This is a genomic window from Longimicrobium sp., assembly GCA_036377595.1.
GTDB lineage: Bacteria > Gemmatimonadota > Gemmatimonadetes > Longimicrobiales > Longimicrobiaceae > Longimicrobium.
In genome coordinates, this window is sequence record DASUYB010000005.1 from 1 (window position 1) to 42,149 (window position 42,149).

Consider the following 42,149-nt stretch of genomic DNA (forward strand, 5'->3'; position numbering starts at 1 on the left):
GTTCTCCTCGAGGACGACGATGCGCGCGCCGGGGAAGTGGCGCTCGAAGTCCAGGATGTTGCGCACGTCGGCGCCGCGCCAGGCGTAGATCGACTGGTCGTCGTCGCCCACCACGCACAGGTTCTTGCGCGGGCCGGCCAGCAGCCGCGCCATCTCGAGCTGGGCGCCGTTGGTGTCCTGGTACTCGTCGATCATCATGTAATGCCAGCGCTTCCAGTACGCCTCGCGCACCTCGGCGTGGTCGCGCAGCAGGGCGACGGGAAGGAGCAGCAGGTCGTCGAAGTCGCACGCCCCCGCCGCCCGCAGCGCCTGCTCGTAGCGGGGATAGACGTCGGCGGCGAGGACCGCGTAGTCGTCCGACCGGTTCCCCTTCACCGGCCCGACGGCGACCTCCGCGCGCGCCTGTTCGGGCGTCACCAGCCGGTTCTTCCAGTCGGAGATCTGGTAGAGGACGCGCTTGGGATCGAACGAGTCGTCGCCCGCGGTGGCGGAGACGTGCACCTCCTCCATGGCGATCTTCTTCACCGCCGCCAGCTGGTCGCCGGTGGCGTAGATGGAGAAGGACTTCGGCAGCCCGATCTTCTCGCCGTGCTCGCGGAGGATGCGCGCGCCGAGCGAGTGGAAGGTGGAGAGGAGGACGCCCTTCGCGTCTTTCCCCACCACGCGGGCCACGCGCTCGCGCATCTCCGCGGCCGCCTTGTTGGTGAAGGTGACGGCCAGCACGCGCCGCGGGTCGACGCCGCGGTCGCGCACCAGGTAGGCGATGCGGTAGACGATGGTGCGCGTCTTTCCCGAGCCGGCGCCGGCCAGGATGAGCACCGGCCCCTCGGTGGCCAGCACCGCCTCGCGCTGTTCGGGGTTGAGCTCGCGGAGGTATTGCGGGATGAACGACAAGGATTCGCTGCGGAAATGCGTGGACGACAGTGAGTAAGTGCCCAGTGCCCAGTGCCCAGTGCGCGGGAACGGCGTCGCGGCGCGGGGTGATGCCGCGGCTGCGCTGAGGTCTCCCTTTCCCCTGCGGAGCGGGGGAGAGGGCCGGGGAGAGGGGGCCCGCCGGCGGCCGCGCGGATGCCCGTCGCAGCGGACCGAAAATCGCCCCCGCGACGACTGGGCACTGGGCACTTGGCACTGGGCACTTTCGGGTCCGAAGATACCCGGAAATCGGCCCCCGGTCAAAGTTTGACGGGGTTCGGCCGGGCCGCTATGTTTCTGCCGCCCGAACCCCGATCTGCCGGCCACCCAAGACGGAGGATACATGACGCTACGAGACCGCTTCAAGGGGCTCTCGGTGGCGGAGGCTTTGCAGCTTCGCGCCTCGGAAGACCCCCGGCGGCCCTTCGTGGCGTTCGGGGACCGGCGGTGCACCTACGCGCAGATCGACCACCAGAGCAGCGCGCTGGCGGCCGCCCTGCACGAGCTGGGGATCGAGGCCGGCGACCGCATGGCGCTGACCCTCCCCAACTGGCCCGAGTTCGTCACCGCGGTGTTCGCCGCGGCCAAGCTCGGCGCCGTCATCGTGCCGCTCAACCCGCGCTACACCACCCCCGAACTGCAGTACATGCTGCGGCACTCGGAGACCGCGGTCGTGGTCACCGCCGAGAACTGGGAGGGGGTCGACTACCTGGCGCGCTACGAGGGCTTCCTCACCTCGCTTCCCGACCTGCAGTACGTGGTGAGCGTGGGCGAGGAGGAGCTGTGGTACGACGACCGCATCCACCAGTTCGAGGACCTGGTGTCGAGCGGCGAGGGGCGGCCGTTCCCGCGCCACCAGGCGGGGCCGGACGAGCTCTTCGCCATCCTCTACACCAGCGGCACCATGGGAAAGCCGAAGGGCGTCGCGCTCTCCCACGCCAACGTCCTCACCACCGCGGGGGGAACGGCCGACGCGCTGGGGCTGGCGGCCGACGACGTGGTGTTCGGCCTGAACTCGCTGTTCAACGTGTTCGGGCTGGGCACGGGGGTGCTGGGGACGATGATGGCCGGGGCCTCGTTCGTGCTGCAGGACCACGACGACACCGCGGCCGCGCTGGAGCTGATCGAGCGCGAGCGCGTGACCGTGTTCCACGGCGTGCCGACCAACTACGTCCTCGCGCTGAAGGAGATGGAGAGCGGATCGTACGACCTGTCCTCCGTGCGCTCGGGGATCGTGGCCGGCGCGCCCGCCTCCGAGGAGCTGGTGATGCGCATCCGGCGCGACCTGGTACCGGACCTGCGCATCGGCTACGGGCTGACCGAGACGAGCGAGACCGTCGCCCTGACGCGCGAGGACGATCCCCCCGGGAAGAAGGTGTCGACCGTGGGCCGGCCGCTTCCCGAGGTGGAGATCCGCATCCACGACGTGGACGGGTCGGTGCTGCCGGTGGAGAGCGTGGGCGAGATCGCCGTGCGCGGCCCCTGCGTGATGCAGGGGTACTACCGCCAGCCCGGCGAGACGGCGCTGGTGTTCACGGGCGACCGGTACTTCATGACCGGCGACCTGGGGATGGTGGACGAGGAGGGGTATCTCCACGTCCTGGGCCGGCGCAAGGAGATGATCATCCGCGGCGGGTTCAACGTGTACCCGCGCGAGGTGGAAGACCGGCTGCACGCCCACCCCGCCGTTCTCGACGTGGCCGTCGTAGGCCTGCCCGACGAGATCCTGGGCGAGGTGAGCTGCGCCTGCATCGTTCCCGTCGAGGGGGCGATCGTCACGGGCGAGGAGATCAAGGACTTCTGCCGTGAGGTGCTGGCGGACTACAAGGTTCCCGACCTGGTCCGCTTCCTCGACAGCTTTCCCATGACGGGGAGCGGCAAGGTGCGCCGCGTGGAGCTCGCGCGCATGATCAGCGCCGAGGAGAGCAGCCGCCGGCCGTGACCTCCGTCTGGACTCTTGAAATTGCGGAAGGGCTTCTCCGGCTGTCGCCTGGAGAGTGCCCAGTGCCCAGTGCCAAGTGCCCAGTGAGTAGTTTCCTGGGCACTGGGCACTCGGCACTGGGCACTTTTCCCCGCGAAGCGGAGAGGCTCGCCGCGTGAACCTGTACGTGGACGAGCAATGACCAACTTCGTGCCGCGGAGCCCGCACCTTCCCGGTGTGGCGCCCGCCTCCCCCGCCGCCCGCAACGCGGCGCTCCTGATCGACTTCGACAACATCACCCTCGGCGTGCGCAGCGACCTGGGCAAGGAGCTCAAGACGCTGCTGAACAGCGAGATCTTCTCCGGCAAGGTGGCGGTGCGCCGCGCCTACGCCGACTGGCGGCGCTACCCCAACTACGTGGTGCCGCTCACCGAGGCCTCCATCGACCTCATCTTCGCCCCCGCCTACGGCACCTCCAAGAAGAACGCCACCGATCTCCGCATGGCCGTGGACGCCATCGAGCTGGCGTTCATGCGCCCCGAGATCGGCACCTTCATCCTCCTCACCGGCGACAGCGACTTCTCGAGCTGCGTGATCAAGCTCAAGGAGTACGGCAAGTACGTCATCGGCGTGGGGATGCGCGACTCGTCGAGCGACCTCCTGATCCAGAACTGCGACGAGTACTACTCGTACCACGCCCTGAGCGGCCTGGTGCGCGAGGGCGACCAGGCCACGCCGCGGCGCGACCCCTGGCTGCTGGTGCGCGAGGCGGCGCAGAAGATGGCGGCCACCGGCGACTCGATGCGCACCGACCGCCTCAAGCAGGTGATGATCGACCTGGACCCCAACTTCGACGAGAAGGACGAGGGGTACAGCAAGTTCAGCAAGTTCGCGCAGGTGGCGGCCGAGAAGGGGCTGATCCGCCTGCACAAGGTGGAGAACGGGCAGTACGAGGTGGCGCCGATCGCCGAGGACGATTTCGGCGCGCCGCCCGCGCCCACGCCGCGCTACGAGCGCGAGGAGCGCTACGGCCGCGACCGCGACCGAGGCCGCCGCGAGCGTGGACGGGGGCGCGACCGGGACCGCGGGCGCGACTACGGCCGCGAGCGCGAGCGTGACTTCGACCGCGAGCGCGAGCCGCGCGGCGAGCCCGCGCCGCTGCGCCTGCACCGCGACGAGGAGCCGGCCGCCGCGGCGTCCGCCGCCGAGGGCGAGTCGGAGACCATCGCCGCCGCCTTCCCCGTGGGCGAGGCGGAGGTCGCGCCGCCGGCCGAGCGGGCGCCCGCGACGGCCGAGGAGCGCGACGCCATGCAGCAGGCGTACTCGCTGCTGCAGGCCGCGGTGCGCGCGCTGGTCAGCCGCCACGGCCAGACCGCGCGCGACGGCGACGTGAAGCGCCGCATGCTGGAGATGGACGGCGGCTTCGACGAGCACGCGCTGGGGTTCAGCAAGTTCAGCCGCTTCCTGCGCCAGGCGCACGAAGACCAGGTGGTGGACATCCGCCAGCTGGGGGAAGGCCGCTTCGAGGTGGCGCTCCCCTCCGCCGGCACCAAGCTGCCGCCGCCCGCGCTCACCGGCACCCGTCCCGAGCCGATCCAGCTGGAGCGCGAGCGCGAGGAGCCGCGCGTGGCCGCCGACACCTCCGCCGCGGAGCCGGCGGAGACCGAGCCGCGCGGCGGGCGCGGCCGGGGGCGCGGCCGCTGGGGCCGCGGACGCGGCGAAGGGCCGCCGCCGGTGCTCCCCGGCCAGGCGCCGGGCGAGGAGCGCCCCGCCGCCGCGGCCGAGCCGCAGCCCGAGCCGCGCGCCGAGGAGCCTCGCCGCGAGGAACCGCGGCGTGAAGAACCTCGCCGCGAGGAGCCCCGTCGTGAAGAGCCCCGGCGCGAGGAGCGTCCCGCTGCCGCCGCGCAGCCGCCGGCCGAGTCCGCGCCGCCGTCCTCCGCCTCGCGCGAGGGTGCGGCCGACGCGCACCGCGGGCTGCGCCACCGCCACGGCGGACGCCGCGGGTGGACGTCGCCCGCCGGCCCGCCGCCGCTCCTTCCCGGGCAGGTGATCCACATCCCCGGCCAGCGCCCCGCGCGCGCCGAGGAGCCGGCGCCGCAGCAGCCCGCGGCCGAGACGCCGTCCGCGCAGCCCCAGCCGCGGCAGCCAGCCGCGTTCGATCCCGAGTCGCTCGGCCTGCCGGCGGACCGCGCGGGCGTGGCGGCGCACCTCGCCGGCTACCGCGGCGTGGGTGCGGCGACCGTTCGCTCGCTGGTGGACGCGTTCGGCGAGCGCGTGTTCGAGACGCTGGAGAACGATCCCGACGCCGTCCGCTCGCTCCTCGGCCGCCGCGCTGGTCCGCTGCTCGAGCAGTGGGCGGCGGATCGTGACGCGCGCCAGGCCGAGCGTGCCGCGGCGCAGCCAGAGCCCGCCGCGGCGGAGGAAGCCGCGCCGCAGGCCGCCGCCGAGGAGCCGACGGAGGACGCGCGTACGTTCGCCGAGGCCGCGGCCGCCGTCGCGCCGGAGCCGGCGCAGGACGAGGCGGGGGAAGGCGATGCCGTCGCAGGCGAGACGGCGGAGGAAGCCGCGCATCGCCGGCGGCGGGGACGGCGTGGTGGTCGCGGCCGCAACCGCCATCGCGCGGCGGGTGAGGGGGAGACGGCTGCCGCGCCGGAGTCGGAGCTTCGCCCCGGCGGCGAGGCGGCGGCCGCCGAGGAAGCCATCGCCGCGGAGCAGGTCGATACCGATCCCACGCTGACGTCCCAGGCCGCGCGTCCCGGTGAGACGCCCGAGCAGCCGGCGGCGACTGGTGGACGCGGACGCGGCCGGGGTCGCGGTCGCGGAGCCGCCCCCGCCGCGGAGACGCCGGCCGCGGAGGCGCCGCCCGCGGAGACGATCTCCATCGAAGGCGTCGAGCTTCCCGTCGGTGACCGCGGCGAGACGGATCCCACGCTGATGGAGCAGGCCGCCGTCCCCGCAGGCGAGGCGCGGCCGCGTGGCCGTTCGCGCGGCCGTGGCGGCCGGGGACGCGGCGGCGGTGATCGCCAGGCCGCGGCTCCCGCGCCGCAGCCGGAGGCGCCCGCGCCGGCGCCGGAGCAACCCGCCGCCGAGCGCGGTGGTCGTCGCGGCCGCGGTGGTCGTGGCAGTGGCGCGCAGCAGGCGACGGAGACGGCGCTTCCCGAGACGCCGGCAAGCACGGGCGGCGGTCGGCGCGGCCGGGGCGGTCGCGGCGGCGGTCAGCCCGCGGCCGAAGCGGCGCAGCAGCCCGCGGCCGAGTCGCCGGCGAAGACCGGTGGCGGCCGACGTGACCGCGGCCGTGGTGGCGGCCAGCCCGCGGCGAAGGCCGCGCCGCAGCCCGCGCCCGAGGCGACGCAGGGTGGCGGCGGGCGTCGCGGCCGCGGCGGACGTGGCGGTGGCGCGCAGCCCGAGGCGGCGCCCGCGCCCGCACCCGCACCCGAGGCGAGCGCCGGCCGTGGACGCGGCGGTCGCGGCCGTGGCGGCGGCAATCGTCCCGCCGCGGAGGCGCCGCAGCCCGAGACGCCCGCGCAGGGCGGGGAAGGGCAGGGTGGCGGCAACCGCTCGCGCCGCGGACGCGGGCGGGGCGGACGGGGCCGCGGCGGCGCGCCGCCGGTCACGTGAGCCGAATCTCCACCACGAGCGCCGCGTCCGGTGAAAGCCGGGCGCGGCGCTCGCGCGTTGTCGATCCCCCGCCGCTGCCGCCGGAGTTCTACGCGCGGCCGGCCGAGGTCGTCGCGCGGGCGCTGCTCGGCACGCGCCTCGTCAGCGACGCCGGCGGCGCGCGTGTGGTCGGCGAGATCGTGGAGACGGAAGCCTACGTCGGCCCGCACGACGCCGCGTCGCACGCGTGGGAGAAGTTCGGCCGCACCGCGCGCAACGACGTGATGTTCGGGCCGCCGGGGATCACCTACGTCTACCTGATCTACGGCCGCAACTGGTGCATCAACGTGGTGACGGACACGGAAGATTTCCCCGCCGCCGTGCTCGTCCGCGCCGCCAGGCCGCTGGAGGGGATCGAGACGGCGCGCGAGCGGCGCCCCGGCCGGCCCGACCGCGAGCTGATGCGCGGGCCCGGCAACCTGGCGCGCGCGCTTGGCGTCACCGGCGCGCAGAACCGGCACCCGCTCGACCGGCCGCCGCTCTGGCTGGCCGCCGGGCGCGACGTCCCCGACGCGGAGGTGTCGGTCGGGCCGCGCATCGGCATCCACGCGGACCGGGCGGCGGAGTGGCCGCTGCGCTTCTGGATCGCCAAGTCGCCCTGGGTCTCCCGCCACTCCTGATCTCCATCTCCCGCTTCCGTTCATCTCCGGATGGTTCCATGCGAGCCGCGGCCTGCCTCCTGAGTCTCTTCCTCACCGCCGCCTGCGGACGTGGCGGTGCGCGGCCGGAAACGCCCGCGCGGAGTGATTCGGCGGCGGTCCGGCCGGACTCCGCGGCCGCGGACAGCGAGGTGGTGACGGAGCGGCTGGCGCCGTACGGCGACACCATCGTGCTGACGATGCGCGGCGAGCCCCGCTTCGGGTCGCGTCGCGCGCTGGTGAACGGCCGCGAGGTGTGGGCGGAGGCCGTGCAGAGCGTGGAGGTCTACGCGCTGCTCCACCCGGAAGACGGAGCGACGCTGGTCGTGCTGGCGGTCACGCCCGGCGGCACCGCGTGCGACCGGCTGTTCCGCGTGCTGGAGCTCGGACGTGAGGGTCCGCGCGTGACCGAAGAGTTCGGAACGTGCGACGGCGCGCCGCGCGTGCGCTTTGCCGGGAGACGGCTGCGGATGTGGTTCGCGGGATGGCTTCCCATGCGGGTGGCGATCGTGGACACGCTCCCGGACCAGGTCGCCTGGCCGGCAAACGAGCTGCTCGAGTACCGCGACGGGAGGATGGTCCTCGTCGCCAGCGGCCGGCGCGCGGACCGGCTCGTGGGACCGTGACCGGGGGACGGAGATGAACGATCGCGACGATTTGATGGACTTCGCCGCGCGCACGATGCGGGCGGCGGGCGAGCTGACGCTGCGGCACTTCGGGCGCGCGGCGGTCGACTGGAAGGCGAACCAGACCGAGGTGACCGCCGCCGACCTGGCCGCCGAGGCGCACATCCGCGCCGCCATCGCCGAGGCCTTCCCCGACGACGGGATCCTGGGCGAAGAGCATGGAGACGTGGCGTCCCGAAGCGGCCGCCGCTGGGTGGTGGACCCGATCGACGGCACGCGCTCGTTCGCGGTCGGCGTGCCGATCTACTCGATGCTGCTGGCGCTGGAAGAGGACGGGATCCCGGTTCTCGGCTGTATCCATCTTCCCGTCCTGCAGCAGACGCTCGTCGCCGCACCCGGCGCGGGTGCGTGGATGAACGGCGACCGCGCCCACGTCTCCGACTGCGCCGACCTGCGCGAGGCGCGGCTGGTTACGAGCGGCCTGGAGTACTGGCGCGACGAGTCGACAGACGAGCACCGCGCCGGCTTCGAGCGCTTGGTGAAGGCCACGCGCTTCGCCCGCACCTGGGGCGACGGCTACGGCTACTTCCTCGTCGCCACCGGGCGTGTGGAGCTCTTCTGCGACCCCTTCTGCGGCCAGCACTGGGACATCGCGCCGATGCCGCTGATCATCTCCGAGGCCGGCGGCACCATCACCCAGATCGACGGCTCGCCCGTGCGCGAAATGGCGTCCGTGCTGGCGTCGAACGGGCGGCTGCATGAGGCTGCGAGACGGATCATGGTGGGGCGCTGACAGAAGTCGTCTCTAACTTGATGGAGATGAAGAAGCGAACCGATGTGACGATGCGGGACGAGTACGACTTCTCCGGCGCCATTCGCGCGAAGTACGCCGAACGCTACGCCCAGGGCCCGATTATCTTCGCGCCCGATCAGCCCCTTGCCCGACGTCCCCCGCGTGGAACACCGCTTGCCGCGCCTCTCCTCCGTCAGCGCAGGACGGATGACCACACGGGCGGAGGGAGCGTGATGGGCGGCGCGTACAAGGCGATCGAGCTGGTGGGCACGTCGGAGCAGAGCTTCGACGACGCGGTGCGGCAGGCAGTGCGGCGGGCGGGCGAGACGATCCGCAACCTGGAGTGGCTGGAGGTCTGCGAGCAGCGCGCGTACATCGCCGGCGGCGAGATCCGCGAGTTCCAGGCGAAGGTGCAGATCTGGTTCAAGCTCGAGGAAGGCCAGCAGCCGAGCTGATCGGCGATCCGATGCAAAACACGACGGCGGCGCTCCCCTTTCGCGGGGGCGCCGCCGTCGCGTTTGGATCTGTATCGGCCGAGCGGTCAGCCGGGCACGACGTCGTCCTCCGCGGGCGCGGGGCGGGTCCACGCGTCGGGCGCCACCTCGACGAGGAGGTCGATGATCTCCGCGAACGTGGGATGGCGCGCGAGCTCGGTCAGCGACTCGTCGTCGAGCTTCTCCACGATGGCGATCGCGCCGTCGTCCACGTCTCCGCCCTCCAGCAGCCGCGCGAGCATCCCGCGCGGGTCGGAGCGCGCCGCCCATGCCGCCCGGTCGGAGATCTCCCGCCCCAGCGCCCGCTGGAAGCCGTCGCGGTCCGCGAACAGGAGCCGCTCGGCGCGCGGCACCGCCATCACCACGCGGAACGGGGTGGCGCCGGCCGCGCCGCGCAGCTCGTCCTCCACCTCCTCGCGCTGCGCTTCGGCCGAGGCGTCGTCCGCGGTGCCTGCGTCGAGCACCAGCGCGGCCGGCTCGCCGCGGGCCAGCACGGTGCGCGCGAGCTCGACCGCGTCGGCCGGGTCGCCGCCCTCCACCACGTCGAACGCGCCGCGGCCGGCGGAGCGGAGGACGCGCTCCACCAGGCGTCTGCCGGGGGCGCCGCTGATCACGATGTGCGGAGTCACGCGCGGGCTGAAAGAAGCGGGTGGATCGGGAGACTAACGACGGAGACAAGATATTCGCGATTCATCGACGGCGCACCGATCACGTTCCGCGCGCCTAATGCGGACGCTCGGCACGCGTCTCGCGGTCGGGAGACGGCGTTCTCGTCCGACCTGGAACCGGGGCAGGCGCAGCCATGAAGCCGATCCTCCGCATCTCGATCTCCATCGCCCTCCCGTCCCTCGTCATCGCCGCCGCGTGCGGGCGCAGCGCCGGGCCGGCGCCGGCCGACGGCCAGCCGCGCGCGAAGTTCGTCAAGGCGATCGACGGCTTCTACGGCCCCGAGTCGGCGAAGTACGATTCCGCGCAGGACGTGTGGTTCGTCAGCAACATGCTCGGCTACGGGTCGGCGCACGACGGCGCGGGGTACATCGTGCGCATCCCCGCGGGGACGCTGGGGCCGCCGCGGATCTTCATCGAGAGCGGCAGGAACGGCGCGACCCTCGACGCGCCGAAGGGGATGGCGATCCACGGCGACACGCTGTGGGTGGCCGACATCGACGTGCTGCGCGGCTTCGACCGGCGCACCGGCGCGCCGCTGGCGACGATCGATTTCCGCCCGCAGAGGGCGGTGCTGCTGAACGACGTCGCCATCGGCAACGACGGGCGCATCTACGTGACCGACACGGGGATAGGGATGACGCCCGCCGGCGTGACGCACCCCGGCGGCGACCGCGTCTTCGCCGTCGGCGCGAACCACGCGGTCTCGGTCGTCGCGGCAGGCGCGACGCTGGGGCGGCCGAACGGCATCACCCCCACGCCGCGCGGACGCGGGCCGGGGGTGACGGTGGTCTCGTTCGACCCGTTCCGCAGCATCGTCTACACGCTCGATCCCGCCGACCCGGCCGCGAAGCTCGGCGTGGTGGCGACGGGGAAGGGGAAGTTCGACGGGGTCGAGGGGCTGCCGGACGGGCGGCTGCTGGTGGCGTGCTGGAACGACTCCAGCATCCACCTGATCGGCGGCGGGCGCGACACGAAGATCATCGGCGGCCTCTCACAGCCCGCGGACATCGGCCTGGACACGCGCCGCAACCGCATCGCCATCCCCCAGTCCGTCCGCGACCGCGTCGAGTTCTACGAGCTGCCGCGGTAGGCGGGAGGACGAAAACCCGGCCGGACGCACACGCGCCCGGCCGGCTCTCGTGCCATCTCCCTGGGTTTCCTACGGCGTGGAGATCGGCTCCGCCGCCACGCAGTGATTCCGAGCCTTGGTCGTAATCCGCTCGAAGACTTCCGCCAGCGGCTCCTGGATGTCGGCCAGCCGTACGCGGCCTCCCACCGTGTGGTCGAAGATTGCCTGTTCCAGCCTCATCTCCTCCCGCTCGATCCGCTGGCCCATCGACACGTCGAGCCGGCGGAGCTCGCGCATAAGCGGTTCGCGTGGAACCGTCCCGGCGGGATCTCTCGAATCGCGCAGCATCGTGGAAAGCGCAGCGGCCCGACGGTGCGCCTCGGCCCAGCGCCGCAGTTCCGCGCGCTCCAGAATCGTGAGTTGCTCGACGCCGGGGCTCGGCGCGTCCCAGCGCGGGTCACCTCCGCTGGCCAGGAAGCGCAGGCCGATCGCCTGCGCCCGCTGTTGCGCGGTGATCACCGCCCGTCCCCGCTTGCCTGCCAGCTCCGCGCCGCATAGCACGGCCCCGGTCAGGTCGGCGCCGAGCAGGTTCGCGCCGGAGAGATCGACCCCCTGCATCCGTGCGCCCCTGAGGTCCGCCCCGCGGAGGTCGGCACCCTCGAGATCGGCCTCCTTCAGGTTTGCGCCGACCGCGGACGCCTCCCACAGCACGGCATCGTCCAATTCGGCGTCTTTCAGGATGGCGCCCTGCAGATCCGCCTCGGTGAGGTTGGCGGCATCTAGGTGGGCACGCTCCAGGTCGGCGTTGCGCAGAACGGCCTGCCGCAGCCAGGCCCGGCGCAGGTTCTCGGCGTCCAGCTCGAGCCCCGTGAGGTCGGCGTCGTCGAGGTTGGCGGCGAACCGGTAGCAGATCCCTCGATCCTCGTCGCGCCGGCCGATCTGGTCGGTGCAGGCGCCCCGGGTGAGCGCGAGGTGCGAGGCGCCGCCCGCGATGCCGCCCACCACTCCCATGATCACTACGAAGGGCCATATCCGGAGCCAGCCGGGCTCATTGTCGACCACGTTCCTGACCTTCATCGGGCGGGGGCGCACCAGGGACAGGTCCAGCCGGTCGGCACCCACCACCGATATCCCGCGCAGCAGCAGCGTGCCTGCGCCACCGCCGGAGAACTGCGCCGCGTCCAGCCACCGCACGCGTCCGCCGGGCCCCTGCAGCCACTGAAGACCGCTGCCTAGGTGCACGCGCATCATTCCATACGACCGGAGGCTGAGCCCCGCCGCCAGCACTACCGCCACCACCTGCACGATGGTTCCGATGCGGTCGTGGCGCGGCAGGTAGCGGAGCCACAGGACGGCGATCGTCACCGGCACCATGAACCAGACGAGGAGAGCGACCGTGAACCGGTCCCAGCGCGTGGTGCGCCTCCACTCCCTGGCAGTGTCGACGTTGCGGCCGCCGCGCTTGGTGTGGTTCGGCCACAGCGTGCCGAACGGCATCACGCACAGATTGGGAAACGAGTTGACCTCGCGGAACACGGCCCGCCGGTTGGGGAAGATCGCGGGCAGGTCGCGCAGCGTGCTCCACACCTGCTCCGCCGTCGACAGCAGGTAGACGTACAGCGCAAGCAGCAGCCAGGGGAGCAGGTAGAAGAAGGCACGGATCGGCACCGGCAGTCCCACCACCGGCAGCTGGAGCACCGCCGAGGGGAGGAACAGCTTGTCGTCACCCATCGTGAACGCCACGGTCATGATCGTGGCGCAGATGGCCAGCAGCGCGACCGCGATCCGCTCGGCGCGGGTGGAGAGCTCGCGGAGCGTCGCCAGCCCGTCGAAGGTGAAGCCGTCGGGAAGCCTCGCGTACTGGAGGTTGGATGCGCCGAGCCGTTGCTCGGACAGGTTCTCGACCTCGCGGAGGTCGGCACCCGTCAAGTCGGCCCCACTGAAGTCGGTCTCGTTGAGGTCCAATCCCTCCTCGAAAGTGCAACCGACGAGGGTGGCTCCATGGAACTGCGCCTGCTCCAGGCTCTTGCCCTTCACGAACCGCGCGCCGCTCAGGTTTCGTCCCAGGAAGCAGGCGCGCAGACGCTCGGAGTGGCCACGGCGTTTCAGGTAGATCTGGTGCCCGTCCAGGATGCGGGCGATTGCATCGTCGGGGATTCTCGGCTTGGGGGGTACTGCGGTCGTCGACACTTGAGCCTCCGCCAGGTGAAGGGAGATGCGATGGGAAGGGATGTTCTGGAAAGCGCCCTGCGGCACTGCAAGGAGATTCGGGGAGAGAAAACGGGCTCGACGCGTAGGCGCTTCGATTGCTGCGGATGCTGTAGAGTGTAGCTTGTGGTGCGGTGCGCAGGAAGCCTTTCGTTTCCTGCGCCGCCGTTTGCCCGCAAGACGAGAACGGCGCGGCGAGCACGGATCTGCAACGGAGTGCGATCGGAAACATGGACGAGACACAGATGATCGGCGACGCGTCGGCCGCGGCGGACGCGTGGCTGGAGCGGCTCGACGCAGGCGACGTGGAGGCCACCTGGGAGCGCACGTCGTCGCTCTTCCGCCAGCTCGTCGACCTGTCCAAGTGGACGCAGTCGTTCGAGCAGGTGACCGCGCTGTTCGGGCGCCCGCTCGAGCGCGAGCTGGCCACGAGCGAGTACCTGGAGTCGGTGCCGGGCGCGCCCGACGGCAACTACGTGGTGCTCACCTACACCACCGCGTTCGAGCGGAAGAAGGAGGCCATCGAAACCGTCGTCGCCGCGCTGGACGACGACGGCGAGTGGCGCGTGGGCGGGTACTTCGTCCGGTAGATGCGGCGATGCTCTCCATCTCCTGCTTCCGCAGCGACGACGTGTAGGCTGGTAATCCGGACGGATAACAGGCCGCACACCAAAGCATGTCATTCCGAGGGCGCCGCTGGATCTCTGGAGGTGACGTAAATCCAGGCGCCCGAGGAATCTATAGCCGCATCACGAGCGACAGCCCGCCTATCCGCACGGGCCGTGACTGGGTCTACGCTGCCGGCCGTCCGAGCGGATCGAAGAACCCTTCGTCCTCGGAAAGGTCCCGCCACGTTGGGTTCGCCGCAGCGATCAGCTCCACCTTCTTCGACCTCCGCCAGCTCTTGATCTCCTTCTCCCGCTCGATCGCCGCGAGGACGTTGATCGTCGCTTCGTAATAGACGAGCTGCGTCACGTTGTACTTCGTCGTGAACCCCGGCGTCTTCTTCTCCTTGTGCTCCCACACGCGGCGCGCGAGGTCGTTCGTCACGCCCACGTAGAGCGTCCTGCTCGCATTCGACAGGATGTAGACGTAGTACGTTCGCATGGGTCCCGGTGCGTTGAGGGTGATCATCAACGCCCGACCTCGATCTGTCATTCCGAGGGCGCCGCGCCGCTCTGTCGGAATCGACGAAGTCTGGCGCCCGAGGAATCTGTAGCCGGCTTGCGCGCGGAACTCCGCCTATCGCGCGAAAGCCGGCCACAGATTCCTCAGGAGCCGCCAGATGTCAGTGCTGACGCAGTTTCGGCGCGGCGGCTCCTTCGGAATGACAGCCCGCTTTGGACGCGACAGGTAAACGACCGTGCGGACGCTGGCCAAAGATTCCTCAGGAGCCGCCAGATGTCGGTGCTGACGCAGTTTCGGCGCGGCGGCTCCTTCGGAATGACAGCCCGCTTTGGGACGCGACAGATAAACGACTGTGCGGACGCTGGCCAAAGATTCCTCAGGAGCCGCCAAGTGTCGGTGCGGATGCTGGTTTCGGCGCAGCGGCTCCTTCGGAATGACAGTCGAAGCGCGACAGGCAACCTATGGTGCGAACACGGGCCAAAGATTCCTCAGGAGCCGCCAGGTGTCGGTGCTGACGCAGGTTCGGCGCGGCGGCTCCTTCGGAATGACAGATTGTGGGGCTGTTGACGTCTCCCTTGTCTGCTCAATGCCCGGCGGCGGCCTCCGCGTCGCGGGGGACGGAGACGGCGGCGTCGGCGCTCGCGGGGTCGCTGCGGGGGTGGACGCCGCTCAACAGCTGGTAGAGGAGGATGGCGCCGAACGTGGCAGTGCCGATCCCGCCGATGGAGAAGTTGCCGAACTTCAGCTCCAGGTTCCCCGCGCCCAGCGTCAGCGTCACCGCGGCCACCACCAGGTTGCGGCTGTCGGAGAAGTCGACGCGGTTCTGCACCCAGATCCGCCCGCCCGTGGCCGCGATCAGCCCGAACAGCACGATCGACAGCCCGCCCAGCACCGGCACCGGGATCGTGCCGATCAGCGCGCCGAACTTCGGGCTGAAGCCCATCAGGATCGCCACCACCGACGCCACCACGAAGATCAGCGTGGAGTAGATCCGCGTCACCGCCATCACCCCGATGTTCTCGGCGTACGTGGTGACGCCGGTGCCGCCGCCGCTGGCCGCCAGCATCGTCGCCACGGCGTCGCCCAGGAAGGCACGGCCGAGCCAGCGGTCCAGGCTGCGCCCCGTCATCGCCCCCACCGCCTTCACGTGCCCCAGGTTCTCGGCCACGAGGATCACGGCGACGGGTGCGAACAGCGTCATCACGTCCGCGCGGAACACCGGGGTGGAGAAGTGCGGCAGCCCGATCCACGCCGCCTGTCCCAGCGGCGCGAAGTCGATCGGCTTCCCCATCCCCATCCCGTTGGCCAGCACCGCGTACAGCGCGTAGCCGATCACCCCGCCCAGCAGGATCGGCAGCCGCTTCAGCATCCCCGGCGCGTACACGGCCACGGCGGCCGCCGCCAGCGCCGTCGCCAGCCCGATCCCCGTGTTGAACGAGCTCCCGCCCACGTCGCGGATCGCGATGGGCGCGAGATTGAGCCCGATCACCGCCACCACGGCGCCGGTGACCACGGGGGGCATCAGCCGCTCCACCCAGCGGTAGCCGGCGAACATCACGATCACGCCGATCAGCGCGTAGACCGCCCCCGCCGCGATGATCCCGCCCAGCGCCACGCCGATGTTGGCGTTCGGCCCCGGCGGGCGGTATCCCGTCGACGCCAGCACCACGGCCACGTAGGCGAAGCTGGAGCCCAGGTAGCTCGGCACCCGTCCACCGACCACCAGGAAGAAGGCCAGCGTGCCGATGCCGGAGAAGAAGATGGCGGTGTTGGGGTCGAAGCCCATCAGGATCGGCACCAGCACGGTGGCGCCGAACATGGCGAAGACGTGCTGGATGCCGACCACCATGGTCTGCCCCCACGGCAGCCGTTCGTCGGGGGCGATGACGCCTTCCTCCTTCAGCGTCCAGCGCGGCAGGAAACCACCGTTGTCGTGGTCGGGCATGCGCGTTCCTCGGGGATTGGAGATGGGGGATGGGACGGGAGATATACGGCAGGATGCGGAGGAAGTGTGTGCCCCGGCGGGATTTCCGCAAGAGATACGTTGTCTCGGGGATAAAAGACCTAGGTCTCACGCAGAGTCAGCAGAGTCAGCAGTTGAACAGCTGCAGCTCAACTGCTGACTCTGCTGACTCTGCGTGAGACTTGCTGTTTCTTTCTGATTCTCGGAGATCTACGGCCGCGGGCGCAGCGTCTCCGCGGCCCGGCAGACGGCGATCAGCCCGCGCTCGTGGTGCCCGCCCGGCGTGGGCGCTTCCCACGCAGGCGCGGCCCGGCTGTCGCTCTGTTTGAGGCGCGCGCGGAGGAAGAGCGAGCGGTTGACGAGCCGCGTCCGCCGCGCCGCGCAGTCGAACTCCATCTGGTACTCGGCGGCGTCGAGCAGGTCGGCCTCCGGCCCCACGGGGCGCGTGTAGTCGATGCGGAAGCGGCCGCGCACCACGCCGTCGGTGCCGCGCGTCAGCCGCGCGCTGTCCACCGCCACGCGCGAGATGAAGTTCACGTCCACGATGGTGTATCCCGGCGGCAGCGGCGCGAACTCGGGAAGCATGCCGCGGCGGCCCATCTCGTCGTACCAGCCGGGGCCGCGCCAGACGAGTTGCACGTGGTGCACGCCGTCGCGGTAGTACGACTCGACGCCCATCTCCGACAGCCCCGCCCGCCACACCAGCAGGTCCTCGCGCAGCGTGTCGGGCCGGCCGAGCGACCCCTGCAGCGAGTCCACCAGCGCGTGGAACCGCGCGTCCACGCTCCGTCCGCGCACCGTGTCGACGAGGAGGAATCCGACCGCGCGGCCGTCCTGCAATTCCAGTTTCACCAGCGCGCCATCGCCGCGCTGGAACACGAGGTCCCCGCGGTCCACCGTGCCGGAGAAGGCGAATCCCCGCGCCTCCAGCCGCGCCCGCGCGCTGTCCGCCGCCGCGTGCCACGGTACGCCCGCGAACGTGAACTCCCGCTGCGCGATCGTCTGCGATGCCGTCGCGACGACGACGAGCGGCAGCAGGAGCAAAGACTTCGGCGTGGTGATCATGATGGACCGGGGGGCGAAAGGGACGCATCTCCAAACTAGGCGCGCATTTCCATCCCTCCAAGCCCTTATGATCCATGGCCATGAGAAGAATCGGCCGGAGCCACGTGGACTCCGGCCGATCGCGATTCATCCTGCTGTCCCCTGTCCCCTACCGCGTCGCCGTGGCCAGGAACCAGTCGCGGAAGTAGGGCGCGGGGATGGTTCCCATGCGCATCAGGCGCTCGTGGAACTCCTTGGCGCTGTAGGCGCTCCCCTTCGCCTGGCGGTAGGCGTCGCGGAGCGACTGGATCGCCGTCTTGCCCAGGTTGTAGGTGATGGCCTGCGTGGGCCACTTGCTGTAGCGGTAGATGGCCCGCTGCGCGCCCTCCGCCACCGCCTTGGCCGCCGGGTCGCTCGCCGCCTTCTCGCGCGCGCCGGGGAAGAAGTTCACGTTGGCGTTGAAGTAGTCCACCGCCTGGTCGAAGGTCATCCGCCCCGTGTGCATTCCCACGTCCACCACGATGCGCACGGCGCGCAGCAGCTGGCCCTGCAGCTCGTACATGTACTCGCCCGGCGTGTAGAAGCCGTACGGGCGGCCCTGCGTGGGCTCGCTCATCAGCTCCTCGGCGTACAGCGCCCACCCCTCGGCCGCCATCGAGTCCTCCCACATCGAGCTGCTGTCCTCCACCGCGCCCGGCGTCAGCCAGCGGATGGTGGAGATCTCGGACGCGTGCTGCGTCATGTACTTGTAGTGCCAGTCGTGCCCCGGGAAGCCCTCGTGGATGGCGGTGTCGGCCACCGATGAGCGGTTGTTCTCACGCAGCGCGGCCGGGTCGTTCCCCGTGGGCGTCAGGTAGAAGCGGCCCACGCCCGTCTTCTTGAACGGCGGCGCCGCGTAGTACGCCGCGTCGATGGTGCTGCGCAGCACCGGCGGCGTGGGATACACGTCCAGACGGTAGTCGGCGGGGATGTCGAACAGCTGCCGCTCGCGCCCGTAGGCCACGGCGCGGCGGCCGGCGTCGACGTACCACTGCAGCAGCTCGTCGTCGTCCTTCGGCGAGTCCTTGCCGAGCGACTCCATCACCGCGCGGACGCTGGCGTTCTTCTGCTCGCGCGTGCCGAACTGCAGGCCGAGGTTGTTCTGCCGGCTGATGGCCTCGGCCACCTCGTAGATGCGGTTCTGGTAGACGTCCACCTGCCGCTGCCCGTAGTCGAACAGCTGGGCCGTCGTCCGCGTCTCGCGGAGGTTGTTGCGGAGACGCCATTCGTACTCCTGCGTCCCCACCGCGTAGCGGTCCGTCCGGTCGCCCGCGTAGGTCTGCTGCAGGAAGCCGGCGAACGCCGTCCACCCGTCCGCCGCCGCCGTGGACGCCTGGCGGATGCGCGCCAGCATCGCCGTGCCGAAGGGGCGGCCGCCGATGTACTTCTGCGCCTGCTCGAGCAGCGTGGTGCGGAAGTAGTCGGCGTTCGAGCGGCTCCCGGCGATCCCGTCGCGCTCCACCATCCGCCAGTCGGGGATGTTGCCGCGCTGCTTCCCCGCGAGGAGGTTGGTCTTCGCGGCCTCGAGGTACGCGGGGATGGAGGCCACGCGCTTGGCCACCATCTCCCACTCGTCCTCGGTTCCCAGCAGCCCGCTGCCCGCGTCGGTCATCTGCTGGATCTGCCAGTCGACGCCGCGGAAGGGCTCGGCCACGTAGGTGTCGACCGAGCGCTCGTAGTAGCGCAGGTCGCCGACCTGGTGGAGGATGAAGTCGAGCTGCGCGCCCAGCACCTCCCAGTCGATCCGCTCCTCGGGCGAGAGCGTGGCGGGGCGGATGGCGTCGCGCGCCGCCTTGATCTGGCGGTAGAAGGCCAGCTCCTGCTGCAGCGCGGCGGGGCGCCAGTCGCGGTAGCGCGTGTTGATGTCGCGCAGCTGCGGGCTGTACGCGTCGCCACCCAGGTAGGTGGCGGTGACGGGGTTCAGCTCCAGCACGCGCACGAAGTAGCGGTCGCGCAGCCGCGCGAACTCGCTCTGCTCGCCCATCGCCTGGGCCAGCAGTCCACCGCGCTCCAGCTGCGGGAGGATGCCGAATGCGAGCGCGGCCTGCGCGCCCTGCTGGAAGAACGAGCGTCGGTCCAAGGGTGCCCCGTGGGTGCATGTCGTTCGGTGGACGGCGGAGATACAGATCGCCTCCGCGCCGTCGGGATCGTGCCCGGGCCGAATCCTGCGGCCCCGCGCACCCGAGCACAAGTAGGCGCGCCGCGGGTGCGGGGGATCGGAAACATGTGATTCGGCGGATGATGGAATTCCGAAGGAAGGATGATGTTCCGTCGCGCGTGATCCGGCGAGCAACACGTGGCGATGTGCTCGGGAGCCGGGACGGATCGAAGTCCGCGAAGGCGGACTGTGTGTCGTTGTAGCCGCGACTTCAGTCGCATCCCCACCGGGTCCGTCGCGATTCTGCATCTCTTGTCCCGAACACCGGCCGCAGGGTAGCCGGGGCGGGGTGGGCGAGATACATTCGGCGCCCTGCCCTGGCTGCTGTGGCGTGAGGTGTGGATGGGTGCGGTGGACCGGAGCAGCCAGGGCACCCTCCTGCCCGTTCCCGGCCCGCGTGGGCCGCCGATCGATATGCCGCGAGGCCGGCCTGCCGCAGGGTGGGCCGGCCTCTCGTGTGTTCCCGGAAATGCGCCGCTGGGCCGGCTATCTTAACCGATTCGATCGAGGAAGATCGCCGCAGGGCCGCCGCACGCGCGAGGGTGCGGCCCCTCATCCCTCCCAGCTAGGACGTGATACTTAAGCGGATGCTTAACTATCGCTGCTGCCGTGATCATCCTGTCCCAAGGATGGGTCCGATACTTAAGTGGATGCTTAACTATCGATCTTTTCTTCGACTGACGTGCGACTTTCGCGCGGCGGCGCGTTGTACGAAATTGATCTCGCGCCCTGTTCGCGCTCCCGCTCCCACCATCCATCCCGCCGACGACCCATGAAGCGCATCGTTCCGCTCGCCGCACTCGCCCTGGCCGCCGCCTGCGCCGGGGGGCCGCCCCCCGAGGGGACGTCGACCCGGACCATCTACACCAACACGCACAACACCAACTCGGTTCCGGTCAGCGGCGCGTCCGACGTGATGACGACCTCCGCCACGGGGCTCACGGCCACGACGACGATGAGCGTGGACTCCACCATGCGCGCGCTGGCGGCGGCGTACGGGATCATGCACATCCCCGTGACGCTGGTGGACCCGGCCACCCGCCGCGTGGGCAACCAGCGCCTCCCGCTGCGCTACAACCTGAACGGCGAGCCGCTCAGCCGCTTTGTGAACTGCGGCGAGACGATGACCGCCGTGCGCGCGGACCGCGAGCAGATCTTCCTCTCCATCATCTCCGTGATCAAGCCGCAGGCCACGGGCGGGAACGTGGTGGAGACGACGGTGCAGGCCATCGCGGTGGACCGCACCTCCGGCAACAGCAACGGGATGATCCCCTGCTCGACCACCGGCACCCTCGAGGGCCGCGTCCATCGCATGGCGCTCAACGCGCGCTGACGGGGCAGAACTCGCACGGAGACGAGGAGCCGCGGAGGAGATCTCAGTCTCCTCCGCGGCTTCCTCCTTTCACACGGAGGCACGGAGAAAACGAAGGGGCACAGAGGCTCGCCGCGAGTCCTCTGTGCCTCTCGTTCCCTCTGTGTCCTCTGTGTGAAATTCTTTTGATGTTATTGCGCCCGCGCCACGATCTCGCCGAAGCGCGGCTCGGAGCGGAGCGGGTCGAGCAGCCGGTCGCCGTCGAGCGTGGCGCGGCGCACGGCCTTGCCGTCGACCGCGCAGGCGAGGGCGTCGAGCGCGGCGGCGGTCTCGCGGTTCTGCGCCAGCGCACGGGCCAGGGGATAGCAGACGTAGGCGTTCTCCGGCCGGATCTGCCGCGCGACCTGCAGCGCCGCCGCCGCCTTCTGCCACTGCTGCGACTGCATGAGCCCGCCGGCGCGGTCGCTCGCGGCCACCAGCGCGGTCGTCAGCATCCGCGTGGCGGTGTGCGCCGCGTCGCGGTCGGCCACGCTGTCCTGCTCCTGCCGCCGCAGCTCCGCCAGCCGCAGCGTGGCCGCCGCGCGGGGGACGCTCGTGGCCGGGTCGCCGTCCAGCGTGTTGAGGAAAGCGTCGATCGAGGCGCGGTACTGCGCGTACTGCTGCGCCAGTGCGCGCCGCCGCGCCCGCTCGCGCGCCACCGCCGGGTCGCGCCCCAGCGCCACGATGCGCGCCTCCGCCGCGGAGACGTCGTGCAGGCCGTTCATGTCCGCGCGCAGCAAGGTGTACTCGCGCAGCGCGTCGGCCTGGCGGCCGGCCTGCTCCAGCGCCTGCGCGCGCGCCATTCCCGCGCGGAAGAGCGAGTCGGCGAAGGCGCTGTCGCGCGGGGCCGCGCCGGTGTGCATCGCCTGCAGCTGCAGCCAGTCCAGCGCCTGCGCCACGACCTCCTCGGGCGGCCACTGGTGCGGCCCCTCGAAACGCGCGAGGCGATGCGGGAAGGTGGTGGCGTCGAGCATCGAGTCCACCGCCGCCACCTCGTCGAGGTTGAAGTCCGTCGACCCCACGGTGGCGAAGAAGGCGAACGGGTGCACGCTGCGCAGCGCCGCCATCCACAGCACCGGCTGCTGCGGGAACCCCGCGCCCGCGCCGATCACCCCCGCCACGTTGGGGTCGAGCGCGCGCGCGGCCAGCCACGAGTAGCGCGCCATCCCCGAGAACCCGGCCAGGTAGAGGCGACGCGGGTCCATCGCCAGGTGCTGCTGCGCGTCGGCCAGCATGGCGTCGACGGAGACGTCGTTGCGCGCCATGGCCGCGGCGTCGCCGTTGCCCACCTCGTAGCCGCTCATCAGGATCCAGCCGCGGCGCTCGGCGGCGGCCCTGAAGCGCTCCATCGGCACCAGCGCGCGCCCGGCCGGGTCGATCAGCAGCAGCAGCGGCCACTTCCTCTCCGGCGTCCACGCCGACGGGAGATACAGCGCGTAGGTGCGCGAGGTGTCGGACGCGGAGCGCACGCGCTCGACCACCTGGCCGCGCGGCAGGGCGTCGATGAGCGCCTGCTGCGCCGCCGCCGGATGGGCGGCGAGGGCCGGCAGCAGGGCGAGTGCGGCGGCGGTTGCGGTCTTCATGGCAGAGGCTCGCGCGCGGAGCGGGAGGTCATGTGAATGATGATGCGGCGCCGCCCGATCGCCAAGACCGCCGTGGCGAACCGCGCGCCGCGGCGTGCGAGCCGCTCGCCCCGCGCGGCGAAACGCGCGGGTGGGGGCGGAGTTCTGACGCCCTCCCCGGCTCGCCCTCCCCGGCTCGCCCTCCCCGGCTCGCCTGGGCTCGCCACCCCTCCCGTACCGGGAGGGGTAGAGGTGAGGATGCCTGCGCGGGTGGCCGGGCATCCGTGCCGCCCCTGGCTGGCCCCCTCCCCCGGCCCCTCCCCCGCTTTGCAGGGGCGGGGAGAACTCAGCGCAAATGCGCCGGATCCGCGGCGGACCCGACGCACTCACGCACTCACGCACTTTCGCACTTTCGCACTTTCGCACTTTCGCACTCAGCACTTCATCGTACCGTCGCCCGGCGCAGGTTCGGTACCGCGGCCAGCGCGGCGGCGTCGCGGCGGTCGACCGCCACCACGGCGCCCGGCGCGGCGAAGCGGTATCTCCGCCCCGTGAACGGGCCCACGGCGGAGAGCGCCGATCCGCCCGTGTACTCGAACGCCACGCTCTCCGGCGCCGCGGCGACGATCCGCACCGCCTCGGGCGCGGCGCCGCCCTCACGCGTCGTCGCGCGGGGCGGGCTCGCCGCCGCCCGCCGGTTCCCTCCGCAGCAGCTCATCGGGTTCCTCCGGTTCGTCTTCGTGATAGAGCGCGGGGGCCGCCGCGCCGGTGGCGCGCTCCAGCAGGATGGCGCCGCCCGAGAGCGCCAGCCACAGCGGCACCCCCGCGCGCCACCCGTCCGCCAGCAGCGCCGCCACCGGCGCGGCCACCCACAGGCTCAGGCAGTAGAAGCAGTCCATCAGCCGGCCCAGCATGCCGTGGCCCGCCGCGCGCCGCAGCCGGGCGACGGCGTCCCACGGGCCGTCCTCCGCGGCCAGCAGGTGCGTGACCCGCCAGACGCAGAGGACGCCCACGGCCACCTCGGCCAGGGTCACCATCGCCGCCCTACGACTGCGCCTGGATCCCCAGCAGGTACTCGGTGGGCCCGTACGAGGCGCCCGTGCTGTACCCGTCGGTGATCCGCGTGCTGCAGCCGACCTTCACCGCGAAGGTGCAGAACGGCTGCCCCGGCAGCAGCCACCCGCCGCTGGCCGGCGCCACCTCCGACACCACGTACGCGTCGGCGTCGGCGCCCGTCTCGTCCGACGTGCCGTGGAAGAGCGAGCACATCAGGTCGTCGGCGTGCACGTAGGCGCCCGCGATCGGGCCGCTCACCGCGCTGATGGTCATGTCGCCCACGTTCCCCTTGCGCACCGAGAGCCCCCAGCTCGCCAGCTGGCCCTCCACGTCGTCGGCGCGGAAGCGCACGCGCAGCGGCTGCGCGGGGTTGCTGTCGGGCACGGTGAACAGCGCGCAGTCGCCGCCGAGCTGCGGGTTCCCCACCGCGTCGTCCATCTCCACGCTGGGGATGTCGAGCCGCGGCCCGTGGTTGTCCACGTACAGCGTCACCGAGTCCTCGGCGCCCGGCACCTGGTTCCCCGACGCGTTGTATCCCTCGATCCAGAACTGCACCGAGCCGGCCACCGGCACGAACAGCCAGGTGGGGATCTGCGCCTTGCGGTCGCGGTGCGTCAGCACCCAGGTGTTGTCGGACTCGATGTTGAGATATGCCGGGGTGCTCACCAGCGCGCCGCCGTCCACGTGCAGCGGGGTGGGGAAGGGGCCCACCGGGTCGCCCATGTAGCCGGGGAGCCCCAGCTTGGCCACCTGCGGGTGGATGTAGCCCTGCTGGTAGAAGCTCCACGACGACGCGCCCAGCAGCCGCCAGCGGATGGTGTAGTGGGTGACCTGGGGATGGTCGATGAAGCAGGCGAACAGGTCCACCGTGCCCGCCCACGCCGCGCAGCGCGTCTGCGGCCCCATCAGGTTGCGCGCGGTGATGCGCCCCTCGTACGTCAGCGTGTTCGACGCGCCGATGCGCACGCCGAAGCCCTGCGGCTCTCCCGGAGGCGGCGGGCCCGCCTGCGGCGGACCGATGAAGATGTTGCCCAGCGCCTGGATGGCGCTGCCGCCCTGGCACGCGTGCGTGGGCCGGTAGCCGGGAACGCAGATGTCGATGCGCTTGAGGTTGGGCACGTTCCAGTACGGCGCGCTCTCCCAGCGCACCCCGCCCGGCGCCATGGGGTCCAGCACCTGCGCGATCACGTCGGGCGCGCTCTCCACCACCTCGTCGGCGCCCACCGGCGTGTCCACGTCGGCCTCGGCGAAGCGCTGGGCCAGCGAGCGGGCGAAGCGGAACACGTAGTTGCCGTTCCGGTCGGTGGCGCACACACCCAGGTCCTCGCGCGCGCCGTCGCCGGTGTACGCCCCGCCCGCCAGCTCGGCGCCGGTGCGGTCGTACTCCTGGAAGCGCAGCACCACCCCCGCCAGCGGGCCGCTCTGGCAGAGCGGGCGCAGCTTGTCCGTCAGCCTGGCGATGGAGACCTTGTCCAGCCCCACCGTCCGCGCGGTGGAAAGCGAGCTGGCGATGGAGCTGGTCTGCAGCATCCGCGTGGACATCACCTCTCGCTGCGCGTCCTCGCCCTGCGACGCGGCGAGCTTGGTGGCGATCAGCTGGCGCTGCGGGAGCGCGCCGCCCGGCTCGTCCGACAGCACCAGCGGCACGAACGGCTCCGGCGGGTCGGGGATGGGGCCGCGCGGCGGGATCCGCTCGATCAGCCGCTCGGGGTACACGCGCTCGATGATGTCGCGGAGGTAGCGGTACTTGAGCGCCTCGGACAGGGCCACGGCGTGGTCGATCACCAGTGGCCAGCGCCGCCGGCACGGGTTGAAGATGCAGCGCGGCTCGTAGTGGCTCACGTGCCCGTAGACGACGAAGTCGCTCTCCGTCCGCGGCGTGCTGCAGGTGAGCACCAGGTCGTCGAAGTCCTGGTCGCTCCCGGCGTCGTTGGACTGGATGTCGAACTGCACCTGCCCCAGGTTCACGGTGGGAAACTTGATCTGCTCGTCCGAGTTCACCCACCCGTCGCCGGGGTTGTTCTGCACCTGCACGCTCCACGCGGCGCCGGAGACGTAGACCGCCGGCGCGCCGGGGTTCCCCGGGTGCGCGCCGTTGCCCACGGCCGCGCCCGTCACCACGAAGCGCTGCGGGAAGTCGGCGTTCTTCGCCTTGACCGAGATGCTCCACGCGCCCTGCATGTTGATGGCCATGATGAACCTCCTGAGGGGATGTGCGGCGGGTCCCGCGCGAGCGGCGCCATGGCTCGATGACCGTGTCGCGCGGAAGTCCTGCGAAGGCCTCGCCCGGTGGGAGGGATGGGCGAGGGTGCCCGGGAAATGTCCGGGCGGTCCCGTGGAGGTGGCATCACCCATACCCGGCCCGCCCCGGCGAGGAGCGTTTCAACCGCAAGTCGTTGGGGTGATGGAGATTAGGAGCGGTGAGAGCGGATGCGTGGGAGGCGGGATGCAGAAGGTATGCAGGGACTTTCATGTCTCAGGTGTGACCACATCTCCACAACTGCTACATACGGACGGTGGGAGATGAAACGAATGGACTCGTGCCAATTTTCGATATTGACTGTGCATTCCCGGGATGATGTCATTCCGAGGGCGGCCAGACCGACCTTGCGTTCCGCTCCATCGGCCGCAGCCCGAGGAATCTATCGCCGGCGTCCGAGCGACAGGCCGCTTATCGCTCGTAGGCGGAGTACAGATTCCTCACGGAGCCGCCCACCATCGGTGCGGTAGAAAGGATGGTGCAGCGGCTCCGCTCGGAATGACATTCTCTCCGAATGCACATCCATATCAATCGCCCCCAACGGTGTGAGATGCGAAGAGCGCCGGCCCCAGAATCGGGACCGGCGCTCTCTTTCATCATTCTGATCTCGAGATGGAGATCAGTGATCCTGGTACGGGCGGCCGGACTGGATCAGGCGCTGGCGGGCGGTGTTGCCCGGCACCGCGATGTGCGTGGCCGGATCGTACTCCTTGCCCACCGCCGGGCTCCCCTGCGGCACCCAGATCTGCACCACCGTGTTGGTGTAGCTGTACGGCAGGTAGCGCACGTAGTAGCCGTCGGGGTGCAGGCTCCAGCGGCCCGAGGGAACCGCGCGGCTCCCCTCGCCCAGCGGCGCCATCCCGGCCAGCACCGCCACCCGCTCCAGCTGCTCGTACGAGGTGCCGGGGTTGGTCAGCATCTGGCGCAGCTGCGCTTCGGCCTGGAACACCTGCTTCACCAGCGGCGGCAGGCTGTTCGTCGCCGCGTCGAGCGCGGGGCCGGGAACCAGGTCCAGCGCGGTGCGGTTCAGCGCGGCCAGCTGGCGCGGGGCCAGCAGCTGCGCGGCGGTGGCCTTCAGGCGCGAATCCAGGTCCTCGAACTTGGTGCGGGCGATGATGGCCCACAGCAGCACCTGGATGTCGTGCTGCGGGATCTGCGGCTTGTTCACCGAGCCGCGCACGATGGTCATCACCGCGTCTTCGGCCGGGCCCTTGGGCGGCGCGTAGATGTAGCCGTCGCCGCCGCCGGGGCCGTGCGTGCCGGCCTTCAGGCAGTAGCTCTGGTCGTGGAACTCGTAGTAGCCCGGCTGCAGCACGAACCCGCCGTTGGGGGTGCGCTGCAGCGTCATCAGCGAGCGCTTGGCCTCGCGCGGGGTGAAGTTGTCGAGCGAATCCACCGCCCAGCGCGCGTCGGTCAGGCTGGTGGTGATGGGCGGGTCGCCCCGCAGCACGGCGTCGACGTTCATGCGGCCGGCCACGCGGCCCACGGCGCGGCCGATGCCGCCGATCTGCGCGTCGGCGGGGGTGACGAGCGCGGCCAGCAGGGCGCCCGCGCCGAGCACGGCGAAGCTCCGTCGGGTCATCAGGTTGGACATCTCGGGGTTCCTCACGGTGGAGGGGACAGCGGCGGGACCATCGGCAAACCACCGACGGAGTAACAAGTTATCCGGGTTCCGGCGGGCGCGCCAGTCCTCTCGCCCCATCCGTTTACCCGGATTCGTGTTCCTGCCGCACCTGGCGCGGCCAGTCGCCGTGGGCGATCCACGACCGCCCGGCCACGCTCGCGGCGTACAGATACGCGTCCGCCGCCACGCGAGTTTCGTCCGCCATGATCACTTCTACCGACAGGCGCTCGAAATCCGCGCCCTCGTACTCGTCGAGCGCCGCGAGTACGTCGCCGGCCGTCGCCGGCTCGAGCTCGAACACGTCGCCGAGCACCGCGTCGGCCGGATCGTCGCTCATCACGGCGCCGGCGTACCAGGAGATGCCGTAGAGCCGCGCCCGGATCGTCCCCCGGCCCAGGTAGCGCGCGTGGCCGTGGAGGAAGCTGGCCATCGCGCTCTCCTCGCCCTTGCGCAGGCTGCCGTACACGAACAGGCGGGGCGGGAGATCTCCCCGATCTCCCGCCCCGCCCGGGGTCTCGCCATCGCTCGACACCGTGCCGCGCCTCAGTGGAGCGCGCCGCGCTTGTACACCAGCATCGGGCCGATCAGCCCCGCCTCGCCGCCGGTGGGCTGCCCGGTGCGCGAGTGGTAGAGCCAGAGCACCGAGCCGTGGTCGTCGGGCCCGGGGCCGGCCTGCCGCGGCACCGCCCAGCTGTACACGCGCGTCGCGCCCGGCGCCACCGGCTCGAGATCGCTGTCGGCGCCCAGCCCGGCCGCCCCGGCGGTGGCGGCGGAGAGCGCGTCCTGCTCGTCGCCGCTGGCGTGGTGGAGCACGGCGTCGGGGTGCACGTTGGCGGGGAAGGCCAGGCGGTTGCGGAAGACCACGCGCACGGTGTCGCCCACGTCGGCGCGGATCAGCGGGCCCAGGAAGGCCAGGTGCTTCCACTCCGCCGGCCGCGGCTTCACCTGGGTGAAGGTGCCGTCGGTGTACTCCTGGTACACGGCGGTGCGGTACGCCTGCGCGTCGCCCTGGCCCGCCGGGCCGTACGTCACCTCGTCGGCGGCGATGTAGTAGGTGCGGGTCTGGCCCTCCACGGGCCGCGAGAAGCTGTACACGGCGATGCCGCCGCCGACCACGAGCACCGGCACTGCGAGCGAGAGCGCGACGGGGACGCGCATGGGAGTCCTCCTGGGCACTGCTTGGCGGGATTTTCTCGGGCGCGGAACACGCGGCTCCGAGGCGGGGATCGGGAATCTAACCCGTTGCGGCGAAAAGCGGCAGGTGTTTGCGCATCCCGTCGCGGTGAACGAAAAGGACCGCGCAGCGGGCGCGGTCCTCTGGCGTGACGCGACGGCGATCCGGCGGGCTATTCGTCCATCTCGTGCCGCCGCCAGCCCTCGACGTAGCGGAGGACGGTGTGGTTCTCGATGGAGCTGAACCAGCGGTCGTGGATCTCGCGGCCTTCCACCGTCTTCAGCAGCCACTCGCGGAACTTGCGCGGGCCCTCCAGGTCGCTCCAGTAGGCCTCGTTCACGTACTCGGGGCGGTCGCGGACCTCGTGCGGCATCAGGTAGCTGCCGGTGAAGCCCTCCAGCAGCTTCCACGTCCGCCGCTCGTCGCAGCCGAACTGCCGCGCCGCCACGTCGAGCTTGGCGTCGAGCCACTCGATGAAGCTCCGCTCGTCGACGCCGCGCTTGACGTCGAACAGGTGCACCACTCGGATCATCCGTTCCTCCTCCCGAACACCAGTTGTACGAGCTTCTTCACCGGGTCGTAGTGCCGGTCCACCACCCGCTCCTTGAGGGGGATGATGGCGTTGTCGGTGATGCGGATCCCCTCGGGGCAGACGTCGCTGCAGCACTTGGTGATGTTGCAGTAGCCGATCCCGCCCTCGTCCTTGAGATAGCGCGTGCGCTCCGCCGTGTCGAGCGGGTGCATCTCGTACACGGCCGCGCGGGTCAGGAAGGCCGGCCCCATGAAGCGGTCGTGCTTGCCGTGGCTGCGCAGGACGTGGCACACGTCCTGGCAGAGGAAGCACTCGATGCACTTGCGGAACTCCTGCGGCCGGTCGACCTCGTGCTGGTACATCCGCCAGGTCCCGTCGTCCGCGTCGGGCTTCCTCGGCTGGAACGGGGGGATGGTCTTGTGCACCTCATAGTTCCACGAAACGTCGGTCACCAGGTCGCGGATCACCGGAAAGGCCTTCATCGGCGTGACGGTGACGGGCGCGTCGTCGGGGAGCTGGTTCAGGCGCGTCATGCACATCAGCCGCGGCTTGCCGTTGATCTCCGCGCTGCACGAGCCGCACTTCCCCGCCTTGCAGTTCCAGCGCACCGCGAGATCCGGCGCCGACTCGGCCTGGATGCGGTGCACGGCGTCGAGCACCACCATCCCCTCGCTGACCTCCGTCTCGTAGTCGCGGAAGTCGCCGCCCGACGCGTCGCCGCGCCAGATGCGGAAGGTGCGCGTGCTCTTCGCCGCCTTCGCGTCCTGCGCCGCCTGCACGGCCGCGAACGCGTCACCCGATGCGGGCGCCGCCGGACGTGTCGTGGTCTCGGTGCTGCTCATCCCGCCTCCCGTTGGAGGTCCAGAACTGCCTTCGGGCTCTCACAGAGGACACGGAGGTCACGGAGGAAAACAGATCAGTCCATCAGTTCTCTGTGTCCTCTGCGCCCTCTGTGAGAGACTCTATCTGTTTTCACCCCATCTCCTCGATCACCGCCTGCAGCTCGTCGGGGAGCTCGCGGACGGGGACGCGCTCCAGCTCCATCGACCCGTCCGCGGCGCGGCGCGTGGCGATGTTGTACTTCCCCGCGGCCGGGTCCTTGTCGGGAAAGTCCTCGCGGAAGTGGCCGCCGCGGCTTTCCTTGCGGTCCAGCGCCGAGCGGATCACCGCCTCGCTCACCGTCAGCAGGTTGCGCAGGTCCAGCGCGGTGTGCCACCCCGGGTTGTACTCGCGGTTGCCGGCGACGCCGACCGTCTCCGCGCGCTCGCGCAGCTCCTCGACCCTGCCCAGAGCGGCGCGCAGGTCGCCCTCGTTGCGGACGATGCCGGCCAGGTCCTGCATGGTCTCCTGCAGCGCGTGCTGCACCTGGTACGCCCCCTCGCCGCTCCCGGGGCGGTCGAACGGCGCCAGCGCGCGCCGCGCCGCCTCGTCCACCTGCCCCGCGTCGACCGCCGTCGCCCCGCTGGACGCGGCGAAGGCGGCGGCGTGCTCGCCCGCCCGCTGGCCGAAGACGAGGAGGTCGGAGAGCGAGTTACCACCCAGGCGGTTGGCGCCGTGCAGTCCCGCCGCGCACTCGCCGCAGGCGAACAGCCCGGGGACGGTGGACATCTGCGTGTCGCCGTCCACCCGGATGCCGCCCATGATGTAGTGCGTGGTGGGCCCGATCTCCATCGGCTCCCGGGTGATGTCGATGTCGGCCAGCTGCTTGAACTGGTGATACATCGACGGGAGCTTCTTCTTGATACGGTCCTCGGCGTCGGACACCCTGGCCTTGATCCAGGAGATGTCGAGGAAGACGCCGCCGTGCGGGCTCCCGCGCCCCTCGCGCACCTCGCGCACGATGCAGCGGGCCACGTGGTCGCGCGTCAGCAGCTCGGGCGGGCGCCGGGCGCTCTTGTCGCCCTGCGTGTAGCGCCACCCCTCTTCCTCGCTGTCGGCCGTCTGCGCGCGGTAGTTCTCGGGGATGTCGTCGAACATGAAGCGCCGCCCCTCGCGGTTCTTCAGCACCCCGCCCTCGCCGCGCACCCCCTCGGTCACCAGGATGCCGCGCACGCTGGGCGGCCACACCATCCCCGTGGGGTGGAACTGCACGAACTCCATGTCGATGAGATCGGCCCCGGCGTGGTACGCCAGCGCGTGCCCGTCGCCCGTGTACTCCCACGAGTTGCTGGTGATCTTGTACGCGCGGCCGATCCCCCCCGTCGCGAGGACCACCGCCTTCGCGCGGAAGACGCGGAAGCGCCCGCGCTCGCGGTCGTACGCGAAGGCGCCCGCCACCCGCCCGCCGTCCATCAGCAGCGTGGTGACGTTGGTCTCCATGTACACGGCGATCCCCTGGTGCACCCCGCGGTCCTGCAGCACGCGGATCATCTCCAGCCCCGTTCGATCCCCCACGTGGGCCAGGCGGGGATAGCGGTGCCCGCCGAAGTTGCGCTGCAGGATGCGCCCGTCGTCCGTCCGGTCGAAGAGCGCGCCCCACGCCTCCAGCTCGCGCACGCGTTCGGGCGCCTCCTTCGCGTGCAGCTCGGCCATCCGCCAGTTGTTGACGTACTGCCCGCCGCGCATGGTGTCGGCGAAGTGCACGCGCCAGCTGTCGCGGTCGTCGACGTTCGCCAGCGCCGCGGCCACGCCGCCCTCGGCCATCACCGTGTGCGCCTTGCCGAGGAGAGACTTGCAGACCAGCCCGACGTCGGCGCCGCGCGCGCTGGCCTCGATGGCCGCGCGCAGCCCCGCCCCGCCCGCGCCGATCACCAGCACGTCGTGCTCGTGTTCCAGGTGGCTCGACATGTCAGAAGATGATGTGCGGGTCGGTGATCACGCCCCTGGAGCACAGGCGCACGTACGCGTCGGCGAAGCAGACGAACACCAGCGAGGCCCAGGCCCAATTGCCGTGGAAGGCGTTGAACCAGCTCGACCGCTTCCACGCGGCGTGGCGCGCCTGGCCGAAGCGCGAGCAGCTGGCGCAGTCCATCCCCCCTCCCACGAGATGGCGGAAGGAGTGGCATCCCAACAGGTAGCCGCTCAGCAGCGCGGCGTTGACGACCAGGATGATGGAGCCGAGCCCGATCCCGAACCGCCCCCCGAAGTCGAACGCCTTGGCCGTGTCGTACCACAGGAAGGCGAGGACCAGGATGGCGAGGTAGAGGAAGTAGCGGTGGAAGTTCTGCAGGACGAGCGGAAAGAAGGTCTCGCCGCGGTACCCCTTCCCCCACGGCTCGCCCACGGCGCAGGCGGGCGGGTCGAAGAAGAGCGAGCGGTAGTAGGCCTTGCGGTAGTAGTAGCAGGTGGTGCGGAAGCCGAACACCACGATCATCACCAGGATGGCCGGGGAAAGGCCGAAGGTGGGGATCGAGGCGATGCGGAACTCGTCGGGGCAGTTCGCCCCCAGGCAGGGCGAGTAGAAGGGGGAGAGGTACGGGCCCCAGTAGTTGTGCACGCCGAAGACGATGGCCCAGGTGGCGTACAGCCCGGCGCCCAGCAGGACGAATGCGGTCAGCAACGGCGACGTCCACCACGCGTCGCGCCGCAGCGTGCGGCCGAAGCCTTCGGGCGCGGGTGCCTGGACCACGGGAAGGGACGACGCCATCGCTGCCGGTCTCCGGTGTTCGCGGGACGGGATGGCGGCCGCCGGGGCTCGTGCCGGGCGCGGCCGCGCGCGTGCGTACGGCTGATCAGCGCGCGCGAGCGGCGGGGAAGGGAACCGCACCTTCGCCGGTGCAGGTGCTCGCGCGTCCTCCTGGGGTGAAGCGACAGGAAAGGATGATTCCCGGCCGTCCGCACGGCAAGGGCCTCGTGCCCGTCTTCGAGGGGAGAAGCATAGGGACGGGTCCGAAAAGGTTGTTTTTCGGACGATGGCGATGCAACATGGCGGGGCCGCCTTCTGTTTCCCCCCTCCCCTTGAATCCCGAGACGACCGAACAATGCGATTCGCCGTTCTCCTCCTTCCCCTCGTCATGGCGCTGTCCGCACCCGCTGGCGCCCGGGCCCAGGGCGCGCCGACGGACCGCGAGTACGCCGTCTGGTCCGACCTGCTCGAGGCGTACATCGGTGGCATGGCCGTGGACCGCATCGTGGTGGCGGACACCACCGTGCAGGGCGATCCCCGGCGCGGCGAGGGGCCGTTCGAGCAGCGGGCGCGGCCACGGCGCCGCGTGGACCCGCTCCCGGCGGAGTTGCTGCAATCGTTCGCCGAGGCCAACGCCACGCGGTGGCCGCTGGAGCCCGGCCGCCTGAAGACGTTCACCCCGCTCCAGCGGGTGAGCGAGGCCGGGCCGCGGAACCTGCCGGCGGACGACGACCGCCGCGCGTGGGCGAACCTGCGCAACGCGGGATATCCCGGCTCGGCCGGCATCGCGTCGCTGTCGCGGGTGGGCTTCAGCGCCGACGGCCGCACGGCCCTGGTGTACCTGGAGCTGTATGCCGGCCCCCGGTACGGGATGGAGATCTACTTCCTGATGAGGCAGCTCGACAACGGCCGGTGGCTGATGAACGGCCTCTACATCACACGCAACCAGTCGTAACGGCCGGCCGCACGGCCCTCCACGCGGGGCGGGGGATCACCGCGCCGGGAGCGAAAACGCGAGAGGAGAGCCGGGTTCGGCTCTCCTCTCGCGCGTCACCGCCGGTGGCGTCGTCCGTCGATCGCGGCTGCCGCCGCGATCACCACGAGCGCCGCCGTGGTGATGGCCCTGCCAGCGTGTTCCCGCGACCCGGCTGGGGGGAGGTCGTGCGAACCGCGGAGGCGGTTCCTGTCGTCGCCGGAGGGGGGAGCGGTGCGGGTTCGTCGTGGGACCGCGTCCGGGAACACCAATCAATATGCATCAGCCGAAGCGATTTTTGAAGAGGGGTTCAATCGAGATTTCGAGGAATCGAATTTATTGGCCTGCAACGGTAGGGCGAGGGGTGCGAATCACATGAATGTTGACACCCCCGGAACCCACTGCTAGAATTCCAGCACGGTGCTGGAAATCCAGCAGCATCTCCGTCGCCCTACCCGAAGCAGTCCCACCTCGCACCCGCAGGAGACCCCGCATGGGTCCCGAGCTCACCGCCGGCCTGAGCCGCAGGGAACGCCAGATCATGGACGTTCTCTACGCGCTGGGGCAGGCCACCGTCGGCGAGGTCCTGGAGCGCATCCCCGATCCCCCCAGCTACTCCGCCGTGCGCGCGACGATGCGCGTGCTGGAGGAGAAGGGCGAGATCGTGCACCTCCAGGACGGCCCCCGCTACCTGTACAAGCCCGTGACGCCGCAGGAGAGCGCGCGCACGGCGGCGCTGCGCCACCTGGTGCGCACCTTCTTCGGCGGCAGCGCCGAGGCCGCCGCCGCCGCGCTCCTGCGGATGAACGAGACCCGCCTGCCCGAGAGCGACCTGGAGCGCCTTGCCGCCCGGGTCGAATCCGCCCGCGACGAGGGGAGATGACGATGCCCGCTGCGCTTGCGCACTTCGTAGAGGCGGTCGTCCGCCTCCTTCCCGAGCTCTTCCTGAAGGCCACGCTGGTCCTGGCCGCCGCCGGCGCCCTGGCGCTGTCGCTGCGCCGCGCCCCCGCGGCCGCGCGGCACCTGGTGTGGGCGGCCGCGGTCGCGGGCGTGCTGATGCTTCCCTTCACGCCGCTGCTCTTCCCGTTCCGCCTCGGCGTCCTCCCGTCGTTCCTCCGCTCCGCTCCCGCGCCGCGCACGTGGACGGTCGAGCCCGCCGTCGCCGCGCCGCCCGCGCCGGCCGCCGCCGCGGAGGCTGCGTCGGGCGAGGCGACGACCGTGGCGCCCGTCGTCGCGGACGTCGCTCCGCCGGCGCCGGCGGCGATCGCATCGCCCGCCCCGGCAGTGGTGGCGCAGCCGGGCGAGCCCGCGCCGGCGCCGGAGGCCGTGGCCGTCGCGCCGACCGTCGAGGCCATGGGGACGCCGGCCGCCCTGGCGCCCCCGGCCGAAGCGCCGCGCGCGTGGCGGCTGGCCGACGTGCCGTGGCAGCAGCTGCTGATCGGCGTCTGGCTGCTGGGCGCGGCCGTCCTCGCCGTCCGCCTGCTGGTCGGGATGGCGACGATCTGGTGGCTGGCGCGCACGGGCGAGACGGTGACGGACGAGGGATGGACGTCGCTGGCCGCGCGGCTGTCGCGCGAGGTGTGGCTGAAGGGCGGCGTGCGCCTGATCCGCAGCCGCTGGACGGAGATGCCGATGACGTGGGGCGTCTTCAACCCCGTCGTCCTCCTCCCCGCCGGCGCCGACGAGTGGCCGCTGGAGCGCCGCGAGGTGGTGCTGATGCACGAGCTGGCGCACGTGGTCCGGCGCGACGTGCTCACGCTGGCCATCGCCCAGCTCGCCGTGGCGCTGCACTGGTTCAACCCGCTGAGCTGGATCGCCCTGCGCGAACTGCGCGCCGAGGCGGAGAAGTGCGCCGACGACTGGGTCCTCCGCTACGGCACCCGCGCGTCGACCTACGCCGACCACCTGCTCGACATGGTGCGCGTGGTGGGCCGGGCGCGCGTTCCCGAGGCGCTGGCGCTCCCGATGGCGCAGCGGTCGACCTTCGAGGGCCGCCTGCTGGCCATCCTGGAGCCGGGCGTGGACCGCGGCATCCTGCGCCGCGGACAGGCCGCGCTCACCGTCCTCGGTCTCGCCGGTCTCGTCGTCCTCCTCGGCGCCATGCGTCCGGCCGAGGCCCGGACCGCCGAGGCGGGTGGGGAATGGACGCCCGCGCCGGAGCTCCTCGCCGGCCGCGCGCCCGCCGCCACGCCGCCCGTGGTCGACTACGCGAAGGAGATGGCGCCCGCCGGCGAGACGGAGACGGCCGCCGCGCCGTCCGCCGTCGCCGCCGGGACGCCGGCCGAGCTTTCGCCCGAGGCGGCCGCCGCGGTGTCCGCGCTGACTGCCGCAGCCGCGACGCCGCCGGCGGCCGCTTCGGGCTCGACGGCGCCCGCGCCGCAGGAAGGGCGCGGGACGGCGCTCGCGCGGCTCGTGGCCACGCTGCGCGATCCGGTGGCGCAGGTGCGCGTGAGCGCCGTGCAGGCGCTGGGAAGCATGTCGGGTCTCGATCCCCGTTCCGTGGCCGCGCTGATCGAGGCGCTGCGCACTGACCAGGACGAGACCGTGCGCACCACCGCCGCGTGGGCGCTGGGGCAGATCGAGAACCGCACGGCCACCCCCGCGCTGGTGTCCGCGATGACGGGCGACCGCTCGGTGAGTGTCCGCCGCACCGCCGCCTGGGCGCTGGGGCAGATGGAGGATCCCGCCGCGGTGGACGGCCTCGCCCGGGCCATGCGCGACGCTGACGCCGAGGTGCGGGTGACCGCCATCTGGGCGCTGGGGCAGATCGAGGACCGGCGCGCCGTCCCCGCGCTGACCGCGGCGCTGCGCGACGGCGACGCGTCGATCCGCCAGAAGTCGGCGTGGGCGCTGGGGCAGATCGAGGACCGGTCCGCCGTCCCCGGGCTCGCCGCGGCGCTGCGCGACAGCGATCGCGAGGTGCGCGCGACGGCGGTGTGGGCGCTCGGCCAGATCGAGTCACCCGAGGCCGTTCCCGCGCTCGGCGGCCTGCTGCGCGACGCCGACGCCAACGTGCGCAACCAGGCGGCTTGGGCGCTGGGGCAGATCGAGGCCGAGTCCGCCGTGCAGCCTCTCGCCGGCGTGGTGCAGAACGACGCCAGCGCCGAGGTGCGCAAGACCGCGGTGTGGGCGCTGGGGCAGATCGAGGCGCAGTCCTCCATCCCCGCGCTGTCGGCGGCGCTGCGCGACCGCGACGCCGGCGTGCGCGCGCAGGCGGCCTGGGCGATCGGCCAGGTGGAGCCCGCGCAGGCGCCCGCCGCGCTGGTGGCCGCGCTGCGGGACGACGACCGCAACGTGCGCCGCCAGGCCGCGTGGGCGCTGTCGCAGGTCAGGGGCGACCCGTCCATCGTCGCCCCGCTCCGCGCGGCGCTGCGCGACTCCGACCCGGAGGTGAAGCACCTCGCCCTGCGCGCGCTCGCCCGCACCGGCGACGAGTCGGCGGCCCAGGCCGTCGCGGAGATGCTGCGCGATCCCGATCCGCAGGTCCGCGCCATGGCGGCGGCCATCATGGGCGGCCACGGCGGGTTCGCCGATCCGCGCCCCGAGCCACGGCCCCGGCCGCGCCCGGAGCCGCGTCCCCGCCCCATGAACTGACGGCGGAGGAAGCGATGACCAGAATCGAACGCTTCGCGCGGCGCCACCCTGCGGGGACCGCCGCGATGGCCGGGCTCGCCCTGCTGGCGCTTCCCGCCACCCTCCTCTCGCGCACCTCGCGCCATGCGGAGGGAGATGGAGACGGGCCGCGGCTGGCGGTGGAGATCACCCGTGCGCAGCAGGAGGGCGGCGCCCGGTCGCTGCTGGCCGCGGTGCGCGGCGCCAACCCCACGCTCTGCGAGCTGGCGACGGCCGCGGTGGGCAACGGCTGGCCATGGGGATCGGGGGATGCCGACGACGCCCCCGCCCTGGGCCAGCGCACCGACGAGACGCGGCGCGCGCTCGACTGGCTCGCCGCGCACGTCGGCTCGCCCGCGGAGGTGGCGGTGCTGCGCGACGGGCTGGCGGACCCGGACGCCTGCGTGCGCCGCGTCTCCGCGCGGCTGCTGGGCCGCGGGCGGACGCAGGCCGGCGTCGACGCGCTGCTCGAGGCGCTGCGCTCGAACGAGCCGGCGCGGCGCGACGCCGCCATCCTCGGCATCGGCTACACCGACGATCCGCGCGCCGTGGCACCGCTCACGTCGCTGCTGGGGGATCGCGATCCGGAGGTTCGCGGCGGCGCCGCGTGGGCGCTGGGTCACGTCGGCAGCCGGGACGCCACCCCCGCGCTCACCCGCCTGGTCGGCGACGGCGAGCCGCGGGTGCGCCGCTCCGCCGCCCGCGCGCTGGGCCGGCTGGAGGACGCGAACGCCATCCCCGCGCTCGCCCAGCTCCTCTCGCGCGACCCCGACCCCACCGTCCGCCGCGCCGCCGCCTGGGCGCTCGGCAAGATCGAATAAACAAGGGTCTCATATCACGCAGAGCAGCAGAGGCAGCAGAGAACTCACCTCTGCTGCCTCTGCTGCTCTGCGTGAGGCTATTCTAAAGCAGGGCGCGCAGTCAGCTCGTCGCCTCGCGCGGGAGGAACTTGATGATGTAGAACATCGCCCCCTGCGGGTCGCGGATCAGCGCGAAGCGGCCCACGGTGGGGATGTCGTCGGGGCCGACGATCACCGTCGCGCCGAGCGAGCGGGCCTTCTCGGCGGCCGCGTCGGCGTCGTCGACCACGAAGTAGGGCATCCAGCTGGGCGGCATCCCCTCCATCTCCGCCGTGACGCCGTACATCCCGCCCACCATCCCCGTGGACCCGTTGAACACGGTGTAGTCCATTCCCCCCACGTTCTGCGTGTCGCCCTGCCAGCCGAACAGGCCCGAGTAGAACTCCTTCGCCCGACCCGTGTCGGTGGTGGCCAGCTCGTTCCATCCCAGCGAGTTGGTCTCGCCCTTGACGCCCACGCCGGCGTGCTGCTTCGCCTGCCAGATGGAGAACACGGCGCCGGTGGGGTCCTGCACGACGGCCATCCGCCCGAGCTCCATCACGTCGAACGGCTCCACCATCAGCGTGGCGCCCAGCTCCCTGGCCCGCGCGGCCGTCTCGTCCGCGTTCTCCACGGCGATGTACGACATCCAGTTAGTGGGGATGCCGCCGTCGCGCTGGTCCTGCATCATCGCGTACGACGCGCCCACGTCCTCCCCGCCGAGCCGGTAGATCGTGTAGACGTCGTTGTCGCCCGGGCCGATCTTGTTGTCGCTGGCCGTCCAGCCGAAAAGCTCGGTGTAGAACCGCTTCGCGGCGGCCGCGTCGTCCGCCGAAAGCTCGATCCAGGAGAACGTTCCGGGCGCGTGCGTGGTGAGCGTTGGCATCTCGTCCTCGGGATGGAGGTGAACAGGAGATACAGGGAGATACCAACCTAAACGCAGCCGCCCGGACCGTCCAGATGAAACATCCGGCGCTCTTCAACTTGTTACAAGTAGACGCTCGTCAGATTAGAAGAAAAGAAGGTCTCACGCAGAGGAGCAGAGGCAGCAGAGGTGAGTTCTCCGCTGCCTCTGCTTCTCTGCGTGAGACAAATCTCTTTTGTGACCGGCGGATCAGGAATCGTAGAGAGAACGCAGCACCTCGAGCAGGCGCGCAGTGTCGCGGTAGGTGTCCAGCCCCAGCCTGAGCGCGTACGCCGGCCGCTCGCACGCCGCGCGCAGGAAGCCGAGCACCTCCGCCGCGACGGCGCGGTCCGCCAGCAGCCAGGGCGACTGCCGCATCAGCCCGCCCAGCGCCTCGGACCCGGTGATCGGCGACAGCCGGGTCGGGAGATGGGCATCCACGCGCGGGAAGAGGAACCCGGCGAGCGGGGCCGTGCGCTGCCAGCGTCCTGGCCAGCGCTGGTGCGGGTCGACCTCGCCGCGGCGGTGCAGGGGAGACCCGTCCTCCCACCCCTCGTCCAGGTGGAATCGCCGCGGCCACCCTTCGGCGCAGATCCGCCCGTCCCCGTCGCGGAACAGCACCACGTTGTCGTCGGAGACGAAGCGCCACCCCGACTCGATCAGGTTCACCGACGTGGTCGACTTCCCCGCGTGCGAGTCGCCCGGCAGCAGCCATGCGCCGCCGCCGGGGGCCACCACCGCGGCCGAGTGCACCAGCGCCCGGTGCATCCGCCCGAGCAGGAGCGCGCTGGCCAGGGTGCACATCCCGTAGACGTCCCACGCCACCGCCTCGCGCGTCTCCTCGCCGAACGCCACGGGGACGAGCGTGGCCACGCCCTGCGCCAGGTCCGCCTCGCCCGCGGAGCCGCTGGCGCAGCGGAAGACGGCGCGCGCGGCGGACGCATCCACCCACGCGTCCGTGCCGCCCAGCCGCAGCACCGGCGCGCCGGGGAGGGTGGAGACGCGCGACGGATCGCCGGACGCCAGGCGGATCACCGCGCCGTCCCCCTGTCCCCCGTCCCCTGTCCCCTGTCCCCTGTCGTAGGGAAGGAGCGGCAGCCAGCGCCGGAGGAGCGGAAGCAGCGACGGCTCGGACTCCAGGCGGAGCGAGCCGTCGGCGAGCAGGGGGAGCACGGCCGGCGGGGCGCCGGCCGCGGCGTCCGTGGCGCTCAAGCGCGCAGCACCAGCGGCTCGTGGCCGCCGCCGCTGTCCTGCGCCTCGCGGTCGGCGCGCACCACCCAGGCGTGCGCCTCGATGTCGCCCTCGCCGCTCTTCACCCCGATCTTGAGCACCGCGGGAACGCCGTAGCGCCGCAGCACCAGGCACTCGGCCACGCTGCGGTACAGGCAGGTGTTCCGCCAGGGCGACGCGGGAAGGTGCGCGAGCACCCGGAGCAGCCGCAGGGCCGACCCGGTGGCGCCGCGGGGGACGCGCGTTTCCGCGCGAGAATGCGCGGGGGGCCGCAGCAGCTCGGTCAGCCGCGGCCCCTCGATCCATCGCGGCGCGGCCAGCGCGGCCCGCGCGCCCGCCAGCACCGCCCCTGCCGTGCGGATCACGCCGCCGCCACGATCAGCTTGCGCTGCCGGAGCTCGCCCAGCAGCCGGTCCAGCTCCGTGCCGGCCTCGTCGGGCTCCACCTCGAAGTTCGCGCACAGCTCGTCCACCAGCCCCTGCCGGTCCAGCCCCCGCTCCAGCCCCTTCCACACGCACGCCGCGGTGGCGTTCAGCCGGAAGTAGTCCTTGGTGTCCATGTTCAGCAGCACCGCCTCGCCCTCCAGGTGCGCCGCCAGCACGTCGGCGGGCACCGAGTACGTCGTCTCGCTCATCGTCTCTGCGTGAATGGTCACGGCGCGGTGGTCGCGGGGTGCCCCACGGCGCCGGTGCCGGTGTCGATCAGGTTCGTGGTGCCGGGCTGCTGCGGGTCCAGCCAGCGCAAGCGCGTCGTCCCGCTCACCGTCTCCACGTACACCAGCCGCCCGTCCGGCGTCCACGCCGGCTGCGACTTGGAGCCCGTGCCCGAGGTCAGCTGCGTCACCTGGCCGCCGGAGATGCGCAGGAGGAAGATCTCCACCGAGCCGGTGCGGTTCGACACGAAGGCCAGCGTCTGCCCGTCGGGGCTCCACGCCGGCTCCACCTCGGCGGTGTTGCCGCCCGCCAGCAGCGACGGCAGCGCACTCCCCTGCAGCTCGAAGATGTCGGCCGTGCCGTTGTTGGTCGACACGAACGCCAGCATGCTCGACGACGCCCAACTGGGCCAGGTCTCGATGGAGCCGTCGTAGCCGAAGGTGGGCGCCGGGCGCTGCGGGTTGGCCGCGTTGGCGCCGGCCACGTACAGCTTGGTGACGTCGCTCTCCAGGAACGCATAGGCCAGCTTCGTCCCGTCGGGCGAGAGCGCGGGGGTCGTCTCGTCGCGCAGGGTCGTCGTCAGCCGCGTGTTGGCCCCGCCGGAAAGTGGCACCGACCACAGGTCGCCGTTGCCGCTGCGGTAGCTCACGAACACCACCGTCCCCTTGGCCACCGTGGGGTCCTGGTCCTCGCCCACGTCGGTGGTGAGCTGCGCCAGGTTCTGCCCGTCGAGGTCAATCTTCCAGATGTCGCGGTTGCCGTTCACCGCGCGGTCGAACACCACGATGGGCGGCGCGGCCACCGTCAGCTCCGCCGTGCCCACCTTCCTCGAGCCGGTGGCGGTGATGGAGACGGAGCCCGCGCGCAGGAGCTTCACCGTGGTGTTGTCCACCACCTGCGCCGCGTCGGCCGGGCGCACGCTCAGCGAGTACTCGCCCGGCGCCAGCGGCTGGCCGGAGGAGGTGACACTCAGGGTGATGGTGGAGCCGCGCTCGAGCCGGCCGGTGGTGCTCACGGTCAGCGGCGTGCCGATGCCGGTGGTTCCGCCGCCGTCGCAGGCGGACAGCGGCATTCCCACGGCGGCGAGGGAGAGCGCCGCGGCCAGCGATCGGGGTCGGAAGGCTGGAATGGACACGGCAGGATCGGGGGAGAAGGGGGGTACCGGAAACCGCGCGGAGATGGGTCCGCGCAAGCCTGAAAGTTGGGGAATCGGACCGGGTTGCACCAGTCCCTCGTAGCAGAACGCGCGACATGCCTTCCGCGGGACGGTTCTGGTTGATGCACCCACGCCGGCTAACACGTTGACGTCATCCCGAGGCCCAGACTGTGTAAAAACCTCCTGGAGCGGTTTCTCCCGGGCGACATGGAGGCCGGCTCTTCGCACCTGCCTGGGCGGTTGTGGGGACTACCTGCAGTGCCCCCTATAGCTTCGGGGATGCCTCCTTGTTCGCCCGGGGCCGTGCAGCCCGAAAACGGCCCCCCAAAGCCGCTCACG

The 42,149-nt window shown here is 71.6% G+C and carries 36 protein-coding genes; 13 read left to right on the top strand and 23 right to left on the bottom strand.

Annotated elements, in window-relative coordinates; genetic code table 11:
• Nucleotides 1–894, bottom strand: an 894-nt coding sequence (locus VF092_00590; protein ID HEX6745779.1) for a UvrD-helicase domain-containing protein, incomplete at its 3' end; no start/stop codon positions are given.
• Nucleotides 895–1,255: 361 nt separating this feature from the next.
• Between VF092_00590 and VF092_00595 the strand changes: the two genes are divergently transcribed.
• From VF092_00595 to VF092_00620, 6 genes are all read left to right on the top strand, one after another.
• Nucleotides 1,256–2,854: an AMP-binding protein gene (locus VF092_00595; GenBank protein ID HEX6745780.1), complete on the top strand. Its 1,599-nt coding sequence runs from the start codon at nt 1,256–1,258 to the stop codon at nt 2,852–2,854.
• 177 nt (nt 2,855–3,031) lie between these two features.
• The gene (locus VF092_00600; protein HEX6745781.1) at nt 3,032–6,451 is read left to right on the top strand and encodes an NYN domain-containing protein; all 3,420 of its coding nucleotides are present in this window, start codon (nt 3,032–3,034) and stop codon (nt 6,449–6,451) included.
• Nucleotides 6,448–7,110, top strand: a complete 663-nt coding sequence (locus VF092_00605) for a DNA-3-methyladenine glycosylase (GenBank protein ID HEX6745782.1) — start codon at nt 6,448–6,450, stop codon at nt 7,108–7,110. Before VF092_00600 ends, VF092_00605 begins: the two co-directional genes overlap by 4 nt.
• Before the next feature lie 38 nt (nt 7,111–7,148).
• Nucleotides 7,149–7,754, top strand: a complete 606-nt coding sequence (locus VF092_00610) for a hypothetical protein (GenBank protein ID HEX6745783.1) — start codon at nt 7,149–7,151, stop codon at nt 7,752–7,754.
• Between the two features lie 13 nt (nt 7,755–7,767).
• Nucleotides 7,768–8,547, top strand: a complete 780-nt coding sequence (locus tag VF092_00615; protein ID HEX6745784.1) for an inositol monophosphatase family protein — start codon at nt 7,768–7,770, stop codon at nt 8,545–8,547.
• A 20-nt stretch (nt 8,548–8,567) separates the two neighbouring features.
• Nucleotides 8,568–9,002: a dodecin gene (locus tag VF092_00620; GenBank protein ID HEX6745785.1), complete on the top strand. Its 435-nt coding sequence runs from the start codon at nt 8,568–8,570 to the stop codon at nt 9,000–9,002.
• A gap of 86 nt (nt 9,003–9,088) precedes the next feature.
• Here VF092_00620 and VF092_00625 read toward each other — a convergent pair whose 3' ends face one another.
• Nucleotides 9,089–9,670 (bottom strand): hypothetical protein, encoded by a 582-nt coding sequence (locus tag VF092_00625; GenBank protein HEX6745786.1) that lies wholly within the window; start codon nt 9,668–9,670, stop codon nt 9,089–9,091.
• 173 nt (nt 9,671–9,843) lie between these two features.
• On the opposite strand from VF092_00625, the gene VF092_00630 reads away from it, so the two are divergent.
• Nucleotides 9,844–10,800, top strand: a complete 957-nt coding sequence (locus tag VF092_00630) for a hypothetical protein (GenBank protein ID HEX6745787.1) — start codon at nt 9,844–9,846, stop codon at nt 10,798–10,800.
• Nucleotides 10,801–10,869: 69 nt separating this feature from the next.
• Here VF092_00630 and VF092_00635 read toward each other — a convergent pair whose 3' ends face one another.
• On the bottom strand, nt 10,870–12,969 hold the full coding sequence (locus VF092_00635) for a pentapeptide repeat-containing protein (GenBank protein HEX6745788.1): 2,100 nt from the start codon (nt 12,967–12,969) through the stop codon (nt 10,870–10,872).
• A gap of 248 nt (nt 12,970–13,217) precedes the next feature.
• On the opposite strand from VF092_00635, the gene VF092_00640 reads away from it, so the two are divergent.
• Nucleotides 13,218–13,577 (top strand): DUF4019 domain-containing protein, encoded by a 360-nt coding sequence (locus tag VF092_00640; GenBank protein HEX6745789.1) that lies wholly within the window; start codon nt 13,218–13,220, stop codon nt 13,575–13,577.
• A 202-nt stretch (nt 13,578–13,779) separates the two neighbouring features.
• Here VF092_00640 and VF092_00645 read toward each other — a convergent pair whose 3' ends face one another.
• The 4 genes from VF092_00645 to VF092_00660 form a co-directional block, all read right to left on the bottom strand.
• Entirely contained in the window at nt 13,780–14,094 is a 315-nt protein-coding gene (locus VF092_00645) for a GIY-YIG nuclease family protein (GenBank protein HEX6745790.1), read from the bottom strand.
• Nucleotides 14,095–14,698: 604 nt separating this feature from the next.
• Complete coding sequence (locus tag VF092_00650) at nt 14,699–16,060, bottom strand: solute carrier family 23 protein (protein HEX6745791.1); 1,362 nt, start codon at nt 16,058–16,060, stop codon at nt 14,699–14,701.
• A gap of 228 nt (nt 16,061–16,288) precedes the next feature.
• Nucleotides 16,289–17,143: a hypothetical protein gene (locus VF092_00655; GenBank protein ID HEX6745792.1), complete on the bottom strand. Its 855-nt coding sequence runs from the start codon at nt 17,141–17,143 to the stop codon at nt 16,289–16,291.
• 148 nt (nt 17,144–17,291) lie between these two features.
• Nucleotides 17,292–19,241 (bottom strand): DUF885 domain-containing protein, encoded by a 1,950-nt coding sequence (locus VF092_00660; GenBank protein ID HEX6745793.1) that lies wholly within the window; start codon nt 19,239–19,241, stop codon nt 17,292–17,294.
• Nucleotides 19,242–20,091: 850 nt separating this feature from the next.
• Here VF092_00660 and VF092_00665 point away from each other — a divergent pair.
• Entirely contained in the window at nt 20,092–20,652 is a 561-nt protein-coding gene (locus VF092_00665; GenBank protein ID HEX6745794.1) for a hypothetical protein, read from the top strand.
• 170 nt (nt 20,653–20,822) lie between these two features.
• On the opposite strand, the gene VF092_00670 is transcribed toward VF092_00665, so the two are convergent.
• The 11 genes from VF092_00670 to VF092_00720 all read right to left on the bottom strand — a co-directional run bounded on the left by VF092_00670 (nt 20,823) and on the right by VF092_00720 (nt 32,464).
• On the bottom strand, nt 20,823–22,253 hold the full coding sequence (locus VF092_00670; GenBank protein ID HEX6745795.1) for a hypothetical protein: 1,431 nt from the start codon (nt 22,251–22,253) through the stop codon (nt 20,823–20,825).
• A 421-nt stretch (nt 22,254–22,674) separates the two neighbouring features.
• The gene (locus VF092_00675) at nt 22,675–22,950 is read right to left on the bottom strand and encodes a hypothetical protein (protein HEX6745796.1); all 276 of its coding nucleotides are present in this window, start codon (nt 22,948–22,950) and stop codon (nt 22,675–22,677) included.
• Entirely contained in the window at nt 22,889–23,269 is a 381-nt protein-coding gene (locus VF092_00680) for a DUF1360 domain-containing protein (GenBank protein HEX6745797.1), read from the bottom strand. The genes VF092_00675 and VF092_00680 overlap by 62 nt, the downstream gene beginning before the upstream one ends.
• A gap of 7 nt (nt 23,270–23,276) precedes the next feature.
• Nucleotides 23,277–25,481, bottom strand: coding sequence for a hypothetical protein (locus VF092_00685; protein ID HEX6745798.1), 2,205 nt, complete (start codon nt 25,479–25,481; stop codon nt 23,277–23,279).
• Between the two features lie 686 nt (nt 25,482–26,167).
• Nucleotides 26,168–27,142 (bottom strand): hypothetical protein, encoded by a 975-nt coding sequence (locus VF092_00690; GenBank protein HEX6745799.1) that lies wholly within the window; start codon nt 27,140–27,142, stop codon nt 26,168–26,170.
• Nucleotides 27,143–27,254: 112 nt separating this feature from the next.
• Nucleotides 27,255–27,704, bottom strand: coding sequence for a gamma-glutamylcyclotransferase family protein (locus VF092_00695; GenBank protein HEX6745800.1), 450 nt, complete (start codon nt 27,702–27,704; stop codon nt 27,255–27,257).
• An 11-nt stretch (nt 27,705–27,715) separates the two neighbouring features.
• The gene (locus tag VF092_00700; GenBank protein HEX6745801.1) at nt 27,716–28,330 is read right to left on the bottom strand and encodes a multicopper oxidase domain-containing protein; all 615 of its coding nucleotides are present in this window, start codon (nt 28,328–28,330) and stop codon (nt 27,716–27,718) included.
• Between the two features lie 188 nt (nt 28,331–28,518).
• Nucleotides 28,519–28,878, bottom strand: coding sequence for a hypothetical protein (locus VF092_00705; GenBank protein ID HEX6745802.1), 360 nt, complete (start codon nt 28,876–28,878; stop codon nt 28,519–28,521).
• A complete protein-coding gene (locus VF092_00710; GenBank protein ID HEX6745803.1) occupies nt 28,875–29,720 on the bottom strand; it encodes a succinate dehydrogenase/fumarate reductase iron-sulfur subunit in 846 nt (281 codons plus the stop codon). The genes VF092_00705 and VF092_00710 overlap by 4 nt, the downstream gene beginning before the upstream one ends.
• 130 nt (nt 29,721–29,850) lie before the next feature.
• Entirely contained in the window at nt 29,851–31,665 is a 1,815-nt protein-coding gene (locus VF092_00715) for a fumarate reductase/succinate dehydrogenase flavoprotein subunit (protein ID HEX6745804.1), read from the bottom strand.
• Between the two features lies 1 nt (nt 31,666).
• Nucleotides 31,667–32,464, bottom strand: coding sequence for a hypothetical protein (locus tag VF092_00720; protein HEX6745805.1), 798 nt, complete (start codon nt 32,462–32,464; stop codon nt 31,667–31,669).
• Between the two features lie 334 nt (nt 32,465–32,798).
• On the opposite strand from VF092_00720, the gene VF092_00725 reads away from it, so the two are divergent.
• From VF092_00725 to VF092_00740, 4 genes are all read left to right on the top strand, one after another.
• Complete coding sequence (locus tag VF092_00725) at nt 32,799–33,398, top strand: hypothetical protein (GenBank protein HEX6745806.1); 600 nt, start codon at nt 32,799–32,801, stop codon at nt 33,396–33,398.
• Between the two features lie 511 nt (nt 33,399–33,909).
• On the top strand, nt 33,910–34,299 hold the full coding sequence (locus tag VF092_00730) for a BlaI/MecI/CopY family transcriptional regulator (protein ID HEX6745807.1): 390 nt from the start codon (nt 33,910–33,912) through the stop codon (nt 34,297–34,299).
• Between the two features lie 2 nt (nt 34,300–34,301).
• Nucleotides 34,302–37,010, top strand: coding sequence for a HEAT repeat domain-containing protein (locus VF092_00735; protein ID HEX6745808.1), 2,709 nt, complete (start codon nt 34,302–34,304; stop codon nt 37,008–37,010).
• A gap of 14 nt (nt 37,011–37,024) precedes the next feature.
• Nucleotides 37,025–37,849, top strand: a complete 825-nt coding sequence (locus VF092_00740; protein ID HEX6745809.1) for a HEAT repeat domain-containing protein — start codon at nt 37,025–37,027, stop codon at nt 37,847–37,849.
• Nucleotides 37,850–37,949: 100 nt separating this feature from the next.
• On the opposite strand, the gene VF092_00745 is transcribed toward VF092_00740, so the two are convergent.
• From VF092_00745 to VF092_00765, 5 genes are all read right to left on the bottom strand, one after another.
• Nucleotides 37,950–38,753 carry a VOC family protein gene (locus VF092_00745; protein HEX6745810.1) on the bottom strand — a complete coding sequence of 268 codons (804 nt, stop codon included), beginning with the start codon at nt 38,751–38,753 and terminating at the stop codon, nt 37,950–37,952.
• Nucleotides 38,754–38,981: 228 nt separating this feature from the next.
• Complete coding sequence (locus VF092_00750; GenBank protein HEX6745811.1) at nt 38,982–39,983, bottom strand: hypothetical protein; 1,002 nt, start codon at nt 39,981–39,983, stop codon at nt 38,982–38,984.
• On the bottom strand, nt 39,980–40,366 hold the full coding sequence (locus VF092_00755) for a lasso peptide biosynthesis B2 protein (protein ID HEX6745812.1): 387 nt from the start codon (nt 40,364–40,366) through the stop codon (nt 39,980–39,982). Before VF092_00755 ends, VF092_00750 begins: the two co-directional genes overlap by 4 nt.
• A complete protein-coding gene (locus VF092_00760) occupies nt 40,363–40,635 on the bottom strand; it encodes a PqqD family protein (GenBank protein HEX6745813.1) in 273 nt (90 codons plus the stop codon). The genes VF092_00755 and VF092_00760 overlap by 4 nt, the downstream gene beginning before the upstream one ends.
• A 17-nt stretch (nt 40,636–40,652) precedes the next feature.
• Entirely contained in the window at nt 40,653–41,789 is a 1,137-nt protein-coding gene (locus tag VF092_00765) for a hypothetical protein (protein HEX6745814.1), read from the bottom strand.
• Nucleotides 41,790–42,149: the final 360 nt, after the last annotated feature.

Coding starts and splice junctions, on each gene's coding strand:
- VF092_00650 (HEX6745791.1), bottom strand. CDS start 16,060: ATGCCCGACCACGACAACGGTGGTTTCCTGCCGCGCTGGACGCTGAAG.
- VF092_00665 (HEX6745794.1), top strand. CDS start 20,092: ATGAAGCGCATCGTTCCGCTCGCCGCACTCGCCCTGGCCGCCGCCTGC.
- VF092_00610 (HEX6745783.1), top strand. CDS start 7,149: ATGCGAGCCGCGGCCTGCCTCCTGAGTCTCTTCCTCACCGCCGCCTGC.
- VF092_00710 (HEX6745803.1), bottom strand. CDS start 29,720: ATGAGCAGCACCGAGACCACGACACGTCCGGCGGCGCCCGCATCGGGT.
- VF092_00740 (HEX6745809.1), top strand. CDS start 37,025: ATGACCAGAATCGAACGCTTCGCGCGGCGCCACCCTGCGGGGACCGCC.
- VF092_00595 (HEX6745780.1), top strand. CDS start 1,256: ATGACGCTACGAGACCGCTTCAAGGGGCTCTCGGTGGCGGAGGCTTTG.
- VF092_00620 (HEX6745785.1), top strand. CDS start 8,568: ATGGAGATGAAGAAGCGAACCGATGTGACGATGCGGGACGAGTACGAC.
- VF092_00720 (HEX6745805.1), bottom strand. CDS start 32,464: ATGGCGTCGTCCCTTCCCGTGGTCCAGGCACCCGCGCCCGAAGGCTTC.
- VF092_00685 (HEX6745798.1), bottom strand. CDS start 25,481: ATGGCCATCAACATGCAGGGCGCGTGGAGCATCTCGGTCAAGGCGAAG.
- VF092_00700 (HEX6745801.1), bottom strand. CDS start 28,330: ATGCGCGTCCCCGTCGCGCTCTCGCTCGCAGTGCCGGTGCTCGTGGTC.
- VF092_00600 (HEX6745781.1), top strand. CDS start 3,032: ATGACCAACTTCGTGCCGCGGAGCCCGCACCTTCCCGGTGTGGCGCCC.
- VF092_00670 (HEX6745795.1), bottom strand. CDS start 22,253: ATGAAGACCGCAACCGCCGCCGCACTCGCCCTGCTGCCGGCCCTCGCC.
- VF092_00680 (HEX6745797.1), bottom strand. CDS start 23,269: ATGGTGACCCTGGCCGAGGTGGCCGTGGGCGTCCTCTGCGTCTGGCGG.
- VF092_00725 (HEX6745806.1), top strand. CDS start 32,799: ATGCGATTCGCCGTTCTCCTCCTTCCCCTCGTCATGGCGCTGTCCGCA.
- VF092_00640 (HEX6745789.1), top strand. CDS start 13,218: ATGGACGAGACACAGATGATCGGCGACGCGTCGGCCGCGGCGGACGCG.
- VF092_00630 (HEX6745787.1), top strand. CDS start 9,844: ATGAAGCCGATCCTCCGCATCTCGATCTCCATCGCCCTCCCGTCCCTC.
- VF092_00690 (HEX6745799.1), bottom strand. CDS start 27,142: ATGTCCAACCTGATGACCCGACGGAGCTTCGCCGTGCTCGGCGCGGGC.
- VF092_00735 (HEX6745808.1), top strand. CDS start 34,302: ATGCCCGCTGCGCTTGCGCACTTCGTAGAGGCGGTCGTCCGCCTCCTT.
- VF092_00675 (HEX6745796.1), bottom strand. CDS start 22,950: ATGAGCTGCTGCGGAGGGAACCGGCGGGCGGCGGCGAGCCCGCCCCGC.
- VF092_00615 (HEX6745784.1), top strand. CDS start 7,768: ATGAACGATCGCGACGATTTGATGGACTTCGCCGCGCGCACGATGCGG.
- VF092_00730 (HEX6745807.1), top strand. CDS start 33,910: ATGGGTCCCGAGCTCACCGCCGGCCTGAGCCGCAGGGAACGCCAGATC.
- VF092_00645 (HEX6745790.1), bottom strand. CDS start 14,094: ATGCGAACGTACTACGTCTACATCCTGTCGAATGCGAGCAGGACGCTC.
- VF092_00715 (HEX6745804.1), bottom strand. CDS start 31,665: ATGTCGAGCCACCTGGAACACGAGCACGACGTGCTGGTGATCGGCGCG.
- VF092_00745 (HEX6745810.1), bottom strand. CDS start 38,753: ATGCCAACGCTCACCACGCACGCGCCCGGAACGTTCTCCTGGATCGAG.
- VF092_00655 (HEX6745792.1), bottom strand. CDS start 17,143: ATGATCACCACGCCGAAGTCTTTGCTCCTGCTGCCGCTCGTCGTCGTC.
- VF092_00705 (HEX6745802.1), bottom strand. CDS start 28,878: ATGATCCGAGTGGTGCACCTGTTCGACGTCAAGCGCGGCGTCGACGAG.
- VF092_00760 (HEX6745813.1), bottom strand. CDS start 40,635: ATGAGCGAGACGACGTACTCGGTGCCCGCCGACGTGCTGGCGGCGCAC.